Genomic DNA, 56,924 nt, shown 5'->3' with positions numbered 1-56,924 from the left:
GGTTTCCGGAAGGACGGTATGGCGAATGTCTTACACGCGATGGCTGCTTTGTCGACTATTGCGCTTTGGATCCGAGGCGTAATCTGTATTCATCCACTGAAGCACAGGGAGTGCTCAGGATCAGGGACGATCGACCTTGCAAGGATGGCTATCGACAGGGAGTCGTGATGGTCTTGGAAAAACCCGCTTCGGCGGGTTTTTTTTCGCCTGTCAAAAAGGGCAGCAGCGCTGTATAGCGAAAAGCTTACACGTCGGCGCTGTGTTCTCGTCTTTTTCCACGCCATCGATGGGCTTAATCTGTGTCCATCCACTGAGTACAGGGAGTGCTCGGGGTCATGGATGATGGGACCAGGCAAGGAATGCCGGACAGGGAGTCAAATTGGTCCTCAAAAAACCCGCTTCGGCGGGTTTTTTTCGTCTTTAGAAAAGTGCGACGGCTATGCGTCGACCCCGTTCCGGGTCGCTATCAAAAGCTTTCGGTCTGCAAGGCCTGGGCACGCAGGCGAGCGATATCCTTGCTTGGCGAAGCGCCGAAGAGGCGACTGTACTCTCGGCTGAACTGTGAAGGGCTTTCATACCCCATTTTGTAGCCGACCGACGAAACATCGCCACTCTCCGCCAACAGCAACCGCCGGGCCTCTTGCAAGCGCAGTTGCTTCTGATACTGCAACGGACTCATGGCGGTGACGGCTTTGAAGCGATGATGAAGCGCCGAAGGGCTGAGATTGATCATCTGTGCCAGGTTGTCGATGCTCAGCGGCTCGGCGTAATGGGTATTGAGCCACTCGATAGCTCGACTGATGCGATGGGCCTGGGTGTCCGGGATGGCAATTTCATGCAAGCGCTGGCCTTGGGCGCCGCGCAGCAGCCGATAGAAAATCTCCTGCTGGGCGAGGGGCGCCAGGGCTGCGATATCGTCTGGGCTGTCCAATAGCCGCAGCAAGCGCAACATCGCATCGAGCAGTGGTGTGTCGATCCTGTCCAGGAACAGCCCGCGGCCGGTCTTCCGAGGCGGTACAGCAATGGGGCTGGCGTCGGCAATCAGTCTGCAGATCTGCGCCGGGTCGATGTCCAGGCGAATGCACAGGTAAGGGCGCTCGGGGCTGGCTTCGATTACCTGGCCGGCCAACGGTAGCGAGACAGAGACCACCAGATAGTTGAGTGGATCATAAACGTAGCATTCGTCTGCGAGCCGAACCTCCTTGCGCCCCTCGATGATCACGCACAGGCCCGGCTTGTGCACGATGTGCAGGGCGTCGCTCAGTTCGTCGCTGCGAATCAGGCTCAGGGCCTTGATGGCGGTGGGGTGAATACCATTCTGCGGGGCGAAGCGTTTCATCAGGTCCGCCAGTTCAGCGCGACGCGGGTTGACGTCCTCGTCTGGCGCAACCTGTATGGACGTGGATACCGACATGCCGATCTATCTCCCTGGTTAGACCGCGTTAGTAAAACTGATTGCACGGCCGGCTGCCAGAGTCGCCTGGTTTGCTACAGGATCGTGCAAGCGCGCAGGAGGATCCGGCTAACCCTGCCATCGGCTGCCTCCCTAATCTGGACCTGTCAGAACGCTCCCTCCGGGGGCGAACACACCCAGACGAGGAAACCATCATGTCCGATATCCAGAACAAAGTAGTCGTGATTACCGGTGCCAGTAGCGGGATTGGTGAAGCGGCAGCACGTCTGCTGGCCGCCCGCGGTGCCCGCGTAGTACTCGGCGCCCGGCGCGTCGATCGTCTGCAAGCGCTGGTCCAGGAACTCGAGGCCGCCGGTCAACGGGCTATCTGCAGGGCCGTGGACGTGACCCGGCGCGACGATGTCCAGAATCTGATCGACTTCGCCGTCGAACGTTTCGGCAAGGTGGATGTGATTATCAACAACGCCGGCGTCATGCCGCTCTCCAAACTCGAGGCGCTGAAGGTCGATGAGTGGGATCGGATGATCGACGTCAACATCCGTGGTGTGCTCCACGGCATTGCGGCTGGGCTGCCATTGATGCAACGTCAGCGTAGCGGCCAGTTCATCAACATCGCTTCCATTGGTGCCTACGCCGTCAGCCCTACCGCCGCTGTGTATTGCGCCACTAAATATGCGGTGCGGGCCATTTCCGAAGGCTTGCGCCAGGAGGTTGGGGGTGATGTGCGGGTGACGGTGATTTCCCCCGGCGTGACCGAATCGGAACTGGCTGAGAGCATTTCCGATGAGGGTGGCCGCGCCGAAATGCGCGAGTTCCGCAGAATCTCGATTCCCGCCGAGGCGATTGCCCGGGCGATTGCCTACGCCATCGAACAACCGGCGGATGTGGACGTCAGCGAACTGGTGGTGCGGCCGACGGCCAGCCCGTACTGATGTGGAACGACCGAACGGCGAGCGGACTGATCCGCTCGCCACAGGCCACTAGGCAGGGATTTCCAACCGCGCGGCAGCGCGTTGGGTGATCTGCGAACGCACCCGGAACGATTCCGCCGAGCGCCGCTGGGCTTCCTCCAATACGCGTGTGGGGGCGGTGTCAGGGCTGCCGGAGGTGAACGGCGGGGCAGGGGCGTATTCGAGTTGCAGTTGGACCAGCTCGGCGGTGTCCTGGTCGAACAGCTCGGCCGCCAGGGTCAAGGCAAAATCGATCCCTGCCGTGATGCCGCCACCGGTGAGCAGGTTGCCATCACGCACTACGCGGTCCTTGATCGGCGTCGCGCCGAGCGTCTGCAGCAGGCTGTGATAAGCCCAATGGGTGGTGGCGCGTTTGCCTCGCAGCAGGCCGGCCGCACCGAGTACCAGCGCACCGGTGCACACCGACGTGACGTATTGCGCGTGCGCCGCTTGTTGCTGAATGAACGCCAGGGTCAGTGGGTCTTCCATCAATGGCCCGACGCCGGTGCCACCGGGGATGCAGATCACGTCGAGTTTCGGACAATCCTCGAACGTCGTGGTGGGCAACAGCACCAGTCCGGTGCTGGCGGTGACCGGAGCCAGGTCTTTCCAGATCAGGTGCACCTTCACGTCTGGCAATGAGGCCAGCACGTCATAGGGGCCGGTGAGGTCCAACTGCTGGACCTGGGGAAATAACAGCAAACCGATCTGCAATGTCATGACGCTCTCCTTTGGATAATGCCCGGGGGGTGGACGGTTCTACTGTAGGTCCGTAGGCTTTGGCGTATACGCCAATAAGCCCACGAATTACGCCAATATGCCAAACCCACCGAAAACCGTTCATGTACTGGCCTTCGCCAATGTGCAACTGCTCGATGTCACCGGGCCTCTGCAGGTGTTTGCCTCGGCCAATGATATGGCCCGCCAGCGAGGTCTGCCGTTGCCGTATGCACCGACGGTGATCGCCGCCGGTGGTGGTGCGGTGGTGTCTTCGGCAGGGTTGGCGCTGATGGCCGAGCCGTTGCCGACCGAAGGCAGCGACACCTTGCTGATCGCTGGCGGTTGGGGGGTGTACGAGGCGGCGAAGGACCCGGCGCTGGTGGCCTGGGTCAAGGACCATGGCGAGCGTTCACGGCGAGTGGCCTCGGTGTGCACCGGGGCATTCCTGCTGGCCGCCAGCGGTTGGCTGGACGGGCGCCGGGTGGTTACGCACTGGACCCGTTGTGAGCAACTGGCCGAGCAGCATCCCCAGTTGCGGGTCGAACCCAATCCGATTTTCATCAACGATGGCCCGGTCTGGACCTCGGCCGGAGTCACGGCGGGCATCGACCTGGCCCTGGCGCTGGTGGAAGACGACCTGGGCCGCGCCGTGGCCCTGGAAGTCGCCCGGCAACTGGTGGTGTTCCTCAAGCGACCGGGCGGGCAATCACAGTTCAGCGTGACCTTGTCGCTGCAGAACCAGGGCAGCCGTTTTGATGACCTGCACGCCTGGATCGCCGAAAACCTCACCCAGGACCTGGGCCTGCCCAACCTGGCCGCCCAGGCGGGCATGAGCGAACGCAGCTTTGTCCGCCATTACCGTACCGAAACCGGCCAGACGCCGGCGCGGGCGGTGGAATTGATTCGCGTGGAAACCGCCCGCCGCCTGTTGTCCGACACCGGGGTGCCGATCAAGCGGGTCGCGGTGCAATGCGGCTTCGGCAGTGAAGAAACCCTGCGCCGCAGTTTCCTGCGGGCCATGGGGGTGACGCCCCAGGCGTATCGCGAGCGCTTCGCTGTCAGCCTTCAAGCAGATCCAACAGGGCTTTGATCGTAGCCTCGGGGGCTTCCTGGGGAATATTGTGACCAACACCGCTCAGCACCCGGCGCTCGTAGAAACCACTGAAATGCCTGGCATCTTCGTCGTGTTCAGGTGCTGGCCCCACGCCGTCGTCGGCACCGCACAGGGAAATGCTGGGCACGCTGATGCCGGGTTGCGCCGTGAGCTGTTCTTCCATCCATTCAAGGGTCGGATCTCCCGGTGCGTACATGAATCGATGGCGGTAGGAGTGAATCACCACGTCGACGAAGTCGGGGTTTTCAAAAGATGGTGCGGTCAGCGAAAACAGCTCCGTGCCACGCTTCCAGGTCGGCGACCACAGGCGCCAGAGCAATTCACACAGCTCACGCCGGTTCTGCGTCAGGCCTTCCACGCCGCGGGTCGTGTGGAAATAATACTGATACCACAGCCGATGCTCCGTATCCGGGTCCAGCGGTTGGGTTGAGCGAGGAATATCCTGCAGGTTGTAGCCATCGCCGGTGACCAGGCAGCGAACGCGCTCGGGCCACAATGCCGCCACGATGCACGCCGCCCGGCCACCCCAGTCATAGCCACATAACGCTGCCTGGGGGATGTTGAGTGCGTGCATCAAGTCCAACAGGTCCTGGGCCAGTGCTGCTTGCTGGCCGGAACGCAGGATCGCCGGGTTGTTGAACCGGGTCGGGCCATAGCCGCGCAGGTAGGGCACGATGACCCGGTAGCCGTGTTGGGCCAGGACCGGTGCGACGTCATCGAACGCCCTGGGATCGTAAGGAAAACCGTGCAGCAGGATGACCGGGTCGCCGCCAGCGGGACCGTGTTCTTCGTAGGCGATGCGCAACAGCGGTGTTACCGCGAAACTGATCCTGGGATCCTGATTCATGTCGGCCTCCGGCGGCGCCCGGTTGCGTTCAGGCGGGTTCCTGATTCACGTATTTGGCCCGATCCGGCGTGAAGGTCACGATCATCTTCGTGCTGGTGCAGGTCAGCGTGCGTTCCTGGGACAAGTCGATGTCCAGGTCTTCACCCCGCAGGCCCTGCCATTGGGCGAGGTATTTGAGGCAGCCGAATTTTTCGTTTTTCTTCAGGCTGCGGCTGACCCCGCCTTTCCAGCCCAGCACCGGCAACTCACCGGCCTGGCAACGTTGCGCCAGTTCCGGAAATTTCGTGGCCCGGTCGCGGCCGATTTCCCAGCATTTGATCAAGCCCTTGTCCTGGCCTTCCCAGAGGTCTTCCCGGGTCAGGCCGGTACGGGGCGGGGTGTCGATGGTGCGTTTCACGTAGGTCATGCCTGGTCCTTGAGTCGGGTTTTATCGGGCAGCTCCGCTGCACCCGTGAGAGCATCGATCTTAGGAGGGGTTTGGGGGACTGGCAACCTGAAAGGACCCATGACGATGAATGGGCCGAATGCCCCTGATGCTTTCTGTGGCGAGGGAGCTTGGTCCCGCTGGGTTGCGAAGCGACCCCCTTATCAGATCCTGATTTTTCGGAGGCTGGAAGATTTTGCGACTGCTGCGCAGCCGAGCGGGAGCAAGCTCCCTCGCCACAGGTGTGTGTTCCTACAGAAAAATTGGTGAACAGGAATTTTCTGACGAGTCGTGGCGGTTGTCGGTTAGGAAGTGGTGGGGATAGGCTTTGCCGGTCGCTGCAAAAATCAGCGACCGGGCTTGGTCGTCCGGGTTTAGAATGGCGCACGGTGCCGCGCAAGCGGCTGTCTGCTTTATGGCTGGCTGTGCGTGGGAGGGCTCCGGGCCCTGCCGGGTTTCCATTCCCTGGTCGACCAACCTGCGTACAGTTCGCCACCCTCTGCTTGGTCGCGGAAATGGCGAACTCCACATTCGAATGGAGTTTCATCATGGTCAAGATCACCCCCAACCCTCCCAGCGCCGAAAACCTTTCTGCCTACACCTCCCTCGACTCAAGAAAACTCCGCGAAGCCGCCGATCGGGCGCTGAGCGTGCATCTGTCTCCAACCACCACAGCCAAATCCGACACTTACGATGGCCAAGTCTTTTCGGTGGTTCCGGGCATTAATACCGAATCGGTGCTGACCAGCCTCAGCGAAACCCTGGCGTCGGTCAATGCGATGGTCAGTGACCTGGCGTTCGAGCTGGAGGGTTCCCGGCGACATGTTGCGTTGGGGATCCAGCAGTTGATTGAGTTGGGTACGTTGCTGGCCAATCGTGCGCTGGATGACATCGAGCCGGTGGCCTGACATATCGCTTCTGTGGCGAGGGGATAAATCCCCTCGCCACAGGGAGGTGTTCACTCGAGAATGACGCCAGCCCGGGTTAAGGCTGCCAACTATTCTTCTCCCCACTCAACTTGCGATCCAGGAAACTCGCCGCGCTGATCAGTGCCAGATGGCTCAAGGCCTGTGGCGTGTTGCCCAGATGATAACCGTGGCCGTCGAACTCCTCGGCGTATAACCCCAGCGGGTTGGCATAGCGCAGCAGTTGTTCGAACTCCAGTTGGGCTTTTTCCACGCGGCCGGCGCGGGCCAGGCATTCAACGTACCAGAACGAGCAGGCGACGAATGAACCTTCGGTGCCGTTGAGGCCGTCGATCGGGTCATCGTCGTTGCGGTAGCGGTACACCATGCCGTCACGCACCAGGTGCTTTTCGATGGCATCAAGGGTGGACAGCCAGCGCGGGTCCCGGGCACTGACGAAGCGCACCAGCGGCATCAGCAACATCGAGCCGTCCACGGCGGTACTGCCCAGGCGCTGGACGAAATGCTGGCGTTCGTCGTTCCAGAAACGGCTCCATATGTCTTTGTAGATGGCCTGGCGGGTTTCGTCCCAGCGGGTGAACGGCGCGGGCAGGGAGCGTTTGACGGCGAGGCGGATGGCGCGGTCGACGGCCACCCAGCACATGAGGCGCGAATGCAGGAAATCCTGTTTATCGCCGCGCATTTCCCAGATGCCCACGTCCTTGTCTTGCCAGATTTCGCACACCTGGTCGATCACGTCGACAGTGTGTTGCCAGCCCTGATGGGAAATGGCTTCGCCGTACTTGTTGACCAGATACACCGCGTCCATCAACTCGCCGAAGATGTCCAGTTGCACCTGCTCGTAGGCCAGGTTGCCGATGCGCACCGGTCGCGCATTGCCGAATCCGCTCAGGTGCGGCAGTTCGGTTTCCGGCAACGCCTGCCTGCCGTCGAGGCCGTACAGGATGTTGAGTTTGACCGGTTGCCCGCGACAATCGCTGACCCGGCCGCGCATCCAGCGCATGTAGGCGTTGGCCTCTTCGACGAAGCCCAGGCGCATGAATGCGTAGACGGTGAACGAGGCGTCGCGGATCCAGGTGTAGCGATAATCCCAGTTGCGCTCGCCGCCGCGGGTTTCCGGCAGGCCGAAGGTAGCGGCGGCGAGGATGGCGCCGTGTTTGCGCGAGGTCAGCAATTTGAGCGCGAGGGCAGAGCGGTTGACCGTTTCCCGCCAGCGTCCGCGGTAATTGGATTGGCCGATCCAGCCGCGCCAGAACGCCAGGGTTCGCTCCAGGCATATGGCGCTGACATCATCCTGAAGCCTGGGATCGTCGATGCCTCCCAACAGGAACTCCGCGCTCTGGCCTTCTTGCAAGGTGAATCCGGCCAGCGCCGCGTTGCCGTCCAGGGTCATGGCCTGGTCTGAACGCAGGCGCAGGCTCGGTTGTCCCTTCGCTTTGAAACAGACGTGGGCGCCTTCCAGGTGCGCAGTGGTGGCGGCCCGGGCGTAGTCATGGCGTACCGCGCAGCGCATGCGAAACGTCGCGTGGCCGACCGCCATGTGCACCTTGCGCATCAGCACCGGCAGGTCATCCTCGGTGTCACCGATGGGCAGCAGGTCGGTGATTTCCACCACCACGCCATCGCTCAGCCAGCGGGTTTGCAGTACGTTGGTGTCGGGCAGGTAGATCTGCTGGCGCCGGGCGTCCGGCAGGTCGGGCGCGAGCTGGAAAATGCCCGCTTGCGGGGTATCCAGCAGCGAACAGAAGATCGAGGGGCTGTCGAATTCCGGCCAGCAGAAAAAGTCGACGCTGCCCCGGTCATTGACCAGCGCGGCACTGCGCATGTCGCCGATGATGCCGTGGTTCTCGATGGGACTTTGTGGTTCGTCATGGTCAGCCATTGCCGCGAAACCCCGGATAAAGGCTCATTCCGCCATCGATGAACAGCGTGGTGCCCACCACATAATCGGAAAGATCCGACGCCAGCCAGACCACCGCGTTGGCGACGTCTTCCACATCACCGATGCGACCATAGGGAATCAGCTCCAGCAGCTTTTGCCCCGGTTCGCCCTCGGTCACCTCGCGGTTGATGGCGGTGCGGATGGCGCCGGGGGCGATGCTGTTGATGCGGATGCGCTGGTGGCTGGTTTCCTGGGCCAGGCTCTGCATCAACAGGTCGATACCGCCCTTGGACGCAGCGTAGTTGACGTGACCGGCCCAGGGGATGCGCTGGTGGACCGAACTCATGTGGATGATTTTTCCGGCGGCCCGGGAAACGCCCGGGCGAATACCCTGGCGATTGAAAATCCGTAGCGCGGCGCGGGCGCAGAGGAACTGGCCGGTGAGGTTGACGCCGATCACGGTGTTCCAGTTGTCCAGGCTCATGTCGACGGCAGCGGCGTCTTTTTGCAGGCCGGAATTGGCGACCAGAATGTCCAATGTGCCGAAGGCATCCACAGTCTGGGCGAACAACCGCTCGACCTCCTGTTCCTGGGACACATCGGCGCCGAGGGCGATGGCGCGGCCGCCGTTGTCGTTGATCTCGCGGGCCAGCGCTTCGGCCGGGGCCGCGCCGGAATGGTAATTGAGCACCACGGCGGCACCGGCGGCGGCCAATGCCCTGGCTGAACCGGCGCCAATGCCGGAGCTGGCACCGGTGACGAGGGCAACTTGTTGCGCGAGGGAAATCTGCATGGGCTTAGCACCTTGAACGGAGGGCCTTACCTGCTGACTGGCGCGAAGCGTGGAGAGTTCATTTGTGTGAAGCGGTCTTCATCTTCCCCCGGACTGGATCCCCCGACGCTGCTTCCTAGCGCGTCGCAACCATGAACACCCGTGGAAACGGCAGCAGCACCGTGCCATCGTCCAGGGCCGGATAGGCTTGTTCGACCGCGTGGAGATACCGCTCCAGATACTGCGCGCGTTGCGCCTCGTCCAACGGCTCGAGAAACGGCCGCAAGCCGCTGCCCTTGAACCACTCCACTACACCCGCGGCACCACCGGCCAACGGATGGTGGTAGGTGGTGCGCCACACATCGACGCGGCTGCAATGGGGTTTCAGGATCGAATAGTACGTGCTGGCGTCGGCCACTTCCGTGCGGGTGTCGGCCGCTCCGCCCAATTGGCTGGCCCAGGGACCGCTGGCAGCGATCTCCCGCATCAAGCGGTGGGAGGGCTGATGGAGGGTGTCGGGCATCTGGATCGCCAGGCTGCCGCCCGGCGCGAGTTTGCTCACCAGCGACGGCAGCAGGGTGGCGTGGTCGGGCAGCCATTGCAGCACGGCGTTGGCGAAGATCACGTCGAACGGCCCGGGCTCGTCCCATTGGCCGATATCGGCGGTGTCGAACGCCACGGCGGGCAAGCGCTGGCGGGCAGCGTCGATCATGTCGGCGGAGCTGTCCAGGCCACGCACCGTTGCCCCGCTGAAATGCTCCACCAACAGCTCCGTGGAATTGCCGGGGCCGCAACCCAGATCGATCACCGAACGCGCTTCCACCGGGGGAATGGCGGCCAGCAGGTCCCGGGCCGGGCGGGTGCGTTCCTGTTCAAACGTGACGTACTGCCTGGCGGACCAGCTCATGGCGTTCTCCTGGGTCGAAATCGAATCGGGTCGCAGCAGTATAAAGGCGCCAGGGGAATGAGGCGCGCACCTGTTAGTTCTTACAGCAGACAGGTCGATCGGCCCGCAATACATTGCTTGATGGCGTGAGCAAGATTCCAGCGCCGACGTAACCTGGAAGCCGAACCCTGGTCTGTACCTTCCGCACCGATTTCGCCAGGCGAAAAACCTGATCCAGATGATGCTGCTTCTACGCACGGGCCTGGTGGCGCTGTTGCTGGGCTCATTGAGTGTGGCGCCGCAGGTTGGCGCAGCCCCCGAATCGCTGCAGGTGCTCGGGCGCTCCCACGTGGATGACTATTCGGTGGCCCTGGACGAGGCCGACCAGGTCTGGTTGCGGGGCAAGGGCAGGTTGTTGCTGGGCGTCTCGGCACCGGATTACTCGCCGTTCAGCATCACTGGCAATGGCAACGATTATGAAGGCCTGACCGCCGACTACGCCCAGTTGCTCGGGCAGTTGCTGCAGGTCGAGGTGCAGGTGCGGCGTTACCCGTCCCGGGCCGAATCGCTCCAGGCGCTGCACAGCGGCGAGATCGACCTGCTCGGTACCGCCAACGGCTTCGAGGCCGGCGACCCGGAACTGAGCATGTCCCAGGCATACGCCGATGACCTGCCCACCCTCGTGGCGCGCATTGATGACAGCCAGGACTTGCCCCCGGACCTGGCGGGCAAGCGATTGGCGATGTTGTACCACTATCTGCCGCCGGCCACGGTCGAAGCGTTCTACCCCGATGCCACCTTGCAGTTGTACCCCTCGACCTTGAGCGCCATTGGCGCGGTGGCGTTCGGTCAGGCCGATGTCTACCTGGGAGATTCGATCAGCGCCAACTACCTGATCGGCAAGAACTACCTGAACAATATCCAACTGGCGGATTTTTCCCGCCTGGAAGTGCAGCCGTTCGCCTTCGCGATCAGGCGGGACAACCGGCGCTTGTTGCATATTGTCGATGCCGCGCTGCAAGCAATTCCCACCCGGGAGCGCATGAGCATCCTGCGCCGCTGGAGTGCCGGTGGCGCCAGCATGCCGGGGCAGCAGGCGCTGCATTTCAGCGTCAATGAACAACGCTGGCTGGATGCGCATCCGCGGATCACGGTGGCCGTCAACGAACATTTCCCGCCGCTGACGTTTGTCGATGACCAGGACCAGATTCGCGGTATCGGCGCCGATGTGCTGGCCAGGATCAGTTTGCGCACCGGCCTCAAGTTCGATCTGCGGCGTGGCAGTTCGCTTGACGGCCTGATCGAGCAGGTCCGGAGCGGCCAGGCCGATGTCCTGGCGGCGGCTCCGGTGACCGCTGAACTTGAAGATGCGCTGCGCTTCACCCGACCGTACTTGAGCACCCCGTTCGTGTTGGTGACGCCACGTACCGCCAAGGTCCCGCTGACCCTGGACCGGATGGAGGGCAAGCGACTGGCGCTGACTCGCGGCAACGTGCTGCGTGAGTACCTGCTGGAACAGTTTCCCCGTGTGCAGTTGGTACCGGCGCAAGACTCCGCCGATACCATGGCCCGGGTCGCCGCCGGCACGGTGGACGGCGCGGTCAACTCGCTGATCAGCGCCCGTTACCTGATCTCCCGGCAGTACCGCGACAGGTTGCAGATCACCAGCACCGTGGGCACCCTGCCGGCACGTGTAGCCCTGGCGACTCGGCGGGATGCACTGGAGCTGCATTCGATCCTCGACAAGGCACTGCTGAGTATCTCCCCCGAAGAAATGGACGAACTGACCAATCGCTGGCGCAGTGAGGTGGTGATCGACGACAGCTATTGGCTGCGTAACCGCACCACCATCCTCCAGGGGTTTGCCATCGCCGCGTTGTTGCTGTTGCTGGCCCTGGGGTGGGTCGTTTATCTGCGGCGGCTGCTGGAGCAACTGCGTATCGCCAAGCAAAGCGCCGACGATGCCAACCGGGCCAAGACCACCTTCGTGGCGACCATGAGCCATGAAATCCGCACGCCGATGAATGCGTTGATCGGCATGCTGGAACTGGCCCTGAAAAAAGCCGACCAGGGCATCGTCGACCGGGTTGCCATCGAAGTCGCTTCCGACGCGGCCCACGGTTTGCTGGGGCTGATCGGCGACATCCTGGATATCGCACGCATCGAGTCGGGGCGATTGTCCCTGGCGCCCGAGCGGGCCAATCTGGCGCGGTTGGTCGAGTCGGTGGCGCGGATGTTCGAAGGCCTGGCCCGGCAGAAACAACTGGACCTGCAACTGGATCTGGACGCCGCGATCGACAAGGACGTCTTGATCGATCCCTTGCGCTTCAAGCAGATCGTGTCGAACCTGCTGAGCAACGCGATCAAATTCACCGAGCAAGGCCGGGTACGCCTGAGTGCGCGAGCCGACCCGGATCAAGACGACAAGCGCCTGGGCCTCTGTCTACGGGTCGAAGACACCGGCAGCGGGATTTCCCTGGAGGACCAGCGACGCCTGTTCAGCCCCTTTACCCAGGCCGGCAATCACCGCCAGTCCGCCCGCAGCGGTTCCGGGCTGGGGCTGATGATCAGCCGTACCCTGTGCGAGATGATGGGCGGTAGCCTGGCGTTGAGCAGCGTGCCGGGGACGGGCACGCAGATCGAGATCCTGCTGCATCTGCCTTTGCTCGACTCCCTGGTGCAAGTACAGCCGGCCGAGGTCGAGGCGCTGGTGGCGGCCCAGGCCCTGAACATCCTGGTGATCGATGACCACCCGGCCAATCGCCTGCTGTTGTCTCGACAACTGAACTACCTGGGGCACCGGGTCCAGGAGGCCGGGGACGGCGTCCAGGGTCTGCTGGCCTGGCGCGCCGGACATTTCGATGCGGTCATCACCGACTGCAACATGCCGTTGATGAGCGGTTATGAGCTGGCCCGTGCCATTCGCGACGAAGAACAGGCCCGAGGACTGTCGCGGGGGTTGATCCTGGGGTTCACGGCCAATGCCCAGCGCGAAGAAAAGGACCGCTGCATCGATGCCGGGATGGACGACTGCCTGTTCAAGCCCATCGGCCTCAAGGAACTGCAGGCGCGCCTGGGTTCGCTCAGTGCGCCGCCTGACGAGGAGGGGCTCGTTGCGTTGACCGACAGTTTCGATCTGACCAGCCTGGAGCAACTGACCGGAGGCGACATCGTCTCGATCAAAAAGCTGCTGGAGGAATTGGTCAGCAGCAATGCCGGCGACAAGGTGCGACTCATGGAGCTGTTCGCCCGGCACGATGTAATTGGGCTCGCGGACCTGGCGCACCGGATCAAGGGCGGGGCGCGGATCATTCAGGCGCAAGGCCTGATCGCCGCCTGTGAGGTATTGGAAGACGCCTGCCGAAGCGCCGACGGCGTGTTGCTTGCCAACGCGGTGGGTGACTTGCGCCAGGCCATGGATTTTCTTACCGAACAACTGGAGACCCATGCGACGAGGGCGCTTGCTGTCCCCGGCTCGCGCGAATGACTTCCTACAACCGCGTGTCGAGCAGAGCTTTTTCCGACGGTTTTTAGGACTCTTCCTACAGCGCCCCTCAAAAGCTTCCTCTAGCCTGAGGCCCCTTAACGTTTACGAGGCGGTTCATACCTGTCGCGTTGTCACTGGGGTGCCTGTCATGCCGAATAAAGCACTGCGTATCATGATTGCCGATACAGACCATTCTCATCGAATGAAGCTTGAGTACCTGTTCAACCAGCAGGGCTATTTCCGGATTGCCCCCGTGAGCAGTGCGCAGGAGCTGATAACGCTGATGGAGTTCGGTATCGAGCCGTTCGACCTGCTGGTCGTCGATGCCTGCCTGGGAGATGGGGCGCTGGACCTGCCGGGTTTCTTCCTCGATAACCCGCAGGTGCGTCATGGAATGATCTACAACGCACAACAGGCCGGCCTCCTGTCGGTACCTGTCGCGCGTCGGGCAAGTGTGCAACTGCACCCTGCGCAACTGCCGGATCTCGCGTCCCTGGCGCGCCTGATGGCGCGGGTCGATCCGGCGGACTGCGAGCTGGTGCATCCGTGGAGTCGTCCCCTCAGGCACAGCCACGGCGGCTGATCCTGACCATTGGTCGGCACTGTCAGACCTGACAGGTGGCCTGGCCTGTCGCTTGTGCAAGAGTCCGCTGCAGCATGGCATCGGCGTTGTTTGTATTCATCTGGGGAGTTGCCTTGAAAGACGTGTTGATCGTGGATGACCACCCTGTCATACGGGGGGCATTGCGGCTGATTTGCCAGAGCGAGGGGTTTACCCGGATCAGGGACGCCAATGGCGTGCTCGATGCCAGGGCGCTGCTCAAGGGGAGTACGCCGGAACTGGTAATTCTGGACCTGGTGATGAATGGCTTCGATGGCCTGGATCTGCTGGTCTGGATCATGGCCCAGTACCCCGAGTGCGGTGTGCTGGTATTCACCTCCCAGGATGCGCAACACTTCTGCAACCGCTGCATCTCGGCCGGAGCCAGGGGCTTCGTGACCAAGAAAAGCGACCTGAAGGAGCTGACCAAGGCTATTCATGCCTTGAAGTCCGGTTATTCCTATTTCCCCCAGATGCCCGTCAGGCTGGATTTCCAGCAGCGCACCGAACAGCAGGCATTGGAAAGCCTTTCCACCCGCGAGCTATCCATTCTGCGAATGCTGTCCATGGGCATGCGTGGCAAGGATGTCGCTGAATCCTTGTACCTGAGCCCGAAGACCGTCAGCACCTACAAGACCCGGCTGCTGGAAAAGCTCGGCCTGAAGACGCTGGTGGGCTTGTCGGATTTCGCCAAGCGCAATCACTTGTAAGCTCCGGCGGGCCTGGGGTTATGTGAGCGCTGACAGGCCTCTTCGCGAGCAGGCTCGCTCCCACAGGAGAATGCATTTCAATGGTGGGAGCGAGCCTGCTCGCGATGAACGATAACGCCATCCTCCGGTCCCTGATTGTTCTCCAGATAGAACACTAAAGCCGACTTTCGCAGTCTAGTGCATCAACGGTCTCGGTTTTAAGCTGTGTCCATCGAATCGCAACACCTGATCGGGAGACGCAGCATGAAAAAGATCATTGGCCTCTACACCAGCCCATCACCCCATTGGGTCGGCGACGGCTTCCCGGTGCGCACGCTGTTTTCCTACGACAACCTGGGCAAGCACATCAGCCCGTTCCTGCTGCTGGACCACGCTGCACCCAGCGAATTCGCCCCTACCAGCCAGCGTCGCGGTGTCGGCCAGCACCCGCATCGGGGTTTCGAAACCGTGACCATCGTCTACCAGGGCGAGCTGGAACACCGGGACTCCACCGGCAGCGGCGGCAAGATCGGCCCGGGCGACGTGCAATGGATGACCGCCGCTTCCGGGATCATCCATGAAGAGTTCCATTCCGAAGCCTTCGCCCGCCAGGGCGGGTTCATGGAAATGGTCCAGCTGTGGGTCAATCTGCCCGCCAAGGACAAGATGGCCCCGGCCGGCTACCAGACGCTGCTCAAGGGAGACATTCCGAACATTGAACTCAAGGACGACGCCGGCAGTCTGCGCCTGATCGCCGGGACCTTCGAAGGGCAACAAGGCCCGGCCAGGACCTTCACGCCCATCGATGTCTGGGATATCCGCCTGAACGCCGGCAAGAACCTGACCCTCGACCTGCACGAAGGCCGCAACACGGCATTGGTGGTGCTGCATGGCACGGTGCAGGCCAACGGTCACGAGCGAATCGAAGCGGGGCAACTGGCCCTGTTCGACCGGGCCGGCGACCAGTTGACCCTGCAGGCCAATAACGACGCGGTGGTGTTGCTGCTCAGCGGCGAGCCCATCGACGAGCCCATCGTCGGCCATGGCCCGTTCGTGATGAACAGCGAGCAGGAAATCCACCAGGCCTTCAACGATTTCCACTCCGGGCATTTTGGCCGGATGGATGATTGATCGCTGTTCCCTGTTCCCTGTTCCCTGTTCCCTGTTCCCTGTGGGAGCGAGCTTGCTCGCGATAGCGGTCTGCCAGTCGATAATGCATTGACTGTCCTGCCATCATCGCGAGCAAGCTCGCTCCCACAGGGATTTGTGTGCCAATCTTCTCGCCAATAGCCTTCCCGGAGCTGTCCCCCATGCTGTCTCTGATCATCGATCACCCGCTGCTCTGCGCCCTGGTGCTGCTTGTGCTCGACATGCTGTTGTGGCGACTGGTCAGTGCGCAGCGGACCTATTGGAAAATCGGCGGGCGACTGGTGATTTTTTCGTTGTTCAGCATGCTGCTGTTCAATGAAGGCCTCAACCCCATGGAGCCGGCGCAGTGGGTTGACGATGTGCCGCGGCACCTGGCGGCCACCGGTTTGCAGATCGCCTGGTGGCTGTTCGCCGCACGGACCCTGACGGTGCTGATCGGCGCGGTGATGATGCAGCGGGTCGGCCATACCGGGCGGCTGCTGCAGGATCTGCTCGGCGCGGTGATTTTCCTGATCGCCGTGATTGCCGCGCTGGCCTACGTTCTGGATCTGCCGGTCAAGGGCGTGCTGGCGACGTCCGGGGCGATGGCGATCATCGTCGGCCTGGCCTTGCAAAGCACCCTCAGCGACGTGTTCTCCGGCATCGTGCTCAATACCACCAAGCCCTATCAGCTCGATGACTGGATCTCCATCGACGGCACCGAGGGCCGGGTCACCGACATCGACTGGCGCGCCACGCGGTTGCAGACCGCCCAGGGCAGCATGGCGGTGATTCCCAACTCACTGGCGGCCAAGGCCAAGGTCATCAACTTCAGCCGGCCCAGCGATGTCCACGGGTTGTCCATCAGCGTTCAGATCAGTCCACACGCCCGGCCTCAAAAGGTGATCGAGGCGTTGGAGCGCGCCATGATCGGCTGTCGCGCCTTGCTCGCCGTACCGGCCCCTTGCGTCACGCTGAAAAGCTCCGGCAGCGCCGGGGCGGAATACGAAATCAGCGGTTTCGTCGCCACCCGGAGCCAGAAACGCGAGGTGCGCAACCAACTGTTCGACCTGGCCTTCCGGCACCTGCGGGCGTCGGGGATCAGTCTGCTGTCCGACAGCGAAAGCGCCTCCGCCAGCGGTTCGTCGCGGCCTCGTGCGTTGCTGGACAGCTCGAGCATTTTCTCCACCTTGCGCCAGGAAGAAAAAGACACCTTCAGCCAGAACATGACCCTGCAGACATTCCGTGCGGGCGACATGATTCTGCCGGCCGGCGAGGTCAGCGATCATCTGTTCATCATCGAATCCGGGGTGGTCAGCGTGACCATGCTGCGCAACGGCCAGGTATTGGAAGGCGGGCGCATGGGGCCGGGGGAAGTGATAGGCGAAGCCGGCATCATTTCCGACCTGGCCGCACTGGCGAACTTTTCGGCCAAGACGTTCTGCACCCTGTATCGCATCGAGAAGGACTACCTCAAACCCTGCCTCGATGCCCGGCATGACATCAACGACGCCATGAAAAACCTGTTGGATGTGCGGATGAACCTCGCCCAGAACCTGATCCGCGAAGCCCCCAAGCCCGTGGCCAAGAAGCGTTTCCTGCAATGGCTGCGCAACCGGGCCTGAATAACGTAGCCATTGGTCACTCGAACTTCTCAATAATTGGCTATTTGTACCGCGCCAGCCTGGGGCTAACGTAGCGCTACACCCAATGTTCTGGAGCAGACCATGCAACCGCGTATCGATTTCTACACCGCTTCCCCTGACGCCTTCAAAGCCATGCTGGCCCTGGAAACCGCCGTCACGAAACTGGGCCTGGAAAAATCCCTGCTCGAACTGGTCAAGCTGCGCTCCTCGCAAATCAACGGCTGCGCCTTCTGCATCGACATGCACACCGCCGATGCCCGCAAGGACGGCGAAACGGAGCGTCGCCTGTACGCCGTGACCGCCTGGCGCGAAGCCCCATTCTTCACCCCTCGCGAGCGCGCCGCGCTGGCCTGGACCGAAGCCCTGACCCGCCTGAGCGACACCCATGCGCCGGACGCCGACTATGAAGTGCTGAACCAGCATTTCACCCCCAAGGAAATGGTCGACCTGACCGTCGCCATCAACGCCATCAATGGCTGGAACCGCCTGGCGGTGGGTTTCCGCAAGATGCCTGAGGCGTGAAGCGTCCAGATAGACGCTCGGAATAAACTGTGGGAGCGAGCCTGCTCGCGAAGCGGTGTATCAGACGACCTCTATAGCGTCTGACACTACGCCTTCGCGAGCAGGCTCGCTCCCACATGGGTTTCCGGTGACCGTAAGCCTCAAGTTCGCCACAAAACCTGTGGCCCCCCGACACCGCAAGCCGTTTGCTTTGCATGAATGGGAAATATTACTATTCACATCCCGTTCCCGCAGCGCGCCGTAATGACCCTCAAGTTGCCCCGCAAACCCGGCTTTTTCGAGCATTACGAAGAGTTGATCGGGACCTGGACCCGGCGCCTGCGCAATCGCGAACAGGCCGAGGATCTGGCTCACGACACCTTCGTGCGGGTGCTTGAGGCCAATTCGACCGGAGTCGAGCAGCCACGGGCCTATCTGCACCAGACGGCGCGTAACATTGCAGTGGATGGCTATCGGCGCGAAGATCGACGGGGCGCCATGGAGGAGGCGGTCGACCACAGTCAGTCGTTTTCCAGCGACCCGGAGCATTTCATGCACGCGATCCAGCTGGCGGACTCCATCGAGCGGGCGCTTGCCGAGCTGCCGGCCAACTGCCGCACCGTGTTCGTCTGGCAGAAGATCGAAGGCCTGACCCAGGCGGAAATCGCCGAGCGCCTGGGCCTGTCAAAGAACATGGTGGAAAAGTATATGATCCGCACCCTGCGGCATCTGCGTGATCGCCTGGACGGTGATCAATGACCCGTCATCTTCCACCTGAATCCGGCCACCCCCCAGGACCCTCCATGATGGATAGCCGTGAATGCCCGTGCGGGCGGGACAGGGTTCGCGACGATGCTGCGCAATGGTTCGTGCGCTTGCAAGCCCCGGCCATGGATGTCGAAGAGCGCCAGCATTTTCAACTCTGGCTGGACGAGCACCCCACCCATCGCGACGAAATCCAATTGTTGCAGGGTATCTGGAGCGCCACCGACCTGGTGCCCAAAGAACGCCTGCGAGCGCTGTGCGAACGGCCCGCCGAGCGGCCGAAGCGCCGGCCCCTGCTGCGTTATGCAGTGGCCGCCGGGCTGCTCGCGGTGGCGGTCGGCTTGGGCTTGTTCAGCGGCCTGGGTTCCTCCACCGATTACACGGCGGAATTTGCCACGGCCCTGGGCGAGCGCCGGCACATCGCCTTGCCGGACGGCTCGGTGGTCGACCTCAACAGCCGCAGCCGGGTGCGGATTCAATTTGCCCATCATCAACGGCGGGTGGAACTGGTCGAAGGCGAGGCCTTGTTCAGCGTCGAACACGACGCCGGTCGGCCATTCACCGTGGAAGCGGGTAACGGCCAGGTGACGGTGACCGGCACGCGCTTCGACGTGCGCCGCGATCCCGACACCACCCGGGTGGCGGTGGAGCGGGGCAGCGTCAAGGTCCAGGGGCGCGATGCGCCGCGGGCCCAGTTTGTCAGTCTTACGGCGGGTCTTGGTACCCGGATCGATGCCCAAGGCCAGGTCGCTGCGCCTTATGCGATCAACGCCGATGAACTCACTGCCTGGCGTAACGGCAAGCTGGTGTTCAACAACGCGCCGCTGCGGGACGTGGTTGAAGAAGTCTCCCGTTACCGCGCCAAACCCTTGCGGGTCGGCAGTGCGGCGATAGGTGACCTGCGGCTGACCAGCGTGTTCCGCGCCGACAACCCCGAAGCGCTGATCAAGGCCTTGCCGAACATCCTGCCGGTGGCCGTTCGAACCCTGGACGACGGCAGCCAGGAAATAATTGCGCGATAGATTCAGGTTTTTTCCGAGTTCTTCGTCTTCTTGTCCAACTGCAACTGGTTTGCATTAACAGACGCGTATTCTTGCGATTCGACAGGACAAGGTTCGACGTGAAAACCCCCGCTAAAAACAACAACCGCATCGCTGCACACTGGCTGCCGCTGGCCTTGACCCTGGCCGTCGGCGCCACGTTGCCCCAGGCTTTCGCCGATCAGGTCGCCACCGCCATTCATATCCAGGCGCAGCCGCTGGGCCAGGCCTTGAGCCAGCTCGGGCAGCAGACCTCGCTACAGGTGTTCTTCAGCCCCGAACTGGTGGCTGGCAAGCAGGCCCCGGCCGTGGACGGCAACCTGTCGCCGGAAGCGGCCTTGCGCCAACTGCTGCAGGGCAGCGGGTTGCAGTACCAACTCGATCAAGGTTCGGTGACCGTGCTGCCGGCACCATCGGCCTCCGCCGCTGGCCCGATGGAACTGGGGGCTACCGAGATCCAGGTGGTGGGCGACTGGCTCGGCGATGCCAACGCCGAGGTGGTGCAGAACCACCCCGGCGCGCGCACGGTGATCCGTCGTGAAGCGATGCAGGAGCAGGGCGCCATGAATGTTGGCGATGTGCTTCGTCGGGTGCCGGGTGTGCAGGTGCAGGACGCCAACGGCACCGGTGGCAGCGACATCGCCCTGAACGTCGGCGTGCGCGGCCTTACCTCGCGGCTGTCGCCCCGCTCCACGGTGCTGATCGACGGCGTGCCCGCGGCGTTTGCGCCTTATGGCCAGCCGCAACTGTCCATGGCGCCGATCTCTTCAGGCAACCTGGACAGCATCGACGTGGTGCGCGGCGCCGGCTCCGTGCGTTACGGGCCGCAGAACGTCGGCGGGGTGATCAACTTCGTGACCCGCGCCATCCCGGAAAAAGCCACCGGTGAAATCGGCACGACCCTGGAAACGTCCCAGCGCGGCGGCTGGAAGCACATCGACACGGCGTTCCTCGGTGGCACCGCGGATAACGGTTTGGGCGTCGCGCTGTTGTATTCAGGCGTCAACGGCAACGGTTATCGCCAGAGCAACAATGGCAACGACATCGATGACGTCCTCCTCAAGACCCATTGGGCGCCCACCGACGTGGATGATTTCTCGCTGAACCTGCATTACTACGACGCCAAGGCCGACATGCCCGGCGGGCTGACCCAGGCGCAATACGACGCCGACCCGTACCAGTCCGACCGCGACTGGGACAACTTCAGCGGCCGGCGCAAGGACATTTCCTTCAAGTGGATCCGGGAAATAAGCGACCGCACCCAGGCCGAAGTGCTGACCTATTACTCCGACAGCTACCGTGGCAGCACCATTGCCGCCCGGGACCAGCGCACCCTGGTGTCCTACCCGCGCACCTATTACACCTTCGGCATCGAGCCCCGGGTGTCCCATGTATTCGACCTGGGTGCCACCACCCAAGAGGCCAGTGTGGGTTATCGCTACCTCAAGGAAGGCATGCACGAAGAAGCCAGTCGCCTGGCACTGCGCGATAACCAGCCGGTGGTGCGTCCGGGCTCCGACGGCCACGTCTATCAGGATCGCACCGGCGGCACCGAGGCTCACGCGATCTATGTCGATGACAAGATCGACGTCGGCAGATGGACCATCACCCCGGGCCTCCGCTTCGAAAGCATCAGCACGCAATGGCACGACCGCCCGGTGCTCGACACTGCCGGCCGGCCGGTGCAGGAGAAACGTCGCAGCATCGACAGCAATGAGCCGCTGCCGGCCCTGAGCGTGATGTACCACCTGTCCGATGCCTGGAAGCTGTTCGCCAACTACGAGACGTCGTTCGGCAGCCTGCAGTATTTCCAACTCGGCCAGGGCGGCGATGGCAACAACACCGCCAACGGCCTGAGCCCGGAGAAGGCCAAGACCTACGAGATCGGTACGCGCTATAACGATGACGTATGGGGCGGGGAGGTGACGCTGTTCTACATCGACTTCGACGATGAGCTGCAATACATCAGCAACGACGTGGGCTGGACCAACATGGGCGCCACCAAGCACCAGGGCCTGGAAGCTTCGGTGCATTACGACATGGCCGCGCTGGACCCGCGCCTCGAAGGCTTGAGCGCCACTGCCGGTTTCACCTACACCCGGGCCACCTATGAAGGTGAGATCCCGAGTTTCAAGGGACGTGACCTGCCGTTCTATTCCCGTCAGGTGGCGAACGTGGGGTTGCGCTATGACGTCAATCGCTGGACCTACAACCTCGATGCCTTTGCCCAGTCCAAGCAGCGCTCACCGGGCAACAGCGTGAACGCCGATGGCAGCTTCAGCGGCAACTACATCACCGACGGCAGTGCCGACGGGCAGTTCGGCGACATGCCGGGTTACGTGCTGTGGAACGTGCGCGCCGGTTATGACTTCGGTGAGCAACTGTCGAACCTGAAGCTCGGCGCCGGGGTGAAGAACCTGTTCGATCATCAGTACTACACCCGTTCCAGCGACAACAACTCGGGGATCTATGCTGGTGCACCGCGTACGTTCTTTGTGCAGGCCAGTGTGGGGTTTTGATCGAAGCTGAATGCTTCACACATACCCTTGTGGCGAGGGGATTTATCCCCGCTGGGCTGTGTAGGAGCTGGCGAAGCCTGCGATCTTTTGATCTTGTTCTTCCACTCGAGATTCAACTGACAGTGGAGAGATCGCAGCCTCGCTTCGCTCGACAGCTCCTACAGCCGCAATCCAGCGGGGGGGGGGGGCGACGTTTTGCAGAATCCCCTCGCCACAAGGGTTCCGGGAGCATTCAGACTTTCAGGATCTTTCCGCTGATCGCCACCACCACCAGCGACAACGCCAGCAGCCCGAAGGCCACGCTCAGGCTGCTGCCATGGGCCACGAACCCGATCAGCGCCGGGCCGGCGAGGATGCCGGCGTAGCCGATGGTGGTGATGGCGGGTACGGCAATCGCTTCGGGCATCAGGGTCTGTTTGCCGACGGCGGTGTACAGCACCGGCACGATGTTCGAACAGCCGGCCCCCACCAACGCGTAACCCAGCAGTGCCGCTTGCCACATCGGCGCCAGGGTCGCCAGCAGGAAGCCGACGGCAGCCGTGGTGCCGCCATAGATGATCACCCGTCGGGCGCCCAGGCGATGCACCACGGCATCGCCGGTCAGGCGGCCGACGGTCATGGTCAGTGCGAATGCGGCATAACCCAGCCCGGCGTAGGCCGTCTCGACCCCGCGTTCGGTGGTCAGGAACACCGCGCTCCAGTCCAGCACCGCGCCTTCGGCCAGGAACACGATGAAACACAGGATGCCGATAAACAACACGATGCCGTGGGGAACGGCGAACGCCGGGCCCGAGCTTTCACTGCCGTAGGGCAACAAGTGCGGCGCCGCCTTGAACAGCGCCACCAGCAGCAACCCATTGACCACCAGCGTCGCGCCCAGCGGCGACAGCCCGAGGCCGAGCAGGGCGCTCACGCCGGCCGCGCCGATGATTCCGCCAAGACTGAACATGCCGTGGAAGCCCGACATCATGGTCTTGCCACTGGCCCGCTCGACGATCACCGCTTGCAGGTTCACCGTCGAGTCCACCGTGCCGAGCCCGGCGCCGAACAGGAACAGCGCGGCCACCAACCAGGAAAACGTGCTCATCGTCGCCAGCAGCGGCAATGCCAGGCAGATCAGGAGCGTGCCACCGCTCATCACCCGCCGGCAGCCGAACCGCGCCGCCAATGCGCCGGAAATCGGCATCGCCAGGATCGATCCCACCCCCAGGCACAACAACAGCAGGCCGAGGGAGCCTTCATCCAGGTTCGCCCGTGCCTTGGCGTAAGGCACCAGCGGCGCCCAGGCGGCGATGCCGACGCCGGCGATGAGATAGGCGATGCGGGTGGACATTTGTTCCAGGCGTCCGGGGACAAAGGTGGGTGGGGGCGTGATGGCGGTCATGAATCGTCCTTGGTTTTGCAATGCGGTGATGCGGGTGGGAGCCCTATGCTGGCATATCCACTGACCTCAAGGCGACCTCAAGGTGCCACCGCGGTGTCTGCGCCGCGAGCAGGCTTTGCTCCCAAAGGGTTGGACGGCATACAGTGGCGGCCCTTGCTGGTTGATGGCGGATCAGGTTCATGACGCAGTTCTATGATGCACGCGGCAATATCTATGGTGTCGTTTCACCGCAACAGGTCCGTGCCCTGGGTATTGACCTGCCGCCATCGGCCGCGCTGGCCGCACAAGCCCGTGAGTCCTGGGCAACGGCTGCCGTGCATGGGTTCTGCGCCTGGGCGCCGGGTGAGCAGCCAGTGGGCGCCAAGGCGCATCGCAGCGATGGTCTGCTGATCGGCCCGTTCCAGAGCGAACCACCCTTCGATGTGTTGATCGTCAACACCGACGGCACCCTGGCCGAGCGCAGTGGCAACGGCTTGACGATTTTCTCCCAGGCCCTGCAAGAGCAAGGCTTGATGCCGAGGGAGAGCGATTGTGTGTTGCAGGTTCATCACGCCAAGCACGCAGGTTCGTCACCGCTGCAAACGTCGGTGCGTGCCGCCGGGTTCGAGGGCGCGCAAGGCTTCTGGCTGGACCTTGGACAGCCGCTGTTCGGGCCTCGAGCCGTTGCTGCCCAGGAGACGCAAAGCGTGCGCTTCAATCAGCGCGAAGTCAGTCGAGTGGCAGCGCTTCAGGCATTGAACCCGGCCTGGGGCAACAGTCAGTTCGTGAGTATGGGCAATCCCCATTGCGTGACGCTGGTGGACAGCGCCGATGCGCTGCCGAGCAATACCCAGATGCGCGATTCGGCACTCTCCCAGCGCCTGACCCGCATCGCTTATACCGCGCCCGCTGGCGCCGGGATTCCGTGCCCGGCGGGAGTGAACCTGCAATGGGCCTGGCGCGAGGCCGAAGGGCGGATCGCTGCCCGGGTGTTTGAACGGGGCGAAGGGCCGACCGCTTCTTCCGGCACCAGCGCCAGTGCCGTGGCCAGCGCTGCGTGGCGGGTGGGCTGGGTGAAGGCGGGGCCGGTAAGTGTGGTGATGCCGGGGGGGACGGCGCCGATCCTGCTGACAGAAGTGGGTGGGGAGTTGGTGCGGGTCAGTTTGTTTGGGACGGCGCGGCTTCTTTAGCGCGCTGCGGTGCGGCTGATGACGCTATCGCGAGCAGGCTCGCTCCCACAGGGGGCAGCGGCGGACACAAAAAGTATGCCCGCCGAAGATCCAATGTGGGAGCGAGCCTGCTCGCGATAGCTTCGGGCCAGCTACCTCACGGTCAACGGACAGACCGCTATCGTCGGCTCGCTCAGCCCAACTGCGGCCCGAACTCCACCACCGGCATCTGCCGCTTCATCAGCACTTCACCGTTGCGAATCGAGCACAGCGGCAACCCCTGGCTGCGGATCACTTCGTAGTCGCTGTCGGCCGAGAGGATCAACAGGTTCGCCGGACGCCCGGGTTCCAGCCCGTAGCGCTCGCCCAGGGCCATGGCCTTGGCGCTGTTGTCGGTGACCAGGTCGAGGGCGCTTTGCAGGTTGCGGTAGCCGAGCATGTGGCAGATGTGCAACCCGGCTTCCAGTACCCGCAGGATGTTGCCGTTGCCCAGGGGATACCACGGGTCGACGATGGAGTCCTGGCCGAAACACACGTTCATCCCGGCTTCGAGCAGTTCATTGACCCGGGTGACCCCACGGCGTTTGGGAAAGGTGTCGAAGCGTCCCTGCAAGTGGATGCTTTCGGTGGGGCAGGAGACGAAGCTGATCCCCGAGTGCCCGAGCAGGCGAAACAGCTTGGCGCAGTAGGCGTTGTCGTAGGAGCCCATCGCCGTGGTGTGGCTGGCGGTGACCCGGGCGCCCATGTCGCGGCTGCGGGCTTCTTCGGCCAGCACTTCGAGAAAGCGCGAATGCGGATCGTCGGTTTCGTCGCAATGCACATCCACCAGGCAGCCGGTGCGTTCGGCCAGGTCCATCAGGAACTTCACCGAGCTGACACCCTGGTCGCGGGTGTACTCGAAGTGCGGAATGCCGCCCACCACGTCGGCACCCATGCGGATCGCTTCTTCCATCAGCTCGCGGCCGTTGCGGTAGGACTCGATGCCTTCCTGGGGAAACGCGACGATCTGCATGTCGATCAGATGACGACTTTGCTCGCGCACTTCCAGCATGGCCTTGAGGGCGGTGAGTGCGGGGTCGGTGACGTCGACGTGGGTGCGCACGTGCTGGATGCCATGGGCAGCGAGGGCCTGGATGGTTTTCGTCGCGCGGGTCCGGGTGTCCTCCTCGGTGATGGTGGCCTTGCGTTCACCCCAGCACTCGATGCCTTCGAACAGCGTGCCGCTCATGTTCCAGCGCGGTTCGCCGGCGGTGAGGGTGGCGTCCAGGTGAATGTGCGGCTCGACGAAGGGCGGCACCACCAGGTTGCCGCCGGCGTCGAGGTCCTGCGGGCCGAGGCTGGGGGCTTCGGTCTGACGGGCGATGCTGGCGATCAGGCCATTTTCCAGGTGCAGTTCATGCAAGCCTTCGCGGTTGCGCAGGCGGGCGTTGATGATGTGCATCGGGCGAGTCCTTTTTATAGGTCTTGGAGTGGCGCGTCAGTGGTCCGGGTGCCCATTACGCCGATCAATAGCACATACGTTAGCGCGCCTGTGGCGATTCCTACCAGCGGTGCCACTGCGCAACACGTTGCAACCGGCCACCGTGAAGTAAACGAGTGATCGCGAGGTTATTTATAGACAATCCAGGCAATTGGGTGGGCGCAGGGAGTGAAAGTGGTGCGGGGGATGATTCAAGTTGGAACACGCTTCTCATTGTGATCGCCTATATCCCTGTGGGAGCGAGCCTGCTCGCGATGGCGGCGTATCAGTTGAAATGGATGTGGCTGACCCGGCGCCATCGCGAGCAGGCTCGCTCCCACAGGGTTGGGGGGATTCAGTTGGATGGGGGGAGTGACAAGAATCGCAGGACTGCCGCCACAATGGCTTCGGGCGCATCTTCCTGGACCAGATGCCCGGCGTTCGGCACGGGATGGAATTGCGCGCCTGGAATCAGTGAGTGCAGCGCCCGGCCGCGCTCGATGGGGATCCATTGGTCATCCTCGCCCCACAGTATCTGCGTCGGGCAGCGCACGCTCGAATACAGGCCTTCTGCCTCGCGGGTGTAACGCTCGTCCATTTGCGCAATCTGCCGATAGAACGCGGCCTGGCCGGTCTCGCCGAGCCACGGCTGCACGTAGGGCGCCAGTTCTGCCTCCGGGATGTCCCGCTTGATCGCGCCGCGGATATATGCCGGCACAATGGCGCGCTGAATGTAATCGGGCAGCCCGCTGAAGGCCGCTTCATGCCGGCGCACATGCTGGACGAAGGGTGAGCCCCAGGGCGACAGCGCCACCGGATCGATCAGCGTCAGGCTGCGGTAGTTTTTGCCATTGAGCAGGTGCGTGCGCAGGGCGGTGGCGCCGCCGAAGTTGTGGGCCACCACATCGGGGCGCTCCAGGCCCCAGTGTTCCAGCAGTTTGGCGAACAGTAGGTTCTGTACGCCGAGGGAGACATCGGCATCGGGTTGTGCGGATTGGCCGTAACCCAGCAGGTCGAAGTAGTGAACACGGTGGGTGGAAAAGAACAGCGGGGCGATTCGATGCCACACATAGGACGAGAAGGGCGTGCCGTGGACGAATACCAGTGGCGGGCCGTCACCGTGGATGGCGTAGCGAATGGTGTGTCCGTTGAAGCTGTATGCCTGATCCAGCGGCCAGTCGGTCATGGTCGATGCTCCACTGAAGAGGGTTCAGGGGATAGAGCATAGGCCATTGCGAGGGGGGTCATCTGTGGCGAGGGGATTTATCCCCGCTGGCGTGCGCAGCGCGCCCCAAAGATACGGAGCGAATTAATGCTGGGAATTTGGGGCTGCTTCGCAGCCCAGCGGGGCGGTGCGACGTTTCGCTAAATCCCCTCGCCACAAAAGCTCTGTTTCAAGATTGGGACTACGGCTTACTCGCCGTGATAAATGCAACCGCTGGTGCACGTCTCATGGATGCGGATGGCGCTGAGCTCCGGCAGCAACGGCTTGAGCTCGTTCCAGATCCACTTGGCGAGGACTTCGCTGGTGGGGTTCTCCAGGCCAGGAATGTCGTTGAGGTAGTTGTGGTCCAGGCGCTCGTAGAGTGGCTTGAAGATCGCCTTGATTTCCGAGAAGTCACGAATCCAGCCGGTGTGCGGATCGATGTCGCCGCTCAGGTGAATCGCCACCTTGAACGAGTGGCCGTGCAGGCGGCCGCATTTGTGGCCGTCCGGTACGTGGGGCAGGCGGTGGGCGGATTCGAAGGTGAATTCTTTGAAGATTTCCACAGGTTCAGGCTCTTTAAGGTAGCGGTCGCGAGGCAGGCGGCGGAGTTTATCAGTTTGGGCCCGGCGTTGCGCGCTCATGCTGACTAAAGGGTCAGCAAACGCTCGCCCAGCCCACCGTTGGCCGCCAGTTCCAGGAACTCGTCACCCAGTCGGCGGCTCTCGTCCATCGCCGTGCGCCAGTAGCTGCGGCGGCTGGCGTCATCGCCCATGAAACGCTTGAAGTCGTTGCGGTCCGGCAGCTTGCCGTAGGGCAGGCGAGCCAGGTATTCACGGGACGGCGCCAGCAACAGCACATCCTGCAGGCGTCCTGCGTTGCCACGGCGCCACGGCAGGCCTTTGTCGAACCAGCCGGGAATGACCCGGTCGGTGAAGTGCGGATACAGCACAATGTCGTCGCCGCTGTAGGGCAGGTCGAGGTGATAGTCCAGCAAGCCGCCGTCGCGGTAGGTGCCGGCCCCGGCTCCCGGCAGGTCGCGCACGCCTTCCATCACCATCGGGATCGAGCCCGAGGCCAGCAGCGCCTGGCGCAGATTGTCGGCCGCAAGCGGCACAAAGCGTGACGGAAAGTCATTCAAGGGATGCAGTGGCGGTGCCAGGCGCGGGTCGTGGACGATCAGCCGTTCGAAGTGCCGCGACAGCCGTGCACGGCCTCGCAGGTTGTCGGCGATCACCGACGACAGGCCCAGGCCCAACCGCCCGCGATGATCCTGCGCAAGCAAACCGTGGCTTTTGACTACCATGATGTTGAGCCGGTAATGCGGGTTGGCGAGGATCGTCGCGTCGCGGCCTTCGAGCAGGTCGTCGAGCATGCGTTGCGAACTCTGGCTGACCCCGGCCATGGTCACGCCTTTGGCGAAACTCTGCCCGTTGTACAAGCTGCCCAGGCGCCGGATCCCTTCGGCGGCATCCGGCAGGCAGGCACTGGCGAAGCGCCAGGAGCCGACGGAAGCGCCGATCAACGACCGTTCCCGCGGCGCGGCGGGCAGCCATTCCCCAAACAGCGCCAGGTCCAATCCCTGGATGCCCAGGGCCTTGGGACCACCCGCGGCGCCCGGCAGGATGCCGACGTCGGCCGCCTTGAGGCCGGCTGCGCGAATCCGCGCCAGGGCACGGGGGCCGGCCTTGAGGGTGAGGGCGGGGAACTTGATGTGGATGGCGGTCATACCGGTCTCTGGATTTGAACAAGCAAAAGATTATAGCGACACGAATCCCTTGTGGAAGCGAGCCTGCTCGCGATGGCGTCGGATCAGTTACATCAATTTCAACTGACACGCCGCCATCGCGAGCAGGCTCGCTCCCACAGGGCCCGGTCGTTGATCTGTGTTCCATGATGGCAATTCAGTTTCAGTTAAGTTCACCCGGCTACAGTCGCCCCGTGACGATTATAAAAAGGAGACAACCCTTGAACCGCCTGACTGCCTTTTTCATCGCAACCCTCATGGCATTGAGCACCTGCCTTGCTCACGCACGGGACCTCGGCCCCGACGAATCCCGAAAACTGCAAGACGCTGGTACCATTCAATCCTTTGAAAAACTCAATGCCGCCGCCCTGGCCAAACACCCCGGCGCCGCCGTGACCGATACCGAGCTGGAAGAAAAGTACGGCAAGTTCATCTATCAGGTGGAGCTGCGCGACACCCAGGGTATTGAATGGGATATGGAATTGGACGCCGTTACTGGCAAGGTGCTCAAGAATCATCAGGATATTTAATGAAGCTTAATCTCTGCGCCCGCAGTCGATGGCCGCTGGTGCTGCTGGCGTTTTGTTCGGTGGTCATGGCGCGGGACCTGGACCAGGACGAGGCCCTGCAACTGCGCCAGCAGGGCGTGATACTGCCGCTGGAGCAACTGCTGCAACAGGCGCTGGACCTGCACCCCGGCGCCAAGTTGCTGGAGGCCGAGCTGGAAGAGAAACACGGCGTCTATATTTACGAGGTCGAGCTGCTGGATACCGACGGCGTCGTGCGCGAACTGGACCTGGAGGCCGCATCCGGCCGCTTACTCAAAGATAAGGAAGACTGATGCGCCTGCTTCTGGTGGAAGATCACGTTCCCCTGGCCGATGAGCTGATGGCCGGGCTGACACGGCAAGGCTACGCCGTCGATTGGCTCGCCGACGGTCGCGACGCGGTGTATCAGGGCAGCAGCGAACCTTATGACCTGATCATCCTCGACCTTGGCCTGCCGGGCGTGCCGGGGCTCGAGGTGTTGGCCCAGTGGCGTGCCGGCGGTCTGAGCACCCCGGTGCTGATCCTCACCGCCCGCGGTTCCTGGGCCGAACGCATCGAGGGCCTCAAGGCCGGTGCCGACGATTACCTGACCAAGCCCTTTCATCCCGAGGAACTGCACCTGCGGGTCCAGGCGTTGCTGCGCCGCTCCCATGGCCAGGCCAACCAGCCGACGCTCCAGGCCGCCGGGCTGCATCTGGACGAGGGGCGGCAATGTGTGGTTCGCGACGGCGCGGACATCCAACTGACCGCCGCTGAATTTCGCCTGCTGCGCTATTTCATGCTTCACCCCGAGCAGATCCTTTCCAAGAGCCATCTCGCCGAACACTTGTATGACGGTGAAACCGAGCGTGATTCCAATGTGCTGGAAGTCCACGTCAATCACCTGCGACGCAAGCTGGGACGCAGCGTGATCGAAACCCGTCGCGGCCAGGGTTACCTGTTCGGCGGGCAGGCCCGGTGAGATCCATCCAGCGACGGCTGAGCCTGGGCCTGATCGGTGTGATGGTGGTGGTCGGGCTGGTCCTGGCGCAAACCAGCCTGTGGCTGTTCGAGCTGGGATTGCAGCGCTATCTGGAAGCCGGGTTGCGCAATGACAGCGAGAGTCTGCTGGTGGCCCTGGCGCGAGGCCCCCAGGGATTGCAACTGGATGAGCGGCGCTTGTCGCCGGCCTATCTGCGACCGTTCTCGGGGCATTATTTCCGCATCGATTTCGCCGACGTGCACTGGCGCTCCCGTTCCCTCTGGGACCAAGAACTGCCCCGGCTCGACCATCCGGGCCTGCACGCCAACCTGCAATTGGGGCCTGAAGGCCAGAAACTGCTGGTATTGCGCACTGACTACCGGCGCCTGGGCCAGGCGATTTCCATCAGCGTGGCCCAGGACTACACGCCCGTGCGCGACAGTTTCCTGCGCATGCAGCAGATTGGCCTCGGCCTCGGCCTGGCGGGGCTGTTGCTGGTCCTGTTGCTGCAACGGTTCACCGTGCGTCGCGCCTTGCGTCCGCTGGAAAAGGCCCGGGAGCAGATCGCGCAACTGCAGCGTGGGCAACGCTCGCAACTCGACGAACAAGTGCCCCTGGAGCTGGAGCCGCTGGTGGCGCAGATCAACCACTTGCTGGCCCATACCGAAGACAGCCTCAAGCGTTCGCGCAACGCCCTGGGCAATCTGGGCCATGCCCTGAAAACCCCGCTGGCGGTGCTGCAAAGCCTGGCCTCGAACGAAAAGCTCGACCCGTACCCCGAACTGCGCAAGTTGCTGCTCGAACAACTGGAGCAAGTGCGACAGCGCCTTAACCGCGAACTCAATCGCGCCCGCTTGGCCGGCGATGCCTTGCCCGGCGCGCAACTGGATTGCGATGCGGAACTGCCCGGTTTGCTGGCGACGTTGAACATGATCCACGGTGAGCACCTGCATTTGAGCTACGTGGCCTCGCCGGGCCAGCACCTGCCCTGGGATCGCGAAGACCTGCTGGAATTGCTGGGCAACCTGCTGGACAACGCCTGCAAATGGGCGGATGCCGAAGTGCGCCTGACTGTGACCGAGACGGCCGAAGCGTTCATCCTGGCGGTGGAAGACGACGGCCCGGGCATCCCCGAGGAGCGGCGCGACCAGGTGTTCAGCCGGGGCACGCGCCTGGACGAGCAAACCCATGGCCATGGCCTGGGGCTGGGTATCGTGCGGGATATCGTCGACACCTGGGGCGGTACGCTGGCCCTGCATGACAGCGAGTGGGGCGGGTTGAAAGTCCTGATCGAACTGCCCCGGCGCTGATCAAACACCCAATCCCCCTGTGGGAGCGAGCCTGCTCGCGATGGCGGTGTATCAGCTTGCATCAAGGTGACTGACCCGACGCCATCGCGAGCAGGCTCGCTCCCACAGGGGACTGCGGTGGTCTTGAATATTGCGAGCCCCTCAAAACCCGCCGCACGGCCCTTGCAGCCGGACGCCGCTTGCTGCAAAGTCCCCGCCTTTTTTCCGGTGGCTTTTCCACCGCTGTGCCTTGAGGTAACGATGATAAATGCAGTAATTGCCGCGGTTGGCATCATGCTGGTGCTCAGCCTGTCCCGCGTGCATGTGGTGATCGCGCTGATTATTGGCGCGTTGGTGGGTGGCCTGACCGGCGGCCTGGGCATCGAAGCGACGCTCAAGGCGTTCAATGCCGGCCTCGGTGGTGGTGCGACGGTGGCGTTGTCTTATGCCTTGCTGGGCGCCTTCGCGGTGGCGATTGCCAAGTCCGGCATGGCCCACGCCTTGGCCGACAAGGCCCTGGCCCTGGTGGACCGTCAGGACGCCGCCGGTGGCTCGGGCGTCAAATGGGTGCTGATCGGTTTGCTGGGAACGGTCGCTGTGGCTTCGCAGAACGTCCTGCCGATCCACATCGCCTTCATCCCGCTGCTGGTGCCACCGCTGCTTTATGTGCTGACCAAGCTGCAACTGGATCGCCGGCTGATCGCCTGCGTCATGACCTTCGGCCTGATCACCCCGTACATGTTCCTGCCCGTGGGGTTCGGCAATATCTTCCTCAATGAAATCCTGCTCGCCAACATCGCCCGCAGCGGCGTGGACGTCAGCGGTATCAACGTCACGCACGCCATGGGCATCCCGGCGTTGGGCATGGTCTTCGGCTTGCTGCTGTCGTTGTTCAGCTACCGCAGGAAGCGCGCCTACGACCTGAAGAAAATCGCCCGGGTCGAGCAGGTGGCGGTGCGCTACAACCCGATGAGCCTGATGGTGGCCGGGTTCGCGGTGGCAGCGGCGTTCGCGATCCAGTTGCTGGTGGATTCGATGATCATCGGTGCCCTGGTCGGCTTCCTGATTTTCTCGCTGTCGGGGGTGGTGCGCTGGCGCGAGACTGACGACCTGTTCACCGAAGGCATGAAGATGATGGCAATGATCGGCTTCATCATGATCGCCGCCTCGGGGTTTGCCGAGGTGATGAAGGCCACCGGTGAAGTCCAGAGCCTGGTGCAAACCTCGGCGGCCTGGATCGGCCACAGCAAGGGCGTCGGTGTGCTGATGATGTTGCTGGTGGGCCTGTTGGTGACCATGGGCATCGGCTCGTCGTTCTCCACCGTACCGATCCTGGCGACGATTTTCGTGCCGCTGTGCCTGCAACTGGGCTTCAGCCCGCTGGCGATCGTCTGCATCGTCGGCACCGCCGGCGCCCTGGGCGATGCCGGCTCGCCCGCCTCGGACTCGACCCTGGGCCCGACCTCCGGCCTGAACATCGACGGCCAGCACCACCATATCTGGGACACCGTGGTTCCGACCTTCATCCACTACAACCTGCCATTGCTGGCGTTTGGTTGGGTGGCGGCGATGGTGCTGTAGTTCGAAGACCGAGTCGCCTCCATCGCGAGCAGGCTCGCTCCCACATTGGAATGCATTTCCCTGTGGGAGCGAGCCTGCTCGCGATTGCTTTGATATTGCCCTACAGTTTTCCCCCGGCTTGCCGTTAACACAGCTAACCACGCCATAAAACCAACAAGAGTGACCAGCATGCGCCTGAGCCTGAAGGCTAAAGTCCTGTCCCTGGCAATACTGCCGGTATTGTTGTCTGCGGTGATCATCAGCCTGACCACGGCCTTCATCCTGCAGGAGCAGGCCGGTAAAGAGGTCCAGCAGACCCGCGAACGCCTGCTCGCCGACGCCAAGGCGACGTTGCAGAGCTACGTGGCGGTGGGCTTGACCGCCATCAAGCCGCTGTACGATGCTGCCGCTCCCGGTGATAACGCGGCGCGAGCCCAGGCCATCAAGCTGCTGTCGAACATCAGTTACGGCAAGGATGGTTACTTCTTCGGCTACGATTCCGAAACCGTGCGCCTGTTCAAGGCCAACAGCCCCGATGGCGTGGGCAAGAGTTTCAAGGAAAACCGCGACCCGAACGGTGTCTACGTCAACCGTGACCTGGTGAAAGTCGCCAAGGACGGGACCCACTACCTCGAATACAGCTCGCCATTGCCCAACAGCAAGGACCTGGTGCCCAAGCTCGGTTATACCGAATACCTGGCCAAGTGGGACATGGCGGTCGGCAGCTCGGTCAACCTGGACGGCATCGAAGCCCAGGTGGCGCTGGTGGAGGCCAAGGTCCATGAGCGTGTGCAAGGGGTGATCCTGAGCATTATCGGTATCGCCGCTGTGGTGTTGCTGGTGATTGCGGTGGTGGGGATTCTGCTGGCCAACACCATCCTGCGACCTTTGCACCTGATGAAAGAAAACCTCGACGACATCGCAGCGGGCGAGGGCGACCTGACCCGGCGCCTGGCAATCACCAGCCAGGACGAACTCGGCCAACTGGCCGGTTCGTTCAACCGTTTCGTCGACAAGATCCACGGCCTGGTGCGGCAGATCACCGACATGACCTCGCAACTGACCGGCCTGGTGACACAGGTTTCCGAGCAGGCCCAGCGTTCCGAGCAGGCCATGGAGCGTCAGCGCCACGAAACCGACCAGGTCGCCACGGCGATCAACGAGATGTCGTCCGCCGCCCAGGAAGTGGCTCGCAGCGCCCAGGGTGCAGCCGTCGCTGCCCAGCAGACCGACGAAGAAGGCCAATCCGCCAAGCGCGTGGTGGCCGGGAGCATCCAGCAGATTCATGCGCTGGTGAACGACATTCGTAGCAGTGGCGTGTCCCTGGACAGCCTGCAGCAGGACGTGGCCTCGATTGTCAGCGTACTCGGGGTGATCCGTTCGATTGCCGAGCAGACCAACCTGCTGGCCCTCAACGCGGCCATCGAGGCGGCGCGCGCCGGGGAAGCGGGACGCGGTTTCGCCGTGGTGGCCGATGAGGTGCGTGCCCTGGCCAGCCGGACCCAGCAGAGCACCCAGGAAATCCAGGGCATGATCGACCGCCTGCAATCGGGCACCCATGCGGCAGTGGAAGCGATGCGTCGTTCCAGTGAAGCCGGCGACGGCACCTCGGTCCGGGCCAACGAGGCGGGCGCGTCGCTGGACACCATGGCGCAGTTGATCGGCACCATCAACTCGATGAACGCCCAGATCGCCAGCGCCGCGGAAGAGCAGACCGCCGTGGCCGAGGAAATCAACCGCAGCGTGCATCAGATCGCCGTGGCAGTGGACAGCGTGGCCGACGAAACCCAACTCGGCGCCCAGACCTCCCGCAGCCTGAATGACCTGGGCCAGCGCCTGGGCAAACTGGTAGGGCAGTTCCGTATCTGACGGCCAGGAGCTGCCGAAGGCTGCGATCTTCCGCTTCCGATCCAGATGTCTTCGCCTGGGATACCAGGCCATATCGGGAAAGGAGGATCGCAGCCTTCGGCAGTTCCTGTTTTGATCCGGTGGTCGACACAGAACCCCTGTGGGAGCGAGCCTGCTCGCGAAGGCGGCTTCGCAGTCGACATCATCGCCAACTGATCCAGCGCTATCGCGAGCAGGCTCGCTCCCACAGGGGCAGCACCTGCGACCTCACGGCTTGCGCACATCCCGCATCAACAACCCGAACCGCAGATCCACCGCATCCGGAATCGACACGTACACCACATGCCCATCCCCCGGTGCGACGTCGATGCCCTGGCCTTTGGCGTTGTGCAATAGATGCAGGTCGAAGTGAAAGTTGCCCTTGGGCGTCATCAGCTCCATGTGGTCGCCCAGTTCGAAGCGGTTCTTGACCCGTACTTCGGCCAGGCGTTCGCGGCGTTCGCCAGTGAGTTCGCCGACGAACTGCTGGCGCTCCGACACTGAGCTGCCGTTCTGGTAGTTCTGATATTCATCGTGCACATGCCGGCGCAGGAAACCTTCGGTGTAGCCGCGCTGGGCCAGCGATTCCAGGTCGGTCATCAGGCTGCGGTCGAATTCCCGGCCGGCCACGGCGTCGTTGATCGCCCGGCGATACACCTGGGTGGTGCGCGCGCAGTAGAAATGCGACTTGGTCCGGCCTTCGATTTTCAGGGAATGCACGCCCATGCGGGTCAGCCGCTCCACATGCTGCACCGCCCGCAGATCCTTGGCATTCATGATGTAGGTGCCGTGCTCGTCCTCGAAGGCCGGCATGGATTCGTCCGGACGATTGTTCTCCTGGAGCAGGAAAACCTGGTCGGTGGGCGCGCCGAGACCCAGGGTGGGTTCGGGTTGATAGCTGTGCACGATGTCGCCCGTCGCGTTTTCCCGCGCCGGCTGGGCCGAGTATTTCCAGCGGCAGGCGTTGGTGCAACTGCCCTGGTTGGCGTCGCGCCGATTCAGGTAACCCGACAACAGGCAGCGCCCGGAATAGGCCATGCACAGGGCTCCATGGACGAACACTTCCAGCTCCATGGCCGGCACCTGCAGGCGGATCTCGGCGATTTCCTCCAGGGACAGTTCCCGGGAAAGAATGATCCGGCTCAGGCCTTGTTGCTGCCAGAACTCGACGCTCGCCCAGTTCACCGTGTTGGCCTGCACCGACAGATGGATCGGCATCTGCGGGAAGTGCCGGCGCACCAGCATGATCAGCCCCGGGTCGGACATGATCAGTGCATCGGGCGCCATGGCAATCACCGGTGCGAGGTCCTTGAGGAAGGTGCGCAGCTTGGCGTTGTGCGGCGCAATGTTCACCACCACGTAGAAGCGCTTGCCCATGGACTGGGCCTCGCGGATGCCCAGGGCCAGGTTGGCATGATCGAATTCATTGTTGCGCACCCGCAGGCTGTAGCGCGGCTGGCCGGCGTAGACCGCGTCGGCGCCGTAGGCAAAGGCATAGCGCATGTTTTTCAGGGTGCCGGCCGGGGCGAGCAGTTCGGGGGCTACGAGGGGCATGGTGGCGTCTGCTCGCAAAAAACGGCGAGGGTACGCCACGGCCGGCCAGGCGTTGTTGACCTGGATCAAAGGGGCAGGTGAACGCAACGGCACTCCGGCGAGTCCCGGCTGACTAACACTTACGAGCCAGTGACATGGAAAGCCAATGAACCGAAAGAGCCTGCAATACAAATCCCAGATTCTGTTGCTGATCCTGGTCAGCATCGCTTTCATCTGGATCCTGCTGCCGTTCTATGGCGCGGTCTTCTGGGCGATCATCCTTGGCATTGTCTTCGCGCCGATGCAGCACCGCCTGCAACTCAAATTCGGCTGGCCGCGCAACGTCACTTCGCTGTTCACATTAGGCATCTGCATGGTCATCGCGATCCTGCCGGTGATTGTCATCAGCACGTTGCTGGTCCAGGAAGGCGCGGCGTTGTACAAGAGCCTGGAAAGTGGCGAGCTGGACATCGCCGATTACCTGGCGCGGTTCAAGGACGCCTTGCCACCGTACTTCCAGCACCTGCTTGACCGTTTCGGCCTGGGCAACCTGAGCGGGCTGCGGGACAAGATCGTCAAGAGTGCCATGCAGGGCAGCGAGTTCTTCGCTACACAAGCCTTCAGCTTCGGCCAGGGGACGTTTCAGTTCCTGGTCAGTTTCTTTGTGATGCTATACCTGCTGTTCTTCTTCCTGCGCGACGGCGCGGAGTTGGCACGCAAGGTGCGCACGGCCATTCCCCTGGCGGAGTACCAGAAGCGTCGCCTGCAGTTGAAGTTCAATCGGGTGGTACGGGCGACGGTCAAGGGCAACCTGTTGGTTGCGATCACCCAAGGGGCGCTGGGTGGGCTGATCTTCTGGGTCCTGGGCATTTCAACGGTGTTGCCCTGGGCTGTGCTGATGGCCTTCCTGTCGCTGTTGCCGGCGGTGGGGGCGGGTATCGTCTGGGCGCCGGTGGCGGTGTATTTCCTGCTGTCCGGGGCGATCTGGCAGGGCGTCGTGCTGACGTTGTTCGGCGTGTTCGTGATCGGCCTGGTGGACAATCTCCTGCGCCCGATCCTGGTGGGCAAAGACACCAAGATGCCCGACTACATGGTGCTGGTCTCGACCCTGGGCGGCCTGGCGGTATTCGGCCTGAACGGGTTCGTGATCGGACCGCTGATCGCCGCCTTGTTCATTTCCTGCTGGGCCTTGTTTGTCGAAAGCGCGCCTCGGGTGAAATTGCCTTAGGCATTCAGCATGTAAGTGCCGATGCGCTGCGACAAGGCCTGGGCGGCGGGCAGTGAAGTCAACGGGCCGCTGATGGTCACCCCGTCCTGGACCAGATACCAGCAGGCCAACAGGCCGCGTGCCCGGAGTGCGGCGGGGACGGCGCTGCCAATGACAGACATGATTTGAATGTTGAGCATGGGAACCTCCATCAATCGATGGGGTTACCTTAAGACTCAGCCGGCAAGAGGAGAAATCAACCGCTTCAATAATGGGAATCGACGCCGCTCAATCGACGACCAGATCAAGCATATGCACCACTTCCCGTTCATTGAGGACACCCTTGCGCACCAGGTTCTCCGTCAGCAACGAAAGGAACTTGGCGGTGCGATGGCCTTCCAGCTGCTTGAGCTCGGTCAGCACGTTGTACACCTTGCCGGAGGTGCACAGGCCGACGATGCGGTGGGGGTTTTGCGTGGGCATACCTTCGTCCTTGTTGTTATGAAGCTGTTGTTGGCGGACAGGGCCAGCTTGCGGCACAGTCATGACGCTCACGTGACAGCTTGGGTTGGAGGAAAAAGAAAGCAGGATTCAGACCATAATGCCTTTCTGGCGCCGGAATATTGTTCCGGTAGCGACCTCCGGCGGGCTTATACGGCCATCAGCACGATTTTCGCCCACAAAAAAGCCCCTGGATCTTTCGATTCAGGGGCTTTTCATATTGCTGTCTGGCTCCACGACCTGGACTCGAACCAGGGACCCAGTGATTAACAGTCACTTGCTCTACCAACTGAGCTATCGCGGAATGACGCGTATGTTACTGATTGGAAAAGAGAAGTCAAGCTTTGGATGGTGAGCGGCGGGTTTGATTGGCCGTGGGGCCTTCTCAAATACCTGTTACCGCTTCACACAGATAATGCTCAAGCCACAAAACCCTTGTGGGAGCGAGCCTGCTCGCGATGGCGGCACACCCTTCAACATCAATGTTGGATGACCCTCCGTTATCGCGAGCAGGCTCCACCCAATCAGGTTTCATGCAGCTTTTCAGATTACTTGAACAATCGCCTTGGTCACCGCATCGATATTGTTCTGGTTCAGCGCGGCCACGCAGATACGGCCGGTGTCCAGGGCATAGATGCCGAACTCGTTGCGCAGGCGCGTTACTTGTTCAACGGTCAGGCCGGAGTAGGAGAACATCCCGCGCTGGCGTGCGACGAAGCTGAAATCGCGGTGCGGCGCGGCCTTGGCCAGCATGTCGACCATCTGGTTGCGCATGCCGCGGATCCGCAGGCGCATTTCCGCCAGTTCGGCTTCCCACTGGGCCCGCAGCTCGGGGCTGTTGAGCACGGCGGCAACGATGCTGGCGCCATGGGTCGGCGGGTTGGAGTAGTTGGTACGGATCACGCGCTTGACCTGGGACAGCACGCGAGCACTTTCTTCCTTCGATTCGCTGACGATCGACAGGGCGCCGACGCGCTCGCCGTACAGGGAGAACGATTTGGAGAACGAGCTGGAGGCAAAGAAGGTCAGGCCCGACTCGGCGAACAGGCGCACGGCCGCCGCGTCTTCGTCGATGCCGTCGCCAAAGCCCTGGTAGGCCATGTCCAGGAACGGAACATGGTTCTTGGCCTTGACCACGGCCAGTACATTTTTCCAGTCCTCGGGGCTCAGGTCCACGCCGGTCGGGTTGTGGCAGCAGGCGTGCAGCACAACGATCGAGCGATCGGGCAGGGCGTTGAGGTCTTCCAGCAGGCCGGTACGGTTCACGTCGTGGGTGGCGGCGTCGTAGTAGCGGTAGTTCTGCACCGGGAAACCGGCGGTTTCGAACAGGGCGCGGTGGTTTTCCCAGCTCGGGTCGCTGATGGCCACGACAGCGTCGGGCAGCAATTGCTTGAGGAAGTCGGCGCCGATCTTCAGCGCGCCGGTGCCGCCCACGGCCTGGGTGGTGATGACGCGGCCGGAGGCGATCAGTGGCGAGTCCTTGCCGAACAGCAGGGTCTGGACCGCCTGGTCATAGGCAGCGATGCCGTCGATCGGCAGGTAGCCACGGGAAACGTGCTGAGCCACGCGAATCGTCTCGGCTTCGACCACGGCGCGCAGAAGCGGAATGCGCCCCTCTTCATTGCAGTAAACACCTACGCCCAGGTTGACCTTATCGGTACGGGTGTCGGCGTTGAATGCTTCGTTGAGGCCCAGGATTGGGTCGCGGGGTGCCAATTCGACAGCGGAAAACAGGCTCATTAGTGCGCGGCTCTGAATGGAGTGTGGGGGGACGTGTGGCGCTCCAGCCGGATGCACTAGAGCGGTGCACAAACGGGGAGCTAGTATAGAGGCCATCACCGGACACGGCGACAGGCGATTCGGTTTTTACGGTAAGTATTTTCGATTTTTTTCGACCGTTAGTCCCTTCGCCGCGTCAAAGACTGCAAGGCGTGTAGGACGTTCGTCTTGAAAGCGAAGGCATTCACCTCCACATTGTCTGCATCCAAGCTTTTTCCTAGGGCGACATCAGTCGTTTCGGTCTTTCTCGTTCCCGTCGCCTGGTCGACAGGAGTGAACCCAGAGGTCATGTCATGTCTGAATTCCAGCTAGTCACCCGTTTCAAGCCCGCCGGCGATCAGCCGGAAGCCATCCGCCTGATGGTCGAAGGCATCGAGGCGGGGCTGGCTCACCAGACGCTGCTCGGTGTGACCGGTTCGGGCAAGACCTTCAGCATCGCCAACGTGATCGCCCAGGTGCAGCGCCCGACCCTGGTGCTGGCGCCGAACAAGACCCTGGCGGCGCAACTGTATGGCGAGTTCAAGGCGTTCTTCCCGAACAACGCGGTGGAATATTTCGTCTCTTACTACGATTACTACCAGCCGGAAGCCTACGTGCCGTCGTCGGACACCTTTATCGAGAAGGACGCCTCGATCAACGACCACATCGAACAGATGCGACTGTCGGCGACCAAGGCATTGCTCGAGCGCAAGGACGCGATCATTGTCACCACGGTGTCGTGCATCTACGGCCTGGGCAGCCCGGAAACCTACCTGAAGATGGTGCTGCACGTGGATCGCGGCGACAAGCTCGACCAGCGCGCCTTGCTGCGCCGCCTTGCGGACCTGCAATACACCCGCAACGACATGGACTTCGCCCGGGCGACGTTCCGGGTGCGTGGCGATGTGATCGACATCTACCCGGCGGAATCCGACCTGGAAGCGATCCGCATCGAGCTGTTCGATGACGAAGTGGAGAGCATTTCGGCGTTCGACCCGCTGACCGGCGAGGTGATCCGCAAGCTGCCACGCTTTACCTTCTATCCCAAGAGCCACTACGTCACGCCGCGGGAAACCCTGCTGGACGCCATCGACGGGATCAAGGCCGAGTTGCAGGAGCGCCTGGAATACCTGCGCTCGAACAACAAGCTGGTGGAAGCCCAGCGCCTGGAGCAGCGGACCCGGTTCGACCTGGAAATGATCCTCGAGCTGGGCTACTGCAACGGTATCGAAAACTACTCGCGCTACCTGTCGGGCCGCCCCGCGGGTGCGCCGCCACCGACCTTGTATGACTACCTGCCGGCCGATGCCTTGCTGGTGATCGACGAATCCCACGTCAGCGTGCCCCAGGTCGGTGCGATGTACAAAGGCGACCGCTCCCGTAAGGAGACCCTGGTGGAATACGGATTCCGCCTCCCGTCGGCGCTGGACAACCGGCCGATGCGCTTCGATGAATGGGAAGGCGTGAGCCCGCAGACCATCTTCGTCTCGGCCACCCCCGGCAACTACGAGGCCGAGCATGCCGGCCGGGTGGTCGAGCAGGTGGTGCGGCCGACCGGGCTGGTGGACCCGCAAGTCGAGGTGCGCCCGGCGCTGACCCAGGTCGACGACCTGCTTTCGGAAATCAACAAGCGCGTGGCCATCGAGGAGCGGGTCCTGGTGACCACGCTGACCAAGCGCATGGCCGAGGACCTCACCGATTACCTGGCCGACCATGGCGTGCGGGTGCGTTACCTGCACTCGGACATCGACACGGTGGAGCGGGTCGAGATCATCCGCGACCTGCGCCTGGGCACCTTCGACGTGGTGGTGGGCATCAACCTGCTGCGCGAAGGCCTGGACATGCCGGAAGTGTCGCTGGTGGCGATTCTCGACGCCGACAAGGAGGGGTTCCTGCGCTCCGAACGCTCGCTGATCCAGACCATCGGCCGGGCGGCGCGTAACCTCAACGGCCGGGCGATTCTGTATGCCGACCGCATCACCGGGTCCATGGAGCGGGCCATCGGCGAGACCGAGCGTCGTCGTGACAAGCAGATCGCCTTCAACCTGGCCAACGGCATCACGCCTAAAGGGGTGTTCAAGGACGTTACCGACATCATGGAAGGTGCCACCGTACCCGGTTCGCGCAGCAAGAAGCGCAAGGGCATGGCCAAGGCCGCCGAAGAGAGCGCCCGTTACGAAGCAGAGCTGCGCTCGCCGAGCGAAATCACCAAGCGCATCCGTCAGTTGGAAGAGAAGATGTACCAGTTGGCCCGGGATCTGGAATTCGAGGCGGCGGCGCAGTTGCGGGATGAGATTGGCAAGTTGCGCGAGCGCCTGTTAACCGTCTGAGTGTTTTGCTGCGGCTGTGAAGGCCCTATCGCGAGCAGGCTCGCTCCCACAGTTGACCGAGTTGTCCTGACTGGACGCGATCAAATGTGGGAGCGAGCCTGCTCGCGATGAAGGCGACGCGGTCTGACGGCTGCCCACTCAAATCCCCCTCTGACTGGAGCCCGCCCACCAACGCCTGTTACCATTCGCCCCCTGTTTCATCTTCGCTTTTATATTCTTTCCGAGACATGCCATGACCACCGTCCGTACCCGCATCGCGCCTTCGCCCACTGGCGATCCCCATGTCGGCACCGCCTACATCGCTTTGTTCAACTATTGCTTTGCCAAGCAGCACGGCGGTGAGTTCATCCTGCGGATCGAGGACACCGACCAGTTGCGTTCGACACGTGAGTCCGAGCAGCAGATTTTCGACGCCCTGCGCTGGCTCGGGATCGACTGGAGCGAAGGTCCGGACGTTGGCGGCCCGCACGGCCCGTACCGGCAGAGCGAGCGTGGCGACATCTACCAGCAGTATTGCCAGCAACTGGTGGACATGGGCCATGCGTTCCCATGCTTCTGCACCGCCGAAGAGCTGGACCAGATGCGCGCCGAACAAATGGCCCGTGGCGAAACCCCACGCTACGACGGCCGTGCGTTGCTGCTGTCCAAGGAAGAAGTCGCCCGTCGCCTGGCCGCGGGCGAGCCCCATGTGATCCGCATGAAGGTGCCGAGCGAAGGCGTTTGCGTGGTGCCGGATATGCTGCGTGGCGATGTCGAGATCCCGTGGGATCGCATGGACATGCAGGTGCTGATGAAGACTGACGGCTTGCCGACGTACTTCCTGGCGAACGTGGTCGACGACCACCTGATGGGCATCACCCATGTACTGCGCGGTGAAGAGTGGCTGCCGTCGGCACCGAAACTGATCCTGCTCTACGAATACTTCGGCTGGGAACAACCGCAGTTGTGCTACATGCCGCTGCTGCGCAACCCGGACAAGAGCAAGCTGTCCAAGCGCAAGAACCCGACCTCGGTGACGTTCTACGAGCGCATGGGCTTCATGCCCGAGGCGATGCTCAACTATCTGGGCCGCATGGGCTGGTCGATGCCGGACGAGCGCGAGAAGTTCTCGCTGCAGGAAATGGTCGAGCACTTCGATCTGTCGCGTGTGTCCCTGGGCGGGCCGATCTTCGACATCGAGAAACTGTCCTGGCTCAACGGCCAATGGCTGCGGGACTTGCCGGTGGAGGAATTCGCCGCACGCGTGCAGAAATGGGCGTTGAACCCCGAGTACATGATGAAGATCGCCCCCCATGTGCAGGGCAGGGTGGAGACGTTCAGCCAGATCGCCCCGCTGGCCGGCTTCTTCTTTGCCGGTGGCGTGACGCCGGACGCGAAGCTGTTCGAGTCCAAGAAACTCTCGGGCGACCAGGTACGCCAGTTGATGCAACTGATCCTGTGGAAGCTCGAAAGCTTGCGCCAGTGGGAAAAGGACAGCATCACCGCGACCATCCAGGTCGTGGTCGAGTCCCTGGAGTTGAAATTGCGCGACGCCATGCCGCTGATGTTCGCCGCCATTACCGGCCAGGCCAGCTCGGTGTCGGTGCTCGATGCGATGGAAATCCTCGGGCCGGACCTGACCCGTTTCCGTCTGCGCCAGGCCATCGATCTGCTCGGTGGCGTGTCGAAGAAGGAAAACAAGGAGTGGGAAAAACTGCTGGGCGCGATTGCCTGAGCGGTGGGGTAGGAGCTGTCGAGCGAAGCGAGGCTGCGATCTTTTCCCAGGCGCTTGAATCTCAAGCGAAAGATCAAAAGATCGCAGCCTCGCTTTGCTCGACAGCTCCTACGAAAGAGGTTAACTCCCCGTTTTACTGGGGAAGGTGGTAAGTGATTGTTATCCCGGCAAAAAATTTTCAAATTTGTTGAAAATAAATTTGACAGTCCTCCGATACGCCCTTAAGATTCGCCCCGTCCTCAGCGATGAGGGGCTATAGCTCAGCTGGGAGAGCGCTTGCATGGCATGCAAGAGGTCGACGGTTCGATCCCGTCTAGCTCCACCAATTTACACTTCAAGGCCTGGCCACATTGGCCTTGAAGCGATCAACACTCAGCGTTGATCAGATGTATAGAAGGGTTTGCGTCCCCTTCGTCTAGTGGCCTAGGACACCGCCCTTTCACGGCGGTAACAGGGGTTCGAGTCCCCTAGGGGACGCCAGTTTTACAGAAGCGATGTTGCAAGATGTCGTTCCGCCGCGAGGCGAAAAATCCGGGGCTATAGCTCAGCTGGGAGAGCGCTTGCATGGCATGCAAGAGGTCGACGGTTCGATCCCGTCTAGCTCCACCAATCGTCAGGTTCAAGGTCTGGCCACACCGGCCTTGAATCGATCAGTTCTCAGCACTGATCAAGCAAGAAGGTTTGTGTCCCCTTCGTCTAGTGGCCTAGGACACCGCCCTTTCACGGCGGTAACAGGGGTTCGAGTCCCCTAGGGGACGCCACGATTACCCGCTCTGCGGGATTTTATAAGGGTCATTCAATTCTTGAATGGCCCTTTTGTTTGTCTGGCGTTCAGCCAATTCTCCTATCCTCGAAAAAGATGCTGCTGACCAGCGGGCCGAAATTCTGCTTGCAGAAAATTATTATGCGAATAATATTGTGATCGTAATATTTGGAGGCGACGATGAGCGATAAAAAGGCACAGACCCGTGAACGCATTATCAAGGCCGCCAGCGACGCGCTGATCCAGCGTGGTCCGGCGGAGCCGAGCGTGGGCGAGGTGATGGGCGCGGCGGGGCTGACAGTGGGCGGGTTCTACGCCCATTTCGAAAGCAAGGATGCGCTGATGCTGGAGGCTTTCAAGCATCTTCTCAGCCGGCGTCGTGGCTTGATCGCCGACATGGATGCCGAACTGACCGGTGAAGAGCGGCGCGCCCTGGTCGCAGCGTTCTACCTGTCGCGCAAACATCGGGATTCCACCGAGAACGCCTGCCCGATCCCGGCGTCGGTCGGTGAACTGGGACGGCTGCCGGATCCGTTTCGTGAAGTGCTCAGCGAGCACATTGAGTTGATGGCCGCGCAATTGGCGGCCAGCCCGGAAGACGCCGACAAGGCCCTCGCCGACATTGCCTTGATGGTCGGTGGCCTGGCCCTGGCACGGGCGCTGGGCCCGGGAGAGTTATCGGATCGTGTGCTGCGCGCCGCTAAATCTGCGGTGCGATGAGCTGAGGCGCAAGCCGTGGGAGAAGAGCGATGGACAGATTGAGCTGGATTCGTGGCGTCAATGGCACGCTGGGTCGGGTGGCTCCGCGCCTGGTGGCAAAGAAAATGCGCGCGCTGTTCATGCATCCCCGGAATCTGCCGCCACGGGATTGGGAATTGCCATTGCTGGCAAGCGCCGAGCGCATCACCTTGCGCTTCGGTCTTTCTGCCTTGCGTTGGGGTAAAGGCCCGACCGTTTTGCTGATGCATGGCTGGGAAGGGCGGCCCACCCAGTTCGCTGCGCTGATCACGGCGCTGGTGGACGCCGGTTACACGGTGGTCTCGCTGGACGGCCCGGCCCATGGCCGCTCGCCCGGTCGTGAGGCGAATGTCCTGTTGTTTGCCAGGGCGATGCTCGAAGCCGCGGCTGAACTGCCGCCGCTGCAAGCCGTGGTCGGGCATTCCATGGGCGGCGCCAGTGCCATGCTCGCGGTTCAACTGGGGTTGCGTACCGAGACGCTGGTCAGCATTGCCGCACCTGCGCGCATTCTGGCTGTGTTGCGCGGTTTCGCCCGGCAGATGGGCCTACCGCCCCGGGCGCGTTCGGCCTTCATCCGTCAGGTGGAAAACGATGTGGGCATGCGCGCCTCGGCGATGGACGTGGCGCATTATCAATTGGACGTTCCGGGGTTGATTGTCCATGCCGAGGACGACACGTTCGTCTCGGTCAAGGAATCGCAGTTGATTCATGAGGCCTGGTTCGACAGCCGCTTGCTGCGTTTGCCCCAGGGCGGGCATCAGCGGGTGCTGGCCGATCCCCGCGTCATCGATGGCGTGTTATCGCTGCTGGCCGGGCGCAGCCTGCAAGCGCGGCAATCGGCCTGAGCATCCGGTACACTGCCCCGATCCACATTCGACCGGGAGAGGGGCATGGGCTGGGATCGGGCAACACCGTTCATCATTGATCTTCAAGTGGCCGCCGAAGACATCGACGGGCTGGGCCACGCCAACAACGCGGTCTACGTCACCTGGCTCGAACGCTGTGCCTGGCGCCATTCCCAGCGCCTGGGGCTGGATCTGACGGGGTACCGTCGACTGGATCGGGCCATGGCGGTGGTGCGCCACGAAGTCGATTACCTGGCGGCCGCCTATGAAGGCGACGAACTGCAACTGGCCACCTGGATCGTCGACTGGGACCAGCGACTGAAGATGACCCGGCAATTCCAGCTGATCCGCCCCAGCGACAACACCACCTTGCTGCGGGCGCAGACCACATTTGTCTGCATCGAACTCTCCACCGGCAAGCCCAAGCGCATGCCGCCGGAGTTCATCGAGGGCTACGGCCCGGCGCTGGCGGCCCATGGCATATCCGACATTCTCACCAACTGATCCACCGCCATCGCGAGCAGGCTCGCTCCCACACTGACCGAGGTGAGCAGTAATTTTGCAGTTGGCCCAAATCCCCTGTGGGAGCGAGGCGAGCAGTAATTTTGCAGTTGGCCCAAATCCCTTGTGGGAGCGAGCCTGCTCGCGATGGCGGCGGTACATCCAGCATCACTGCAAACTGACCCACCGCTATCGCGAGCAGGCTCGCTCACACAGAATCCGGTAAACTGCCGCACGTTTTTTCGTTGAGTGCGTTTTCCCATGCAAATTGCCCTGGCGCCCATGGAGGGGTTGGTCGACAACATCCTGCGGGACGTCCTGACGCGCGTCGGTGGTATCGACTGGTGCGTGACCGAGTTCATCCGCGTCAATGACCGCCTGCTCACACCGGCCTATTTCCACAAGCTCGGCCCGGAGCTGCTGACCGGCGCCCGGACCGTTGCCGGTGTGCCCCTGCGGGTGCAATTGCTGGGCTCCGACCCGGTGTGCCTGGCGGAAAACGCCGCGCTGGCCTGTGAGTTGGGCTCGGAAGTCATCGACCTGAACTTCGGTTGCCCAGCCAAGACGGTGAACAAATCCCGCGGCGGCGCGGTGTTGCTCAAGGAGCCGGAACTGCTCAACCAGATCGTCGAACATGTCCGTCGCGCGGTGCCAAAACACATCCCGGTCACCGCCAAGATGCGCCTGGGCTTCGACAGCCCGGACGGTGCGCTGGTCTGCGCCACGGCGCTGGCCGAGGGCGGGGCGGCGCACATCGTGGTGCATGCGCGGACCAAGACCGACGGCTACAAGCCACCTGCCCACTGGGAGTGGATTCCCCGGGTTCAGGACGTGGTCAAGGTGCCAGTGTTTGCCAATGGCGATATCTGGAGCGTCGAGGATTGGCGTCGCTGCCGCGAAATCAGCGGCGTCGAGGACATCATGCTCGGCCGCGGCCTGGTTTCCCGTCCAGACCTGGCCCGACAGATCGCCGCCGCCCGTGCCGGTGAAGAGGTGCAGGAGATGTCCTGGGCCGAGCTGCAACCCATGCTCCAGGACTTCTGGGTGCAGGTGGTCGAACAGCTCACGCCGCGCCAGGCGCCCGGGCGGTTGAAGCAGTGGCTGGCGATGCTGACCCGCAATTATCCCGAAGCGGTAGAGTTGTTTACCGCGCTACGCCGGGAAACCGACCTCGACGCCGTGGGCCATTTGCTGGGTGTGCAGCGCACCGAAGCGGCCTGAAAAAAATTTCGAAAAAAGCTCTTGAAAAGTATTTGGCGGCCCCTAGATAAGGGGTACGCGATGCCGAATTCGGGTCGCGGAGACAAAAAACCTTGCTGAACTTTTCAGGAGATTTGAATCATGAGTACTGCATTTTCGCTGGCCCCTCTGTTCCGTTCCTCGGTGGGCTTCGACCGTTTCAACGACCTGTTCGAAACCGCCCTGCGCAACGAACCGGGCAGCAGCTATCCACCCTACAACGTGGAAAAATACGGTGATGATGAATACCGTATCGTAGTCGCCGCCGCTGGCTTCCGGGAAGAAGACCTGGACCTGCAGGTGGAAAAAGGTGTGCTGACCATCAGCGGCGGTAAGCGCGAGGCCAGCAACGACAGCGTGACCTATCTGCACCAGGGCATCGCCCAGCGTGCATTCAAGCTGTCCTTCCGGTTGGCGGATCATATCGAGATCAAGTCCGCCGGTCTGAGCAACGGTCTGTTGAGCATCGACCTGTTGCGGGTGATCCCGGAAGAGGCGAAAGCCAAGCGCATCCCGATCAATGGTGCGCAGCAACAACCCGCGCTGCAGAACTGATGCATCGCCACTGAAAAAGGGCGCCGAAATGGCGCCCTTTTTCATGTCGAAAACTTTGTAAAACTCCATTGTGGCGAGGGGATTTATCCCCGCTGGGCTGCGCAGCAGACCCAATAATCCAATTGTCACCGCGGTGTGTCAGGCCCGACGCTAGGGGCCGCTTCGCAGCCCAGCGGGGATAAATCCCCTCGCCACAGAAGACAGCTGCGCTCGTTATGGCAACAACCGCTCAAACGCATCCAACGGCAACGGCCGGCTGTGCAGGTAGCCCTGGTACAGATGGCACTCGAGCCCTTGCAAGAAGTGCAGTTGCTCCAGGGTTTCCACGCCTTCGGCAATCATTTCCAGGTTCAGGCTGCGGGCCATGGCGACGATGGCGCGGATGATTTCGGCGTCGTTGGGGTCGCTGGTGGCGTCGCGCACGAATGACTGGTCGATTTTCAGCGTATCCACCGGCAGGCGCTTGAGGTAGGTCAGCGACGAATAGCCGGTGCCGAAGTCGTCCATGGCGAAGCTCACCCCGAGTTTCTTGAGGCTACGCATCTTGCCGATGGTGTCGTCCAGATTCTGGATCACGATGCCTTCGGTGATTTCCAGTTTCAACATCGTACAGGGCAGGCCGTGGATCGCGAGGCTGTTTGCGATGCGTTCGACGAAGTCGCTCTGGCGGAACTGTCGCGGGCTGATGTTCACGCACAGGCTGAACCGCTGCGGGTCGATCTTGCCCTTGGCGATCAATTGCCTGAAACCGTCGCAGGCTTCATCGAGGATCCAGGTGCCCACTTCCAGGATCAACCCGCTGTCTTCCAGAACCTTGATGAACTCATTGGGCGACTGGGCGCCCAGCTCGGGGTGATGCCAGCGCACCAGCGCTTCGGCGCCAACGATACGGTTGTCCCGGGCGTCGATCTGAGGCTGGAAATGCAGGCTGAACTCGTCCCGGGCCAGGGCCTGGCGCAGGTCGGTTTCCATGCGCAGCCGTTCACTGGCGGCTTTTTGCATGGTGGCGTGGAACATCTGCGAGGTGTTGCGCCCCGAATCCTTGGCCCGATAGAGCGCAATGTCGGCACGCTTGAGCAGATCGGTCGGCGTGGAGCCATGGTCGGGAATCAGCGCCATGCCGATGCTGGGCGTGACCTGCAGTCGCTGGCCGTCGAGGAACATCGGCTCCGAAAGCAGCTCGCGCAGGGTGTCGGCCAGTTTTTGCACCTGCTCGCTGACTTCATTGCGGCTGCCTTCCAGGCCGCTGAGCAGCACCACGAATTCGTCACCGCCCAGCCGCGCGACGGTATCCTCCAGGCGCACGCTGGCCTCCAGGCGTGCGGTGATGATTTTCAGCACCGTGTCACCCACCGGGTGGCCCAGGGAATCATTGATGTGCTTGAAGTGGTCGAGATCGAGGAACAGCAGCGCGCCGCGCAGATTATGCCGCTTGAGCAGGGCGATCTGCTGGCTCAGGCGGTCCATCAGCAAGGCCCGGTTGGGCAAGTTGGTCAGCGGATCGTGGTAGGCCAGGTGACGGATCTGGGCTTCGGCGTTGCGCAGCAGGCTCACGTCCCGGGCGGTCAGCAGCAGGCAGTCCGTTTCGTTGAGCGTGATGGGTTCGACCGATACTTCAACCGTGAGCATTTCCCCGCGTTTGTTGCGCCCGAGCATTTCCTGGTGGTGCACGCGGCCCTTGAGTTGCAGTTCGGCCAGCAGGGTAGCGCGCTGTTTTTCCTCGGCCCAGATTCCCACCTCGTACACCGTGTGGCCGATCACCTCGTCGGCGCGGTAGCCGGTCAGGCGGCAAAAACCATCGTTGACTTCAAGGTAGCGGCCGCTTTCCCGTTCGGTGATGGTGATGGCGTCAGGGCTGGAGTGGAACGCCTTGGCGAATTTTTCCTCGCTGGCCTTGAGGGCCGCTTCGGAGCGTTGTTGCTGGGTGATGTCCCGCAGGGTGGTGACGATGCAGGGCTGGTTGCTGACGTTGATCTGCCGGCTGGAGATCACACAGGTCAGCGGCTGGCCGTTCTTGTGATGGACGACAATCGCGACATTGTTCAGCGATTGTTCGCGAATCACCCGCTCGATGCGTTGCAGGCTGTTGCCTGAGGCATCCCAGAGGCCGATTTCATCGGCGCTGCGGCCGATCACGTCACTGGCGGACCAGCCGAAGGTCTGGGTAAAGCTGGAGTTGATCTCGAGGAAACGGCTGGTGTCCTGGTGAGTGACGCAGATCGGGTCGGGGCTGACCTGGAACAGCGTGGCGAATTTTTCCTCCGACGCTGCCAGGCTCTGTTCGCGCTCCACCTGGTCGGTGATGTCGAGCAAGGTGCCGGCCATGCGCTGGGGGCTGCCATCGTCGTTGCGGTAGAGACGGGCGCGGCTTTCCAGGTAGCGGGAGCTGCCGTCCGGCAGTTGCACCCGGTAGGTCAGTTGATAGTTACCCGCCGGGCCTTCGCGCAGGCTGCGATAGGCATTGCGCATGTGGTTGCGCTCTTCGTCGGGCACCCCTTCGAAGAACTCGTCGAAGGACTCGTGGAACGGCTTGGGCTCCAGGCCATGGAGCTGCGCGGCACGGGCCGAGCCGTAGAGCATGCCGCTGGGTATGTGCCAGTCCCAGGTGCCCAGTTGCGCCGAGTCGAGGGCCAGGTCGAGGCGTTCCTGGCTGTCCTTGAGGGCCAGTTCGGCCAATTTGCGTTCAGTGGTGTCGAGAAACGTGCTCAGCAGATAGGGTTGGCCTTCAAGCTCGACCTTCTGCGCGCTGAGGATGCCATTGTGGATCTGGCCGTTACTGGCCCGGAACTCCACTTCCATGCTCACCAGTTCGCCCTTGGCCTTGGTGGCCTCCACCAGTTTCGCCCGCTGGCTGGGGTCGACCCACAAGCCCAGCTCCAAGGTGGTCCGGCCGATGACATCGTGTACCGGCCAGCCGAACAGGCTTTCGAAGTACTGGTTGGCTTCGCTGATCAGCCCGTCTTCCTGGCGGGTCAGCAGCACCATGTTCGGGCAGAGATGAAAGAGCGTGGCGAAGCGTTTTTCCGAGCTGCGCAAGGCCTGTTCGCGCTCGCGCTGGTGGGTGATCTCGCGGATGACCCCGATCATGCGCGGACGTCCGTGCTTGTCGGGTAACACGCTGCCGTTGATTTCCAACCAGTGCAGGCTGCCGTCGGGCCAGACAATGCGGTGGTGCATCGCCTGTTCCTGCGGCGCGCCGGCCACGGCCGCGTGAAAGGCGCGGATGGCCTTGGCCCGATCCTCAGGCAATAACAGATCCAGGTAATCCACATCCGCCGGCAGCGGCTGGCGCGGATCGAAGCCGAACAGCGCCTGGGTGCCCCTGGACCAACTGATCCGCCCGGTGTCGATGTCCCACGACCAGGCCCCCAGCCGGGCACCGTTCAGGGCGGCCAGCAGCTGCGGTGCGCTGTCCCAGCTTTGCTCGGACCGTTTCGGATCGAGCGCCTGGATACGCGGCAGGGGCGGGAGATGGTCTGCAGGTTTGGGCATTCTCTAGCGAGCCTTGGGCAATTGGGCGTTAAGTGCAGGCATTTCGGCTCTATAGGAGTAGCACAACCTATGCCGTTGTCCCTGGCAGATCGATTTGTGCGTCCAGTAAGGACATGAAAGCTCGCGCAGCATTCGACAGCGTCCGTTCAGTGTGCAAGATATAGCCTAGCTGGCGACTGAGCTGTATGCCCGGCAAAGGGATGCGTGCCACCTGATCATCGAGCATGGTGCGCGGCAGGACGCTCCAGGCCAGGCCGATGGAGACCATCATCTTTATGGTTTCCAGATAATTCGTGCTCATGGCAATGTTCGGTGTCAGGCCCTGAGCCTCGAACAGACGCCGGACGATGTGGTGGGTAAAGGTGTTGCCCCCCGGGAAAACCGCGGGGTGCAGGGCGATATCCGCCAGGCTGACCACGCTGCTGTCCAGCAGCGCATGTTCCGGCGCTACCACGAAATCCAGCGGATCGTCCCACACCGGCGTGGCGCGCATCAACGCATGCGGTTCGGGGGCGAGGGTGATGACCGCCAGTTCCGCTCGGCCGTGGAGAATTTCTTCGTAGGCCACTTCCGAATCCAGGAACTGAATGTCCAGCGCCACTTGTGGGTAACGTCGGGTGAACTCCCTCAATAAAGGTGGCAGGCGGTGCAGGCCGATGTGATGGCTGGTGGCAAGCGTCAGCCGCCCGGTGACTTCGCCGGTCAGGTTGGTCAGGGCGCGACGGGTGTCGTCCAGCACATTGAGGATCTGGTAGGCCCGTGGCAGCAGGGCCCGGCCGGCCTCGGTCAGGCCGATTTCGCGGCCCAACCGGTCGAACAGGCGGACGTTGAGCTGCTGTTCCAGCCCGGCGATTCGCTTGCTGATGGCCGGTTGGGTCAGGTGCAGGCGTTCACCGGCGCCAGAGAAACTGCCCGTCTCGGCAATGGCAATAAAGGCGTTGAGGTTGGCGAGGTCCATGGCGGTCCTGGTCGAATTCCTGTTGGTTATGCAAAGTATAAAAATTATGAATTTGAGTTATTTAATGTAGCCCCATAACATCAGCCTCACAAGCCAAAGGGTTATTGAGTCATTCAAGACCCGGGGCATAGAAACAAGCTGATGAGGAACCGTCTGATGGCCGGCAAAACGCTCTACGACAAGCTCTGGGATTCGCATTTGGTCAAGCAGCGCGACGATGGCTCGGCGCTGATCTATATCGATCGTCACATCATCCACGAAGTGACCTCGCCGCAAGCCTTCGAAGGCCTGCGCCTGGCCGGGCGCAAGCCGTGGCGCATCGATGCCAACATCGCCACCCCGGACCACAACGTGCCGACCACCCCGGAACGCAAGGGCGGAATCGAAGCGATTGTCGACCAGGTTTCGCGCTTGCAGGTCCAGACCCTGGATGACAACTGCGACGAATACGGCATTGTCGAATTCAAGATGAACGACGTGCGCCAGGGCATCGTCCACGTCATCGGCCCGGAGCAGGGCGCGACCTTGCCCGGCATGACCGTGGTCTGCGGCGACTCCCACACCTCCACCCACGGTGCCTTTGGCGCCCTGGCCCACGGCATCGGCACTTCCGAGGTCGAGCATGTGCTCGCCACCCAGTGCCTGGTGGCCAAGAAAATGAAGAACATGCTGGTGCGCGTCGAGGGCAAGCTGCCATTCGGCGTCACCGCCAAGGACATCGTCCTGGCCGTGATCGGCAAGATTGGCACCGCCGGCGGTAACGGCCATGCCATCGAATTCGCCGGCAGCGCGATCCGCGACCTGTCCGTCGAAGGCCGCATGACCATCTGCAACATGTCCATCGAGGCCGGTGCCCGCGTGGGCCTGGTGGCAGCCGATGAAAAAACCGTCGAGTACGTCAAGGGTCGTCCGTTCGCGCCGAAAGGCGCCGAATGGGACTTGGCGGTCGAGGCCTGGAAAGACCTGGTGTCCGACGCCGACGCCCGGTTCGATACGGTCGTCGAGCTCGATGCGACCCAGATCAAGCCGCAGGTCAGCTGGGGCACTTCGCCTGAGATGGTCCTGGCGGTGGATCAGAACGTCCCGGATCCGGCCAAGGAAATGGACCTGGTCAAGCGCGACTCCATCGTCCGCGCCTTGAAGTACATGGGCTTGAGCGCGAACCAGGCGATCACCGACATCCAGCTCGACCGCGTGTTCATCGGTTCCTGCACCAACTCGCGGATCGAAGACCTGCGCGCCGCGGCGGTGATCGCCAAGGGTCGCAAGGTCGCCTCGACCATCAAGCAGGCCATCGTGGTGCCGGGCTCGGGCCTGGTAAAAGCCCAGGCCGAAGCGGAAGGGCTGGACAAGGTGTTTCTCGAGGCCGGTTTCGAGTGGCGCGAGCCAGGCTGCTCGATGTGCCTGGCGATGAACCCGGATCGCCTGGAGTCGGGCGAGCATTGCGCCTCCACCTCGAACCGTAACTTCGAAGGCCGTCAGGGCGCCGGTGGTCGTACCCACCTGGTGAGCCCGGCCATGGCCGCGGCGGCTGCCGTCAACGGCCGTTTCGTCGACGTCCGTGAATTGATCTGAAGGAGCGCAGCATGAAAGCTTTTACCCAGCACACTGGTCTTGTCGCGCCTCTGGATCGTGCCAACGTCGACACCGACCAGATCATTCCCAAGCAATTCCTGAAGTCCATCAAGCGCACCGGCTTCGGTCCGAACCTGTTCGACGAATGGCGTTACCTGGACGTGGGCCAGCCCTACCAGGACAACTCCAAGCGGCCGCTGAACAAGGACTTCGTGCTCAACGCCGAGCGCTACCAGGGCGCCAGCGTGCTGCTGGCCCGGGAAAACTTCGGTTGCGGTTCGAGCCGCGAACACGCGCCGTGGGCGCTTGAAGAGTACGGCTTCCGCAGCATCATCGCGCCGAGCTACGCCGACATCTTCTTCAACAACAGTTTCAAGAACGGTTTGCTGCCGATCATCCTCAGCGACGCTGAAGTGGACGAACTGTTCCAGCAGGTCGAGGCCAACCCGGGTTATCAGCTGCAGATCGACCTGGCAGCCCAGACCGTGACCCGTCCCGACGGCAAGGTGCTGGGATTCGAGATCGATGCGTTCCGCAAGCATTGCCTGCTTAACGGCCTGGACGACATCGGCTTGACCCTGCAGGACGGCGAGGCGATTGCCGCGTTTGAAGCGAAGCATCGGGCGAGTCAGCCCTGGTTGTTTCGCGAGGTTTGATTTCGCGTAAGGCGTGACGACGCCATCGCGAGCAGGATCGCTCCCACATCGGATTTGCGCTGTATCCAAAACCCTGTGGGAGCGAGCCTGCTCGCGAAGAGGCCAGCCCAGGCACTACAGAACCTTAAGGACATTCCCATGACCAGCACCGCCCACAGTCAGGTTGTACAAAAGCAATTCGGTGAACAGGCTTCGGCCTATCTGAGCAGTGCCGTGCACGCCCAGGGCGCCGAGTTCGCGCTGCTACAGGCTGCCTTGTCCGGTCGTGGCGACGCCCGGGTGCTGGACCTGGGTTGCGGTGCCGGTCACGTGAGTTTTCACGTGGCGCCGTTGGCCGGTGAAGTGGTGGCCTATGACCTGTCCCGGCAGATGCTCGATGTGGTGGCGGCAGCGGCAGCGGAGCGTGGCCTGGGCAATATCACCACTGTGTGCGGTGCCGCCGAGCGCCTGCCGTTCGCCGATGCCGAGTTCGACTTCGTGTTCAGTCGCTATTCGGCGCATCATTGGAGCGACCTGGGCGTGGCATTGCGGGAAGTGCGCCGGGTGCTCAAGCCGGGCGGCGTGGCGGCTTTCATTGATGTACTGTCGCCGGGCATGCCGCTGCTGGACACCTACCTGCAAAGCGTCGAGGTACTGCGCGACACCAGCCATGTGCGCGACTATTCGGCCGCCGAGTGGTTGCGCCAGGTCAGCGAAGCGGGGTTGCAGGTGAGCAGCACTTCGCGCCAGCGGTTGCGCCTGGAATACCGCTCCTGGGTCGAGCGCATGCGCACGCCCGAGGTGATGCGCGCAGCGATACTCGAGCTGCAGCGCTCGATGGGCGATGAAGTGCGTGAATATTTCGAGATTGAGGCCGATGGTTCTTTCAGTACGGACGTACTGGTGCTGTGGGCCGAGCGATAGGATTTTTCCTGGCTCGCCTGAGAGCGTGCCGACAAAGTGAACGAGGAAAGCATGAGCAAGCAGATTCTGATTCTCCCAGGCGACGGCATTGGTCCGGAAATCATGGCCGAAGCGGTCAAGGTCCTGGAACTGGCGAACGACAAGTACAGCCTGGGCTT

Annotated in this window: 49 protein-coding genes, 5 tRNA genes and 1 pseudogene (1 of these 55 cut by a window edge); 36 read left to right on the top strand and 19 right to left on the bottom strand. The window is 62.4% G+C overall.

Features of this window, described 5'->3' with window-relative positions; translation table 11 throughout:
• Nucleotides 1-466: 466 nt before the first annotated feature.
• Nucleotides 467-1,414 carry an AraC family transcriptional regulator gene (locus LOY67_RS19125; RefSeq protein ID WP_265063963.1) on the bottom strand — a complete coding sequence of 316 codons (948 nt, stop codon included), beginning with the start codon at nt 1,412-1,414 and terminating at the stop codon, nt 467-469.
• Between the two features lie 194 nt (nt 1,415-1,608).
• Here LOY67_RS19125 and LOY67_RS19120 point away from each other — a divergent pair, with 194 nt between their 5' ends.
• A complete protein-coding gene (locus tag LOY67_RS19120) occupies nt 1,609-2,346 on the top strand; it encodes an SDR family oxidoreductase (RefSeq protein ID WP_265063962.1) in 738 nt (245 codons plus the stop codon).
• A gap of 48 nt (nt 2,347-2,394) precedes the next feature.
• Here LOY67_RS19120 and inhA read toward each other — a convergent pair whose 3' ends face one another.
• The gene (inhA, locus tag LOY67_RS19115) at nt 2,395-3,084 is read right to left on the bottom strand and encodes an isonitrile hydratase (protein WP_265063961.1); all 690 of its coding nucleotides are present in this window, start codon (nt 3,082-3,084) and stop codon (nt 2,395-2,397) included.
• 97 nt (nt 3,085-3,181) lie between these two features.
• On the opposite strand from inhA, the gene LOY67_RS19110 reads away from it, so the two are divergent.
• Complete coding sequence (locus LOY67_RS19110) at nt 3,182-4,174, top strand: GlxA family transcriptional regulator (RefSeq protein WP_265063960.1); 993 nt, start codon at nt 3,182-3,184, stop codon at nt 4,172-4,174.
• Here the strand turns inward: LOY67_RS19110 and LOY67_RS19105 are convergent.
• Together LOY67_RS19105 and LOY67_RS19100 are read right to left on the bottom strand one after the other, a co-directional pair.
• Entirely contained in the window at nt 4,143-5,045 is a 903-nt protein-coding gene (locus LOY67_RS19105; RefSeq protein WP_265063959.1) for an alpha/beta fold hydrolase, read from the bottom strand. The two genes, LOY67_RS19110 and LOY67_RS19105, sit on opposite strands and share 32 nt — an antisense overlap.
• 28 nt (nt 5,046-5,073) lie before the next feature.
• Nucleotides 5,074-5,451 (bottom strand): hypothetical protein, encoded by a 378-nt coding sequence (locus tag LOY67_RS19100; RefSeq protein ID WP_265063958.1) that lies wholly within the window; start codon nt 5,449-5,451, stop codon nt 5,074-5,076.
• A 566-nt stretch (nt 5,452-6,017) separates the two neighbouring features.
• Between LOY67_RS19100 and LOY67_RS19095 the strand changes: the two genes are divergently transcribed.
• Nucleotides 6,018-6,377, top strand: a complete 360-nt coding sequence (locus LOY67_RS19095) for a DUF6124 family protein (protein ID WP_265063957.1) — start codon at nt 6,018-6,020, stop codon at nt 6,375-6,377.
• A 76-nt stretch (nt 6,378-6,453) separates the two neighbouring features.
• Here the strand turns inward: LOY67_RS19095 and LOY67_RS19090 are convergent, their stop codons facing one another.
• The 3 genes from LOY67_RS19090 to tam all read right to left on the bottom strand — a co-directional run bounded on the left by LOY67_RS19090 (nt 6,454) and on the right by tam (nt 9,956).
• The gene (locus tag LOY67_RS19090) at nt 6,454-8,277 is read right to left on the bottom strand and encodes a glycoside hydrolase family 15 protein (protein ID WP_265063956.1); all 1,824 of its coding nucleotides are present in this window, start codon (nt 8,275-8,277) and stop codon (nt 6,454-6,456) included.
• Nucleotides 8,270-9,070, bottom strand: coding sequence for an SDR family oxidoreductase (locus LOY67_RS19085; RefSeq protein ID WP_265063955.1), 801 nt, complete (start codon nt 9,068-9,070; stop codon nt 8,270-8,272). The genes LOY67_RS19090 and LOY67_RS19085 overlap by 8 nt, the downstream gene beginning before the upstream one ends.
• Before the next feature lie 115 nt (nt 9,071-9,185).
• The gene (tam, locus tag LOY67_RS19080) at nt 9,186-9,956 is read right to left on the bottom strand and encodes a trans-aconitate 2-methyltransferase (RefSeq protein ID WP_265063954.1); all 771 of its coding nucleotides are present in this window, start codon (nt 9,954-9,956) and stop codon (nt 9,186-9,188) included.
• 217 nt (nt 9,957-10,173) lie between these two features.
• Between tam and LOY67_RS19075 the strand changes: the two genes are divergently transcribed.
• The 9 genes from LOY67_RS19075 to LOY67_RS19035 all read left to right on the top strand — a co-directional run bounded on the left by LOY67_RS19075 (nt 10,174) and on the right by LOY67_RS19035 (nt 22,311).
• A complete protein-coding gene (locus LOY67_RS19075) occupies nt 10,174-13,422 on the top strand; it encodes a transporter substrate-binding domain-containing protein (protein WP_265063953.1) in 3,249 nt (1,082 codons plus the stop codon).
• Nucleotides 13,423-13,570: 148 nt separating this feature from the next.
• Complete coding sequence (locus tag LOY67_RS19070; protein ID WP_265063952.1) at nt 13,571-14,005, top strand: response regulator; 435 nt, start codon at nt 13,571-13,573, stop codon at nt 14,003-14,005.
• A gap of 113 nt (nt 14,006-14,118) precedes the next feature.
• On the top strand, nt 14,119-14,733 hold the full coding sequence (locus tag LOY67_RS19065; RefSeq protein ID WP_265063951.1) for a response regulator transcription factor: 615 nt from the start codon (nt 14,119-14,121) through the stop codon (nt 14,731-14,733).
• Between the two features lie 243 nt (nt 14,734-14,976).
• Nucleotides 14,977-15,843 (top strand): pirin family protein, encoded by an 867-nt coding sequence (locus tag LOY67_RS19060; RefSeq protein ID WP_265063950.1) that lies wholly within the window; start codon nt 14,977-14,979, stop codon nt 15,841-15,843.
• Nucleotides 15,844-16,022: 179 nt separating this feature from the next.
• Nucleotides 16,023-17,465, top strand: coding sequence for a mechanosensitive ion channel family protein (locus LOY67_RS19055; protein ID WP_265063949.1), 1,443 nt, complete (start codon nt 16,023-16,025; stop codon nt 17,463-17,465).
• Between the two features lie 102 nt (nt 17,466-17,567).
• Nucleotides 17,568-18,008 (top strand): carboxymuconolactone decarboxylase family protein, encoded by a 441-nt coding sequence (locus tag LOY67_RS19050; protein ID WP_265063948.1) that lies wholly within the window; start codon nt 17,568-17,570, stop codon nt 18,006-18,008.
• 243 nt (nt 18,009-18,251) lie between these two features.
• Entirely contained in the window at nt 18,252-18,746 is a 495-nt protein-coding gene (locus LOY67_RS19045; RefSeq protein WP_265063947.1) for a sigma-70 family RNA polymerase sigma factor, read from the top strand.
• 44 nt (nt 18,747-18,790) lie between these two features.
• On the top strand, nt 18,791-19,774 hold the full coding sequence (locus tag LOY67_RS19040) for a FecR family protein (protein WP_265063946.1): 984 nt from the start codon (nt 18,791-18,793) through the stop codon (nt 19,772-19,774).
• A 98-nt stretch (nt 19,775-19,872) separates the two neighbouring features.
• Nucleotides 19,873-22,311 carry a TonB-dependent siderophore receptor gene (locus tag LOY67_RS19035; RefSeq protein WP_265063945.1) on the top strand — a complete coding sequence of 813 codons (2,439 nt, stop codon included), beginning with the start codon at nt 19,873-19,875 and terminating at the stop codon, nt 22,309-22,311.
• A 232-nt stretch (nt 22,312-22,543) separates the two neighbouring features.
• Here LOY67_RS19035 and LOY67_RS19030 read toward each other — a convergent pair whose 3' ends face one another.
• Nucleotides 22,544-23,695, bottom strand: coding sequence for an MFS transporter (locus LOY67_RS19030; protein WP_265063944.1), 1,152 nt, complete (start codon nt 23,693-23,695; stop codon nt 22,544-22,546).
• Nucleotides 23,696-23,874: 179 nt separating this feature from the next.
• On the opposite strand from LOY67_RS19030, the gene LOY67_RS19025 reads away from it, so the two are divergent.
• On the top strand, nt 23,875-24,864 hold the full coding sequence (locus LOY67_RS19025; RefSeq protein WP_265063943.1) for a diaminopimelate epimerase: 990 nt from the start codon (nt 23,875-23,877) through the stop codon (nt 24,862-24,864).
• 172 nt (nt 24,865-25,036) lie between these two features.
• On the opposite strand, the gene codA is transcribed toward LOY67_RS19025, so the two are convergent.
• From codA to LOY67_RS19005, 4 genes are all read right to left on the bottom strand, one after another.
• Nucleotides 25,037-26,284, bottom strand: coding sequence for a cytosine deaminase (gene codA, locus LOY67_RS19020; RefSeq protein WP_265063942.1), 1,248 nt, complete (start codon nt 26,282-26,284; stop codon nt 25,037-25,039).
• A 373-nt stretch (nt 26,285-26,657) separates the two neighbouring features.
• Complete coding sequence (locus tag LOY67_RS19015; protein WP_265063941.1) at nt 26,658-27,488, bottom strand: alpha/beta fold hydrolase; 831 nt, start codon at nt 27,486-27,488, stop codon at nt 26,658-26,660.
• A 227-nt stretch (nt 27,489-27,715) separates the two neighbouring features.
• A complete protein-coding gene (queD, locus tag LOY67_RS19010; protein WP_003203918.1) occupies nt 27,716-28,072 on the bottom strand; it encodes a 6-carboxytetrahydropterin synthase QueD in 357 nt (118 codons plus the stop codon).
• An 83-nt stretch (nt 28,073-28,155) separates the two neighbouring features.
• Entirely contained in the window at nt 28,156-29,235 is a 1,080-nt protein-coding gene (locus LOY67_RS19005) for a patatin-like phospholipase family protein (protein WP_265063940.1), read from the bottom strand.
• Between the two features lie 239 nt (nt 29,236-29,474).
• Between LOY67_RS19005 and LOY67_RS19000 the strand changes: the two genes are divergently transcribed.
• The 7 genes and pseudogenes from LOY67_RS19000 (at nt 29,475) to LOY67_RS28620 (ending at nt 35,480) form a co-directional block, all read left to right on the top strand.
• Nucleotides 29,475-29,783 (top strand): PepSY domain-containing protein, encoded by a 309-nt coding sequence (locus LOY67_RS19000; protein WP_265063939.1) that lies wholly within the window; start codon nt 29,475-29,477, stop codon nt 29,781-29,783.
• Complete coding sequence (locus LOY67_RS18995; RefSeq protein WP_265063938.1) at nt 29,783-30,094, top strand: PepSY domain-containing protein; 312 nt, start codon at nt 29,783-29,785, stop codon at nt 30,092-30,094. Before LOY67_RS19000 ends, LOY67_RS18995 begins: the two co-directional genes overlap by 1 nt.
• Complete coding sequence (locus tag LOY67_RS18990; RefSeq protein WP_265063937.1) at nt 30,094-30,762, top strand: response regulator transcription factor; 669 nt, start codon at nt 30,094-30,096, stop codon at nt 30,760-30,762. Before LOY67_RS18995 ends, LOY67_RS18990 begins: the two co-directional genes overlap by 1 nt.
• Entirely contained in the window at nt 30,759-32,072 is a 1,314-nt protein-coding gene (locus tag LOY67_RS18985) for a sensor histidine kinase (protein WP_265063936.1), read from the top strand. The genes LOY67_RS18990 and LOY67_RS18985 overlap by 4 nt, the downstream gene beginning before the upstream one ends.
• Before the next feature lie 243 nt (nt 32,073-32,315).
• Nucleotides 32,316-33,632: a Na+/H+ antiporter family protein gene (locus tag LOY67_RS18980; RefSeq protein WP_265067786.1), complete on the top strand. Its 1,317-nt coding sequence runs from the start codon at nt 32,316-32,318 to the stop codon at nt 33,630-33,632.
• Between the two features lie 168 nt (nt 33,633-33,800).
• A pseudogene (locus tag LOY67_RS28625) lies at nt 33,801-34,622 on the top strand (cache domain-containing protein); the annotation flags it as partial.
• Between the two features lie 36 nt (nt 34,623-34,658).
• A complete protein-coding gene (locus tag LOY67_RS28620) occupies nt 34,659-35,480 on the top strand; it encodes a methyl-accepting chemotaxis protein (protein WP_406822828.1) in 822 nt (273 codons plus the stop codon).
• A gap of 246 nt (nt 35,481-35,726) precedes the next feature.
• On the opposite strand, the gene yegQ is transcribed toward LOY67_RS28620, so the two are convergent.
• On the bottom strand, nt 35,727-37,052 hold the full coding sequence (yegQ, locus tag LOY67_RS18970) for a tRNA 5-hydroxyuridine modification protein YegQ (protein ID WP_265063934.1): 1,326 nt from the start codon (nt 37,050-37,052) through the stop codon (nt 35,727-35,729).
• 145 nt (nt 37,053-37,197) lie between these two features.
• Here yegQ and LOY67_RS18965 point away from each other — a divergent pair, with 145 nt between their 5' ends.
• Complete coding sequence (locus tag LOY67_RS18965) at nt 37,198-38,259, top strand: AI-2E family transporter (RefSeq protein WP_265063933.1); 1,062 nt, start codon at nt 37,198-37,200, stop codon at nt 38,257-38,259.
• On the opposite strand, the gene LOY67_RS18960 is transcribed toward LOY67_RS18965, so the two are convergent.
• The 4 genes from LOY67_RS18960 to LOY67_RS18945 all read right to left on the bottom strand — a co-directional run bounded on the left by LOY67_RS18960 (nt 38,256) and on the right by LOY67_RS18945 (nt 40,479).
• The gene (locus LOY67_RS18960) at nt 38,256-38,438 is read right to left on the bottom strand and encodes a hypothetical protein (protein WP_265063932.1); all 183 of its coding nucleotides are present in this window, start codon (nt 38,436-38,438) and stop codon (nt 38,256-38,258) included. The genes LOY67_RS18965 and LOY67_RS18960 overlap by 4 nt on opposite strands.
• An 88-nt stretch (nt 38,439-38,526) precedes the next feature.
• Nucleotides 38,527-38,721 (bottom strand): hypothetical protein, encoded by a 195-nt coding sequence (locus tag LOY67_RS18955; protein ID WP_265063931.1) that lies wholly within the window; start codon nt 38,719-38,721, stop codon nt 38,527-38,529.
• A 246-nt stretch (nt 38,722-38,967) separates the two neighbouring features.
• A tRNA-Asn gene (locus LOY67_RS18950) sits at nt 38,968-39,043 on the bottom strand.
• Between the two features lie 239 nt (nt 39,044-39,282).
• Nucleotides 39,283-40,479 carry an amino acid aminotransferase gene (locus tag LOY67_RS18945; RefSeq protein ID WP_258625724.1) on the bottom strand — a complete coding sequence of 399 codons (1,197 nt, stop codon included), beginning with the start codon at nt 40,477-40,479 and terminating at the stop codon, nt 39,283-39,285.
• Nucleotides 40,480-40,811: 332 nt separating this feature from the next.
• On the opposite strand from LOY67_RS18945, the gene uvrB reads away from it, so the two are divergent.
• The 11 genes from uvrB to LOY67_RS18890 all read left to right on the top strand — a co-directional run bounded on the left by uvrB (nt 40,812) and on the right by LOY67_RS18890 (nt 49,182).
• Nucleotides 40,812-42,827, top strand: coding sequence for an excinuclease ABC subunit UvrB (uvrB, locus tag LOY67_RS18940; protein ID WP_265063930.1), 2,016 nt, complete (start codon nt 40,812-40,814; stop codon nt 42,825-42,827).
• Between the two features lie 232 nt (nt 42,828-43,059).
• Entirely contained in the window at nt 43,060-44,541 is a 1,482-nt protein-coding gene (gltX, locus tag LOY67_RS18935; protein ID WP_265063929.1) for a glutamate--tRNA ligase, read from the top strand.
• A 249-nt stretch (nt 44,542-44,790) separates the two neighbouring features.
• Nucleotides 44,791-44,866, top strand: a tRNA-Ala gene (locus LOY67_RS18930).
• 79 nt (nt 44,867-44,945) lie between these two features.
• A tRNA-Glu gene (locus tag LOY67_RS18925) sits at nt 44,946-45,021 on the top strand.
• Between the two features lie 53 nt (nt 45,022-45,074).
• Nucleotides 45,075-45,150, top strand: a tRNA-Ala gene (locus LOY67_RS18920).
• Nucleotides 45,151-45,226: 76 nt separating this feature from the next.
• Nucleotides 45,227-45,302 (top strand) — tRNA-Glu (locus LOY67_RS18915).
• A 182-nt stretch (nt 45,303-45,484) separates the two neighbouring features.
• Nucleotides 45,485-46,024, top strand: a complete 540-nt coding sequence (locus tag LOY67_RS18910) for a TetR/AcrR family transcriptional regulator (protein WP_265063928.1) — start codon at nt 45,485-45,487, stop codon at nt 46,022-46,024.
• Nucleotides 46,025-46,053: 29 nt separating this feature from the next.
• Nucleotides 46,054-46,887 (top strand): alpha/beta fold hydrolase, encoded by an 834-nt coding sequence (locus tag LOY67_RS18905; RefSeq protein ID WP_265063927.1) that lies wholly within the window; start codon nt 46,054-46,056, stop codon nt 46,885-46,887.
• 45 nt (nt 46,888-46,932) lie between these two features.
• The gene (locus tag LOY67_RS18900; protein WP_265063926.1) at nt 46,933-47,391 is read left to right on the top strand and encodes an acyl-CoA thioesterase; all 459 of its coding nucleotides are present in this window, start codon (nt 46,933-46,935) and stop codon (nt 47,389-47,391) included.
• 258 nt (nt 47,392-47,649) lie between these two features.
• Entirely contained in the window at nt 47,650-48,609 is a 960-nt protein-coding gene (locus tag LOY67_RS18895) for a tRNA dihydrouridine synthase (protein WP_265063925.1), read from the top strand.
• Between the two features lie 120 nt (nt 48,610-48,729).
• On the top strand, nt 48,730-49,182 hold the full coding sequence (locus LOY67_RS18890) for an Hsp20 family protein (RefSeq protein WP_047700569.1): 453 nt from the start codon (nt 48,730-48,732) through the stop codon (nt 49,180-49,182).
• Nucleotides 49,183-49,395: 213 nt separating this feature from the next.
• On the opposite strand, the gene LOY67_RS18885 is transcribed toward LOY67_RS18890, so the two are convergent.
• Both LOY67_RS18885 and LOY67_RS18880 read right to left on the bottom strand, forming a co-directional pair.
• Nucleotides 49,396-52,674: a PAS domain S-box protein gene (locus LOY67_RS18885; RefSeq protein WP_265063924.1), complete on the bottom strand. Its 3,279-nt coding sequence runs from the start codon at nt 52,672-52,674 to the stop codon at nt 49,396-49,398.
• A 67-nt stretch (nt 52,675-52,741) separates the two neighbouring features.
• A complete protein-coding gene (locus LOY67_RS18880; protein ID WP_265063923.1) occupies nt 52,742-53,632 on the bottom strand; it encodes a LysR family transcriptional regulator in 891 nt (296 codons plus the stop codon).
• A 156-nt stretch (nt 53,633-53,788) separates the two neighbouring features.
• Between LOY67_RS18880 and leuC the strand changes: the two genes are divergently transcribed.
• From leuC to leuB, 4 genes are all read left to right on the top strand, one after another.
• Complete coding sequence (gene leuC / locus LOY67_RS18875) at nt 53,789-55,207, top strand: 3-isopropylmalate dehydratase large subunit (RefSeq protein WP_265063922.1); 1,419 nt, start codon at nt 53,789-53,791, stop codon at nt 55,205-55,207.
• A gap of 11 nt (nt 55,208-55,218) precedes the next feature.
• Nucleotides 55,219-55,863 (top strand): 3-isopropylmalate dehydratase small subunit, encoded by a 645-nt coding sequence (leuD, locus tag LOY67_RS18870; RefSeq protein WP_041023754.1) that lies wholly within the window; start codon nt 55,219-55,221, stop codon nt 55,861-55,863.
• 138 nt (nt 55,864-56,001) lie between these two features.
• Nucleotides 56,002-56,766: a class I SAM-dependent methyltransferase gene (locus tag LOY67_RS18865; RefSeq protein WP_265063921.1), complete on the top strand. Its 765-nt coding sequence runs from the start codon at nt 56,002-56,004 to the stop codon at nt 56,764-56,766.
• 51 nt (nt 56,767-56,817) lie between these two features.
• Nucleotides 56,818-56,924: the beginning of a 3-isopropylmalate dehydrogenase gene (leuB, locus tag LOY67_RS18860; protein WP_265063920.1), read on the top strand. The gene runs 976 nt beyond the window's last position; only the first 107 of its 1,083 coding nucleotides appear in the window; its start codon is at nt 56,818-56,820; the stop codon falls past the right edge of the window.

Origin of the sequence: Pseudomonas sp. B21-056 (genome assembly GCF_026016325.1) — a bacterium.
Lineage (GTDB): Bacteria > Pseudomonadota > Gammaproteobacteria > Pseudomonadales > Pseudomonadaceae > Aquipseudomonas.
This window is presented reverse-complemented; position numbering and strand designations above follow the sequence as displayed.

Bases quoted from the DNA above. Each gene is read 5' to 3' on its own strand.
- LOY67_RS18890 (WP_047700569.1), top strand. From the start codon at position 48,730: ATGAGTACTGCATTTTCGCTGGCCCCTCTGTTCCGTTCCTCGGTGGGC.
- LOY67_RS18945 (WP_258625724.1), bottom strand. From the start codon at position 40,479: ATGAGCCTGTTTTCCGCTGTCGAATTGGCACCCCGCGACCCAATCCTG.
- LOY67_RS18905 (WP_265063927.1), top strand. From the start codon at position 46,054: ATGGACAGATTGAGCTGGATTCGTGGCGTCAATGGCACGCTGGGTCGG.
- leuD (WP_041023754.1), top strand. From the start codon at position 55,219: ATGAAAGCTTTTACCCAGCACACTGGTCTTGTCGCGCCTCTGGATCGT.
- gltX (WP_265063929.1), top strand. From the start codon at position 43,060: ATGACCACCGTCCGTACCCGCATCGCGCCTTCGCCCACTGGCGATCCC.
- LOY67_RS19095 (WP_265063957.1), top strand. From the start codon at position 6,018: ATGGTCAAGATCACCCCCAACCCTCCCAGCGCCGAAAACCTTTCTGCC.
- LOY67_RS19060 (WP_265063950.1), top strand. From the start codon at position 14,977: ATGAAAAAGATCATTGGCCTCTACACCAGCCCATCACCCCATTGGGTC.
- LOY67_RS18990 (WP_265063937.1), top strand. From the start codon at position 30,094: ATGCGCCTGCTTCTGGTGGAAGATCACGTTCCCCTGGCCGATGAGCTG.
- LOY67_RS18885 (WP_265063924.1), bottom strand. From the start codon at position 52,674: ATGCCCAAACCTGCAGACCATCTCCCGCCCCTGCCGCGTATCCAGGCG.
- uvrB (WP_265063930.1), top strand. From the start codon at position 40,812: ATGTCTGAATTCCAGCTAGTCACCCGTTTCAAGCCCGCCGGCGATCAG.
- LOY67_RS18880 (WP_265063923.1), bottom strand. From the start codon at position 53,632: ATGGACCTCGCCAACCTCAACGCCTTTATTGCCATTGCCGAGACGGGC.
- LOY67_RS19025 (WP_265063943.1), top strand. From the start codon at position 23,875: ATGACGCAGTTCTATGATGCACGCGGCAATATCTATGGTGTCGTTTCA.
- LOY67_RS19085 (WP_265063955.1), bottom strand. From the start codon at position 9,070: ATGCAGATTTCCCTCGCGCAACAAGTTGCCCTCGTCACCGGTGCCAGC.
- LOY67_RS18910 (WP_265063928.1), top strand. From the start codon at position 45,485: ATGAGCGATAAAAAGGCACAGACCCGTGAACGCATTATCAAGGCCGCC.
- tam (WP_265063954.1), bottom strand. From the start codon at position 9,956: ATGAGCTGGTCCGCCAGGCAGTACGTCACGTTTGAACAGGAACGCACC.
- LOY67_RS18960 (WP_265063932.1), bottom strand. From the start codon at position 38,438: ATGCTCAACATTCAAATCATGTCTGTCATTGGCAGCGCCGTCCCCGCC.
- LOY67_RS19045 (WP_265063947.1), top strand. From the start codon at position 18,252: ATGACCCTCAAGTTGCCCCGCAAACCCGGCTTTTTCGAGCATTACGAA.
- LOY67_RS18995 (WP_265063938.1), top strand. From the start codon at position 29,783: ATGAAGCTTAATCTCTGCGCCCGCAGTCGATGGCCGCTGGTGCTGCTG.
- LOY67_RS19120 (WP_265063962.1), top strand. From the start codon at position 1,609: ATGTCCGATATCCAGAACAAAGTAGTCGTGATTACCGGTGCCAGTAGC.
- LOY67_RS18955 (WP_265063931.1), bottom strand. From the start codon at position 38,721: ATGCCCACGCAAAACCCCCACCGCATCGTCGGCCTGTGCACCTCCGGC.
- LOY67_RS19100 (WP_265063958.1), bottom strand. From the start codon at position 5,451: ATGACCTACGTGAAACGCACCATCGACACCCCGCCCCGTACCGGCCTG.
- LOY67_RS19110 (WP_265063960.1), top strand. From the start codon at position 3,182: ATGCCAAACCCACCGAAAACCGTTCATGTACTGGCCTTCGCCAATGTG.
- LOY67_RS18900 (WP_265063926.1), top strand. From the start codon at position 46,933: ATGGGCTGGGATCGGGCAACACCGTTCATCATTGATCTTCAAGTGGCC.
- LOY67_RS19090 (WP_265063956.1), bottom strand. From the start codon at position 8,277: ATGGCTGACCATGACGAACCACAAAGTCCCATCGAGAACCACGGCATC.
- LOY67_RS28620 (WP_406822828.1), top strand. From the start codon at position 34,659: ATGACCTCGCAACTGACCGGCCTGGTGACACAGGTTTCCGAGCAGGCC.
- yegQ (WP_265063934.1), bottom strand. From the start codon at position 37,052: ATGCCCCTCGTAGCCCCCGAACTGCTCGCCCCGGCCGGCACCCTGAAA.
- LOY67_RS19005 (WP_265063940.1), bottom strand. From the start codon at position 29,235: ATGACCGCCATCCACATCAAGTTCCCCGCCCTCACCCTCAAGGCCGGC.
- LOY67_RS19075 (WP_265063953.1), top strand. From the start codon at position 10,174: ATGATGCTGCTTCTACGCACGGGCCTGGTGGCGCTGTTGCTGGGCTCA.
- LOY67_RS18865 (WP_265063921.1), top strand. From the start codon at position 56,002: ATGACCAGCACCGCCCACAGTCAGGTTGTACAAAAGCAATTCGGTGAA.
- LOY67_RS19040 (WP_265063946.1), top strand. From the start codon at position 18,791: ATGATGGATAGCCGTGAATGCCCGTGCGGGCGGGACAGGGTTCGCGAC.
- LOY67_RS19055 (WP_265063949.1), top strand. From the start codon at position 16,023: ATGCTGTCTCTGATCATCGATCACCCGCTGCTCTGCGCCCTGGTGCTG.
- codA (WP_265063942.1), bottom strand. From the start codon at position 26,284: ATGCACATCATCAACGCCCGCCTGCGCAACCGCGAAGGCTTGCATGAA.
- LOY67_RS19125 (WP_265063963.1), bottom strand. From the start codon at position 1,414: ATGTCGGTATCCACGTCCATACAGGTTGCGCCAGACGAGGACGTCAAC.
- LOY67_RS19050 (WP_265063948.1), top strand. From the start codon at position 17,568: ATGCAACCGCGTATCGATTTCTACACCGCTTCCCCTGACGCCTTCAAA.
- LOY67_RS19105 (WP_265063959.1), bottom strand. From the start codon at position 5,045: ATGAATCAGGATCCCAGGATCAGTTTCGCGGTAACACCGCTGTTGCGC.
- LOY67_RS18965 (WP_265063933.1), top strand. From the start codon at position 37,198: ATGAACCGAAAGAGCCTGCAATACAAATCCCAGATTCTGTTGCTGATC.
- LOY67_RS19070 (WP_265063952.1), top strand. From the start codon at position 13,571: ATGCCGAATAAAGCACTGCGTATCATGATTGCCGATACAGACCATTCT.
- LOY67_RS19015 (WP_265063941.1), bottom strand. From the start codon at position 27,488: ATGACCGACTGGCCGCTGGATCAGGCATACAGCTTCAACGGACACACC.
- LOY67_RS18895 (WP_265063925.1), top strand. From the start codon at position 47,650: ATGCAAATTGCCCTGGCGCCCATGGAGGGGTTGGTCGACAACATCCTG.
- inhA (WP_265063961.1), bottom strand. From the start codon at position 3,084: ATGACATTGCAGATCGGTTTGCTGTTATTTCCCCAGGTCCAGCAGTTG.
- LOY67_RS19030 (WP_265063944.1), bottom strand. From the start codon at position 23,695: ATGACCGCCATCACGCCCCCACCCACCTTTGTCCCCGGACGCCTGGAA.
- leuC (WP_265063922.1), top strand. From the start codon at position 53,789: ATGGCCGGCAAAACGCTCTACGACAAGCTCTGGGATTCGCATTTGGTC.